At 61.8% G+C, this 55371-nt stretch carries 55 protein-coding genes, 1 tRNA gene and 1 pseudogene (2 of these 57 running past the window's edge); 27 read left to right on the forward strand and 30 right to left on the reverse strand.

The features are described from left to right. The 8 genes in view from BFQ00_RS09315 to BFQ00_RS09350 are tightly spaced (at most 28 nt apart) and all read left to right on the forward strand, a layout consistent with a single transcriptional unit that may run on beyond the window. On the forward strand, window positions 1-125 hold the final stretch of the coding sequence (locus BFQ00_RS09315) for a DUF6644 family protein (RefSeq protein ID WP_065933290.1). 364 nt of this gene lie to the left of the window's left edge; 125 of the gene's 489 nt are visible here — the last part of the coding sequence; the start codon falls outside the window, past its left edge; it ends in the stop codon at window positions 123-125. Continuing rightward, the gene (locus tag BFQ00_RS09320) at window positions 125-826 is read left to right on the forward strand and encodes a DUF6162 family protein (protein ID WP_065933291.1); all 702 of its coding nucleotides are present in this window, start codon (window positions 125-127) and stop codon (window positions 824-826) included. The genes BFQ00_RS09315 and BFQ00_RS09320 overlap by 1 nt, the downstream gene beginning before the upstream one ends. Further along, window positions 823-1755: a metal ABC transporter solute-binding protein, Zn/Mn family gene (locus BFQ00_RS09325; RefSeq protein ID WP_065933292.1), complete on the forward strand. Its 933-nt coding sequence runs from the start codon at window positions 823-825 to the stop codon at window positions 1753-1755. The genes BFQ00_RS09320 and BFQ00_RS09325 overlap by 4 nt, the downstream gene beginning before the upstream one ends. A gap of 23 nt (window positions 1756-1778) precedes the next feature. Beyond that, entirely contained in the window at window positions 1779-2459 is a 681-nt protein-coding gene (locus BFQ00_RS09330) for a metal ABC transporter ATP-binding protein (RefSeq protein WP_237140353.1), read from the forward strand. After that, complete coding sequence (locus BFQ00_RS09335) at window positions 2456-3361, forward strand: metal ABC transporter permease (protein WP_065933293.1); 906 nt, start codon at window positions 2456-2458, stop codon at window positions 3359-3361. Before BFQ00_RS09330 ends, BFQ00_RS09335 begins: the two co-directional genes overlap by 4 nt. Beyond that, window positions 3358-4332, forward strand: coding sequence for a metal ABC transporter solute-binding protein, Zn/Mn family (locus BFQ00_RS09340; protein ID WP_242527100.1), 975 nt, complete (start codon window positions 3358-3360; stop codon window positions 4330-4332). Before BFQ00_RS09335 ends, BFQ00_RS09340 begins: the two co-directional genes overlap by 4 nt. Window positions 4333-4360: 28 nt before the next feature. Continuing rightward, a complete protein-coding gene (locus tag BFQ00_RS09345) occupies window positions 4361-4684 on the forward strand; it encodes a hypothetical protein (RefSeq protein WP_065885639.1) in 324 nt (107 codons plus the stop codon). 8 nt (window positions 4685-4692) lie between these two features. Beyond that, window positions 4693-5517, forward strand: a complete 825-nt coding sequence (locus BFQ00_RS09350; RefSeq protein ID WP_065933294.1) for a DUF4198 domain-containing protein — start codon at window positions 4693-4695, stop codon at window positions 5515-5517. 633 nt (window positions 5518-6150) lie between these two features. Here BFQ00_RS09350 and BFQ00_RS09355 read toward each other — a convergent pair. The 4 genes from BFQ00_RS09355 to BFQ00_RS09370 all read right to left on the reverse strand — a co-directional run bounded on the left by BFQ00_RS09355 (window position 6151) and on the right by BFQ00_RS09370 (window position 10109). After that, window positions 6151-7005, reverse strand: a complete 855-nt coding sequence (locus tag BFQ00_RS09355; protein WP_065933295.1) for an alpha/beta fold hydrolase — start codon at window positions 7003-7005, stop codon at window positions 6151-6153. 157 nt (window positions 7006-7162) lie between these two features. Continuing rightward, complete coding sequence (locus BFQ00_RS09360; protein ID WP_065885636.1) at window positions 7163-8455, reverse strand: NAD(P)/FAD-dependent oxidoreductase; 1293 nt, start codon at window positions 8453-8455, stop codon at window positions 7163-7165. A 58-nt stretch (window positions 8456-8513) separates the two neighbouring features. Further along, entirely contained in the window at window positions 8514-8936 is a 423-nt protein-coding gene (locus BFQ00_RS09365; protein WP_065891967.1) for a RidA family protein, read from the reverse strand. A gap of 33 nt (window positions 8937-8969) precedes the next feature. After that, entirely contained in the window at window positions 8970-10109 is a 1140-nt protein-coding gene (locus tag BFQ00_RS09370) for a tyramine oxidase subunit B (protein WP_065933296.1), read from the reverse strand. Between the two features lie 184 nt (window positions 10110-10293). On the opposite strand from BFQ00_RS09370, the gene BFQ00_RS09375 reads away from it, so the two are divergent. From BFQ00_RS09375 to BFQ00_RS09395, 6 genes are all read left to right on the forward strand, one after another. After that, complete coding sequence (locus BFQ00_RS09375) at window positions 10294-11121, forward strand: AraC family transcriptional regulator (RefSeq protein ID WP_065933297.1); 828 nt, start codon at window positions 10294-10296, stop codon at window positions 11119-11121. A gap of 167 nt (window positions 11122-11288) precedes the next feature. After that, window positions 11289-12017: a response regulator gene (locus BFQ00_RS09380; protein WP_065885633.1), complete on the forward strand. Its 729-nt coding sequence runs from the start codon at window positions 11289-11291 to the stop codon at window positions 12015-12017. Then, window positions 12014-13090 carry an ATP-binding protein gene (locus BFQ00_RS09385; RefSeq protein ID WP_065933298.1) on the forward strand — a complete coding sequence of 359 codons (1077 nt, stop codon included), beginning with the start codon at window positions 12014-12016 and terminating at the stop codon, window positions 13088-13090. The genes BFQ00_RS09380 and BFQ00_RS09385 overlap by 4 nt, the downstream gene beginning before the upstream one ends. Before the next feature lie 62 nt (window positions 13091-13152). Further along, complete coding sequence (locus BFQ00_RS27890; RefSeq protein ID WP_083208045.1) at window positions 13153-13362, forward strand: hypothetical protein; 210 nt, start codon at window positions 13153-13155, stop codon at window positions 13360-13362. A 102-nt stretch (window positions 13363-13464) separates the two neighbouring features. Then, entirely contained in the window at window positions 13465-13767 is a 303-nt protein-coding gene (locus tag BFQ00_RS09390; RefSeq protein ID WP_256097344.1) for a hypothetical protein, read from the forward strand. Next, complete coding sequence (locus tag BFQ00_RS09395; protein ID WP_065933299.1) at window positions 13755-14663, forward strand: ABC transporter six-transmembrane domain-containing protein; 909 nt, start codon at window positions 13755-13757, stop codon at window positions 14661-14663. The genes BFQ00_RS09390 and BFQ00_RS09395 overlap by 13 nt, the downstream gene beginning before the upstream one ends. Before the next feature lies 1 nt (window position 14664). On the opposite strand, the gene BFQ00_RS09400 is transcribed toward BFQ00_RS09395, so the two are convergent. The 9 genes from BFQ00_RS09400 to BFQ00_RS09440 form a co-directional block, all read right to left on the reverse strand. Beyond that, window positions 14665-15606, reverse strand: a complete 942-nt coding sequence (locus BFQ00_RS09400; protein WP_065933300.1) for a helix-turn-helix domain-containing protein — start codon at window positions 15604-15606, stop codon at window positions 14665-14667. A gap of 74 nt (window positions 15607-15680) precedes the next feature. Next, window positions 15681-16460, reverse strand: coding sequence for a 2-keto-4-pentenoate hydratase (locus tag BFQ00_RS09405; RefSeq protein ID WP_065885628.1), 780 nt, complete (start codon window positions 16458-16460; stop codon window positions 15681-15683). Next, complete coding sequence (locus BFQ00_RS09410; protein WP_065933301.1) at window positions 16457-18064, reverse strand: bifunctional 3-(3-hydroxy-phenyl)propionate/3-hydroxycinnamic acid hydroxylase; 1608 nt, start codon at window positions 18062-18064, stop codon at window positions 16457-16459. Before BFQ00_RS09410 ends, BFQ00_RS09405 begins: the two co-directional genes overlap by 4 nt. Before the next feature lie 157 nt (window positions 18065-18221). After that, window positions 18222-18824: an amino acid synthesis family protein gene (locus tag BFQ00_RS09415; protein WP_065885626.1), complete on the reverse strand. Its 603-nt coding sequence runs from the start codon at window positions 18822-18824 to the stop codon at window positions 18222-18224. Window positions 18825-18839: 15 nt separating this feature from the next. Beyond that, complete coding sequence (locus BFQ00_RS09420; RefSeq protein ID WP_065885625.1) at window positions 18840-19298, reverse strand: VOC family protein; 459 nt, start codon at window positions 19296-19298, stop codon at window positions 18840-18842. A gap of 11 nt (window positions 19299-19309) precedes the next feature. After that, a complete protein-coding gene (locus tag BFQ00_RS09425) occupies window positions 19310-20350 on the reverse strand; it encodes a WD40/YVTN/BNR-like repeat-containing protein (RefSeq protein WP_065933302.1) in 1041 nt (346 codons plus the stop codon). Window positions 20351-20362: 12 nt separating this feature from the next. Beyond that, window positions 20363-21157, reverse strand: coding sequence for an SDR family NAD(P)-dependent oxidoreductase (locus BFQ00_RS09430; RefSeq protein ID WP_065885621.1), 795 nt, complete (start codon window positions 21155-21157; stop codon window positions 20363-20365). A gap of 27 nt (window positions 21158-21184) precedes the next feature. Next, window positions 21185-22675: an aldehyde dehydrogenase family protein gene (locus tag BFQ00_RS09435; RefSeq protein ID WP_065885619.1), complete on the reverse strand. Its 1491-nt coding sequence runs from the start codon at window positions 22673-22675 to the stop codon at window positions 21185-21187. An 11-nt stretch (window positions 22676-22686) separates the two neighbouring features. Beyond that, the gene (locus tag BFQ00_RS09440) at window positions 22687-24228 is read right to left on the reverse strand and encodes an acetolactate synthase large subunit (RefSeq protein WP_065933303.1); all 1542 of its coding nucleotides are present in this window, start codon (window positions 24226-24228) and stop codon (window positions 22687-22689) included. A 302-nt stretch (window positions 24229-24530) separates the two neighbouring features. Here BFQ00_RS09440 and BFQ00_RS09445 point away from each other — a divergent pair, with 302 nt between their 5' ends. After that, on the forward strand, window positions 24531-25289 hold the full coding sequence (locus BFQ00_RS09445) for an IclR family transcriptional regulator (protein ID WP_065885616.1): 759 nt from the start codon (window positions 24531-24533) through the stop codon (window positions 25287-25289). 26 nt (window positions 25290-25315) lie between these two features. On the opposite strand, the gene BFQ00_RS09450 is transcribed toward BFQ00_RS09445, so the two are convergent. The 3 genes from BFQ00_RS09450 to BFQ00_RS09460 form a co-directional block, all read right to left on the reverse strand. Continuing rightward, window positions 25316-26638 carry a hypothetical protein gene (locus BFQ00_RS09450; protein ID WP_065891978.1) on the reverse strand — a complete coding sequence of 441 codons (1323 nt, stop codon included), beginning with the start codon at window positions 26636-26638 and terminating at the stop codon, window positions 25316-25318. 83 nt (window positions 26639-26721) lie between these two features. Then, the gene (locus tag BFQ00_RS09455) at window positions 26722-28143 is read right to left on the reverse strand and encodes an aldehyde dehydrogenase family protein (RefSeq protein WP_065933304.1); all 1422 of its coding nucleotides are present in this window, start codon (window positions 28141-28143) and stop codon (window positions 26722-26724) included. 83 nt (window positions 28144-28226) lie between these two features. Further along, entirely contained in the window at window positions 28227-29675 is a 1449-nt protein-coding gene (locus BFQ00_RS09460) for an APC family permease (RefSeq protein ID WP_065933305.1), read from the reverse strand. Between the two features lie 264 nt (window positions 29676-29939). Here BFQ00_RS09460 and BFQ00_RS09465 point away from each other — a divergent pair, with 264 nt between their 5' ends. From BFQ00_RS09465 to BFQ00_RS30425, 3 genes and pseudogenes are all read left to right on the forward strand, one after another. Beyond that, entirely contained in the window at window positions 29940-31430 is a 1491-nt protein-coding gene (locus tag BFQ00_RS09465) for an MFS transporter (protein WP_065933306.1), read from the forward strand. A 375-nt stretch (window positions 31431-31805) separates the two neighbouring features. Beyond that, window positions 31806-32813, forward strand: a pseudogene (locus tag BFQ00_RS30420) (HAMP domain-containing protein); the annotation flags it as partial. 102 nt (window positions 32814-32915) lie between these two features. Continuing rightward, window positions 32916-33671, forward strand: a complete 756-nt coding sequence (locus BFQ00_RS30425) for a methyl-accepting chemotaxis protein (protein WP_371914191.1) — start codon at window positions 32916-32918, stop codon at window positions 33669-33671. Between the two features lie 34 nt (window positions 33672-33705). Here the strand turns inward: BFQ00_RS30425 and BFQ00_RS09475 are convergent, their stop codons facing one another. After that, window positions 33706-34668 carry a helix-turn-helix domain-containing protein gene (locus BFQ00_RS09475; RefSeq protein WP_065933308.1) on the reverse strand — a complete coding sequence of 321 codons (963 nt, stop codon included), beginning with the start codon at window positions 34666-34668 and terminating at the stop codon, window positions 33706-33708. Between the two features lie 214 nt (window positions 34669-34882). Here BFQ00_RS09475 and BFQ00_RS09480 point away from each other — a divergent pair, with 214 nt between their 5' ends. The 3 genes from BFQ00_RS09480 (at window position 34883) to BFQ00_RS09490 (ending at window position 38416) form a co-directional block, all read left to right on the forward strand. Then, on the forward strand, window positions 34883-36259 hold the full coding sequence (locus BFQ00_RS09480) for an aspartate aminotransferase family protein (protein ID WP_065933309.1): 1377 nt from the start codon (window positions 34883-34885) through the stop codon (window positions 36257-36259). 42 nt (window positions 36260-36301) lie between these two features. Further along, a complete protein-coding gene (locus tag BFQ00_RS09485; RefSeq protein WP_065885606.1) occupies window positions 36302-37756 on the forward strand; it encodes an aldehyde dehydrogenase family protein in 1455 nt (484 codons plus the stop codon). A 96-nt stretch (window positions 37757-37852) separates the two neighbouring features. Further along, entirely contained in the window at window positions 37853-38416 is a 564-nt protein-coding gene (locus tag BFQ00_RS09490; RefSeq protein WP_065885604.1) for a cytochrome b, read from the forward strand. 204 nt (window positions 38417-38620) lie between these two features. On the opposite strand, the gene BFQ00_RS09495 is transcribed toward BFQ00_RS09490, so the two are convergent. The 4 genes from BFQ00_RS09495 to BFQ00_RS09510 form a co-directional block, all read right to left on the reverse strand. Then, complete coding sequence (locus BFQ00_RS09495; RefSeq protein WP_065933310.1) at window positions 38621-38902, reverse strand: hypothetical protein; 282 nt, start codon at window positions 38900-38902, stop codon at window positions 38621-38623. Between the two features lie 80 nt (window positions 38903-38982). Further along, entirely contained in the window at window positions 38983-39561 is a 579-nt protein-coding gene (locus BFQ00_RS09500; RefSeq protein ID WP_065933311.1) for a hypothetical protein, read from the reverse strand. A gap of 284 nt (window positions 39562-39845) precedes the next feature. Next, a complete protein-coding gene (locus tag BFQ00_RS09505) occupies window positions 39846-40061 on the reverse strand; it encodes a hypothetical protein (RefSeq protein ID WP_065933312.1) in 216 nt (71 codons plus the stop codon). Between the two features lie 340 nt (window positions 40062-40401). Further along, on the reverse strand, window positions 40402-40860 hold the full coding sequence (locus BFQ00_RS09510; RefSeq protein ID WP_057722310.1) for an Hsp20 family protein: 459 nt from the start codon (window positions 40858-40860) through the stop codon (window positions 40402-40404). 228 nt (window positions 40861-41088) lie between these two features. Here BFQ00_RS09510 and BFQ00_RS09515 point away from each other — a divergent pair, with 228 nt between their 5' ends. Next, entirely contained in the window at window positions 41089-41496 is a 408-nt protein-coding gene (locus BFQ00_RS09515; RefSeq protein ID WP_065885594.1) for a hypothetical protein, read from the forward strand. 89 nt (window positions 41497-41585) lie between these two features. On the opposite strand, the gene treS is transcribed toward BFQ00_RS09515, so the two are convergent. Beyond that, window positions 41586-43649, reverse strand: coding sequence for a maltose alpha-D-glucosyltransferase (gene treS, locus BFQ00_RS09520; protein WP_065891964.1), 2064 nt, complete (start codon window positions 43647-43649; stop codon window positions 41586-41588). Window positions 43650-44752: 1103 nt separating this feature from the next. After that, window positions 44753-45514 carry an AraC family transcriptional regulator gene (locus BFQ00_RS09525; protein WP_065933400.1) on the reverse strand — a complete coding sequence of 254 codons (762 nt, stop codon included), beginning with the start codon at window positions 45512-45514 and terminating at the stop codon, window positions 44753-44755. A 270-nt stretch (window positions 45515-45784) separates the two neighbouring features. On the opposite strand from BFQ00_RS09525, the gene BFQ00_RS09530 reads away from it, so the two are divergent. The 3 genes from BFQ00_RS09530 to BFQ00_RS09540 all read left to right on the forward strand — a co-directional run bounded on the left by BFQ00_RS09530 (window position 45785) and on the right by BFQ00_RS09540 (window position 49012). Then, window positions 45785-46711 carry a 4-hydroxyproline epimerase gene (locus BFQ00_RS09530; protein ID WP_065933313.1) on the forward strand — a complete coding sequence of 309 codons (927 nt, stop codon included), beginning with the start codon at window positions 45785-45787 and terminating at the stop codon, window positions 46709-46711. Window positions 46712-46748: 37 nt separating this feature from the next. Then, a complete protein-coding gene (locus tag BFQ00_RS09535; protein WP_065933314.1) occupies window positions 46749-47696 on the forward strand; it encodes a dihydrodipicolinate synthase family protein in 948 nt (315 codons plus the stop codon). Window positions 47697-47764: 68 nt separating this feature from the next. Then, window positions 47765-49012, forward strand: coding sequence for an NAD(P)/FAD-dependent oxidoreductase (locus BFQ00_RS09540; protein WP_065933315.1), 1248 nt, complete (start codon window positions 47765-47767; stop codon window positions 49010-49012). 8 nt (window positions 49013-49020) lie between these two features. Here the strand turns inward: BFQ00_RS09540 and BFQ00_RS09545 are convergent, their stop codons facing one another. Further along, a complete protein-coding gene (locus tag BFQ00_RS09545) occupies window positions 49021-49938 on the reverse strand; it encodes an ADP-ribosylglycohydrolase family protein (RefSeq protein WP_065933316.1) in 918 nt (305 codons plus the stop codon). 32 nt (window positions 49939-49970) lie between these two features. Next, window positions 49971-50954, reverse strand: a complete 984-nt coding sequence (locus tag BFQ00_RS09550) for a GlxA family transcriptional regulator (RefSeq protein WP_065933401.1) — start codon at window positions 50952-50954, stop codon at window positions 49971-49973. A gap of 222 nt (window positions 50955-51176) precedes the next feature. Here BFQ00_RS09550 and BFQ00_RS29985 point away from each other — a divergent pair, with 222 nt between their 5' ends. Further along, complete coding sequence (locus tag BFQ00_RS29985; protein WP_256095203.1) at window positions 51177-51308, forward strand: hypothetical protein; 132 nt, start codon at window positions 51177-51179, stop codon at window positions 51306-51308. Between the two features lie 8 nt (window positions 51309-51316). On the opposite strand, the gene BFQ00_RS09555 is transcribed toward BFQ00_RS29985, so the two are convergent. Next, entirely contained in the window at window positions 51317-51925 is a 609-nt protein-coding gene (locus BFQ00_RS09555; protein WP_065885584.1) for a LysE family translocator, read from the reverse strand. Between the two features lie 227 nt (window positions 51926-52152). Between BFQ00_RS09555 and BFQ00_RS09560 the strand changes: the two genes are divergently transcribed. Continuing rightward, complete coding sequence (locus BFQ00_RS09560) at window positions 52153-52410, forward strand: hypothetical protein (RefSeq protein ID WP_065893264.1); 258 nt, start codon at window positions 52153-52155, stop codon at window positions 52408-52410. Window positions 52411-52438: 28 nt separating this feature from the next. Here BFQ00_RS09560 and BFQ00_RS29620 read toward each other — a convergent pair whose 3' ends face one another. The 4 genes from BFQ00_RS29620 to BFQ00_RS09575 form a co-directional block, all read right to left on the reverse strand. Next, entirely contained in the window at window positions 52439-52606 is a 168-nt protein-coding gene (locus BFQ00_RS29620) for a hypothetical protein (protein ID WP_163001627.1), read from the reverse strand. A 250-nt stretch (window positions 52607-52856) separates the two neighbouring features. Then, entirely contained in the window at window positions 52857-53054 is a 198-nt protein-coding gene (locus tag BFQ00_RS09565; protein ID WP_065885580.1) for a hypothetical protein, read from the reverse strand. A 431-nt stretch (window positions 53055-53485) separates the two neighbouring features. Further along, window positions 53486-53559, reverse strand: a tRNA-Cys gene (locus BFQ00_RS09570). A 233-nt stretch (window positions 53560-53792) separates the two neighbouring features. Further along, window positions 53793-55371, reverse strand: the 3' portion of a protein-coding gene (locus BFQ00_RS09575; RefSeq protein WP_065933317.1) for a bifunctional acylase PvdQ. It continues 701 nt past the right edge of the window; only the last 1579 of its 2280 coding nucleotides appear in the window; its start codon lies beyond the right edge, outside the window — the gene reads right to left on this strand; its stop codon occupies window positions 53793-53795.

The raw sequence follows: 55371 nt of genomic DNA on the forward strand, positions 1-55371 counted from the left end.
TTCGCCGCATTGCCGAATGGGACACCACGCTGCCGCCGCCCCGTCAGGCGCGTGTCGCCGGCTTCAGCTCGTTGCTGTTGTGGGCCGGCGTGGTCTTCCTCGGCCGCTGGATTGCGTTTCTCTGATGGCGCGCCCGAGCGCTGCAATCACGCAGGTGCGCCCACGCTCCGGCGGATGGGAGTCGCTGGCCCTGGTGCTGGCGACCCTGGCCGTCATCACCAGCGTGGCAGGCTATGTGCTGCTGCGCCCCGAACGTGTCGGCCCGCCCACCCCGTTGAGCTGGCAGGTGCGCTCCTTCGATGGCCTGGGTGCGGTCGATCAGGCCATTCACAGCGCATTGCTGCCGGCCGGTGAAGAAATCATCTGGGACAACAACGACACCGGCGGCTGGATCAGCCTGGAACGTGCCCAGGAATTGTTGCTGCCGCCCTTCTACCAGGATGCCTTCTGGAAGGCCAATGGCGAGGTGCACTGGCAGTTGGTTCTGCCCGGCACCCACCTGGTTCACAAGGGCGCTGATGACGATGCCACGGTAGCGGGCCCAACCGTCAGCGACGTGTCCAAGGCCACCCTGGGCCAGGGTGCGACGGTCTATTACGGCTCAGCCGGCCACGCGCCGGGCCAGAGCGCCTACCTGCTGATCATCGGGCATGCCCATGCCGGTGTGATGTGGGCCAACCAGGCGACGATCTGGGTCCACCGTGACCCGAACGCGCCCTACCCCGCCATCGTCAAGCCTGAATCCCTGGTCGGCGAGGGATGGCGGCAAGTCATCCCGTACGACGGCGCCAGCGAAATCGAACGCGTTAAAGGAACCCAGCCATGACTGTTGCCACGAAACACCGCGCCTTGTGGCGCCGTTGCATCGCGCTGTTGGTATTGATACCCGCCATCGCGCTCGCCGCCCCGGCTTTTGCGTCGGCGAAGAAGCTCAGGGTCGGCATCACGCTGCATCCCTACTACAGCTTTGTGGCCAATATCGTCGGCGATCGGGCAGAGGTTATTGCCCTGATCCCGGCGGAGGCCAACCCGCACAATTACCAGCCGCAGCCCGATGACATCACCCGCGCAATGAATATCGATGTGCTGGTGGTCAACGGCATCGGCCACGATGAGTGGGCCTCGCAGATCATCAAGGCCGCCGGCCGTACGGAAAACCTGCCGATTATCCAGGCCAATGCCACGGTGGCGCTGATTCCCATCGGCGGTGACCAGGAAGGCGTGAAGGTGGTCAATCCGCACACGTTCGTCTCCACCACGGCGGCGATACAACAGGTGTTCGAGATCGCGCGCCGGCTCGGTGAACTGGACCCGGACAACGCTACCGCGTATCGAAAAAACGCCCTGGCCTATGCCGGCCGTATCCGCGCGCTGCGTGCAGGCTTCATGACACGCTTCGCCGCACTGGACCTGTCTTCGTTCCGCTGCGCGACGACCCATGCCGGCTACGACTACATGATGCAGGAGTTCGGCCTGTTCGTAAGCGCCGTGATCGAGCCGCGCCACGGTGTCGCGCCGACGGCCCGCCAACTGGCCAACACCATCGAGGCGATCAAGAAGGCCAACGTCAAAGTGCTGTTCGCCGAGAAGAACTTCTCCCTGGACCTGGCCAAACCCATTGAAGCGGCCACCGGCGTGAAGGTGTTCGCCCTGTCCCATATCACCGGCGATACCTACAGCGCGGACGAGTTCGAGGTGGCGATGCGCGAAAACCTCGAGACCCTGGCGCAAGCCGTTGAGTACACCCAGCAATGAACGCGCTGAGAGAGGAACACGCGATGCGCGGCCCCGCCATTGTGTTCGACAACGTCTCCCTGCGCCTGGGCGGCACGCAGGTGCTCGATCAGGTGAACATACGCATCGAAGCCGGCGCGTTGCATTGCCTGGTAGGCCCCAACGGCGGCGGCAAGACCTCACTGGTGCGTGCGCTGCTGGGCCAGATGCCGCACTCGGGCGCGATCCGGCTCGAGGGGCCATTCACCACGCCCCTGGGGTATGTCCCGCAATTGCCGGACTTCGACCGCAACGTGCCGATGACGGTCAACGATCTCATGGCGCTGCTGGGTCAACGCCGCCCCGCCTTTCTGGGCGCGAGCCGCGCGGCCAAGGCGGCCAATGCCCAGGCCCTGGAGCGAACCGGCATGGCGGGGATGGGTAAAAAGCCGTTTGGCAGCCTGTCCGGCGGCCAGCGTCAGCGCGTGCTGCTGGCCCAGGCGATCAGCCCGGCGCCGTGGCTGCTGATCCTCGATGAACCGACCGCCGGGATCGACGAGGCCGGTGTGCGCCTGGTAGAGGCGCTGGTGGCCGAACTGAACGGCCGTGGGGTGACCATCCTGTGGATCAACCATGACCTCGAACAGGTCAAGCGCATCGCGCAATCGGTGACCGTTATCAACCAGCGGGTGCTGTACCACGGCCCCGCCGACCAGATCGACAGCCGACTGGAGGTCATTCGATGAATGCCTTTTACGACTTTATCCGAGACCACCTGCAGGCGCTTGCCGCGAGCCACCTGTTGCCGCAACCGTTCGAATACGAGTTCGTGATCAATGCGTTGATGTGCTCGGTGCTGATCGGGCCGTTGCTGGGTGTGCTGGGGTCGATGGTAATGATCAAGCGGATGGCGTTCTTCAGCCAGTCCGTGGGCAATGCGGCGATGACCGGCGTGGCCATCGGCGTGCTGATCGGCGAATCCTACACCTCGCCGTACTTCTCGATGTTCGGCTTCTGCCTGCTTTTTGCCCTGACCCTCAAGTACACGCAGCACCGCACCACCCTGGCCAATGACACGTTAATCGGCGTGTTCCTCTCCATCTCCCTGGCGGTCGGTGCTTCGTTGCTGCTGTTCGTGTCAGCGAAAATCAACACCCATGTGATGGAGGGTGTGCTGTTCGGCTCGATCCTGGCCGTTGACCACACCGACATGAACGTCCTGCTGGGCGTGACAGTGATTTGCACCCTGATCGGGCTGCCGCTGTACAACGGCATGCTGCTCTCCAGCCTCAATCCAAGCCTGGCCCATGCGCGCGGCGTGAAGGTGCGCAGCGTCGAGTACCTGTTCGTGGTGCTGGTCACCCTGGTCACGGTCGCCTGCCTGAAGATCATCGGCGCCGTACTGGTCGAGGCCCTGCTACTGATACCGGCAGCGGCCGCCCGCAACATCAGCCGCTCTCTGCCGGGCCTGGTCACCTGGGCGGTGGTGATTGCGACTTTTTCCTGCGTGGTCGGAATCCTGGCACCGATGCAGTTCCATATTCCCGTCCCCACGGGCGGCGCCATCGTGATCGTCGCGGCCCTGGTGTTCGTGTTTACCACCATCATTCGCGGCACCGCGCCGCAGTTCAGAGGGGCCAGCGTATGACACGGTTCAACTCATTTGTTCGGCCTTGGCTGGTGCTGCTGGCAGTGCTGGTGGGCGTCGCGCCGTCGGCTTTTGCGCAGGTCGACCAGCAACGAGTGCTGGTCGCCCTGCCGGCGGTGTATGCGCTCACCTCGGCGCTCGGCGAAGGTACGCACATCGAGGTCGTACGTGTACCGATGGACGCCGCCGTGCCCATGGAAAGCCAGGCCAACGCGCTGTCACGCCTGGACCCGGCCGTGTTCCAGAATGCGGTGGCCGTGGTCACCCTGAGCAGCCTGTGGCGCGCCGACCCGCTGTACGCGACGGCCCGTCGGCACAACCTGCGGATCGTCGAAATCGATGCATCGCATTCATGGGACGGCCTCAAGCCCGGCGTGGCCGTCACACGCGTGCCCTCAAACGATGTGCCCTGGGCCGGCGCCCGTAACGCCGAAGCGGGCCCCTCGCCTTACGCCTGGTTGAGCCCCATCAATGCCATGCGCATGTCCGCGCTGATTGCCGCCGACCTGGCACGCCTCTCGCCGAGCGACGCGCCCCGTATCACGCGCAACCTCGCCGCGCTCGACGGCCGCATACGCCAACTCAAGGCTGACTACGGCGACCGGCTGCTGAAAGTGCCGGACCTGCGCGTGCTGTCGCTGAGCAGCGAGCCGGTGTATCTGCTCGGCGAGTTCGGCGTGTATGTGGACGGTTGGTTCGTGCGCCAGGACATCGACTGGACGGACGCTGACCGCAGCGCCCTGAGCCGCTACCTGCGCGAGCGTGATATCCGCGTGGTGGTCCACAAGTGGGCGCCGGACGCCGGGATTATAAAGGCCATCGAGGACGGCGGCGCACGCCTGCTGATCCTGGATATCGGCAACCCCGGCCTGCTTGCGAATACCTCCAGCAGCTACGAGGCGCTGCTGAGTTCGAACCTGGACGCCTTGCTCGCGGCCTTCGCTGGCGTTCAAGCAGCCACGCCCCAGTGATCACTTTGACCATGGAGACTCAAACGCTATGAAACCGCGAAATCTGACCCACCCGATCCTGCTGGCAAGTGCACTGCTGTTCTGCCAGGCCGCCCTGGCCCATGGCCCCGTGTTTGACTGCTATATCGAGCACGATGACACCGTGAAGTGTGAAGCGGGCTTTACCGACGGCAGTTCCGCCGTGGGTAAAAAAATTCATGTCCAGGACACCAGCAACAAGCTGCTGCTCGAAGGCACGGTCGACAAAGACAACACCTACACCTTCAAGGCCCCTACCGGCGCGTACTCCGTTGAGTTCATAGGCGGCGAAAACCACGGCGCCACGATCCAGTCTTCCGACATTACACAGTGAAATCGACCATGCTGATCAAACGACGATTGCTTCAAGCCCTTGCCGCCGCGACCTTCGGTGGCGTGACCTGCGCCGCGCAAGCCCACTTCCAGATGCTCTACCTCGACGAAACGGCGCTGCAACGTGCGGCCGACCTGGAGTTCGCGATCGTGTTCACGCACCCGTTCTCCGGCGGGCCGACGATGAACATGGGCGAGCCTCGCGCGTTCAACCTTGTCGGCGCCCACGGCGGAGAAAAAACCGACCTGCGCCAATACCTGCACCCTGTGCAATGGCAGAGTCGCGATAAACCAGCGGCCTCCTACCGCGCGTCGATTCCACGGGAGCTGGTGCGCTCATTGGGCGACCATATTTTCGTACTCGAACCTGAGCCGTATCTGGAAAACGAGGAAGGCGTCTACATCCAGCAGTTCACCAAACTCATCGTGAACGTGGGCGGCGTCCCCGGCGACTGGTCGGAGCCCCAGGGGCAGGCGGTCGAGATTCAACCCCTCAACAAGCCGTATGCAAACTGGACGGGCGGAGTGTTCCGAGGCGTGGTGCTGGCGGACGGCAAACCTGTGCCGTTCGCCGAAATAGAGATCGAATACGTCAACCATTCTGTCGACATCAAGAACAACGCCTTTGGCCAGCAGGACTATGTCAAGGCGCCCCAGGCTTCATTCAAATCCTTGAGTACCTATTCGGACGCCCAGGGTGTCGTGACGATCGGCCTGCCACGGGCCGGCTGGTGGGGGATTGCAGCGCTTAACGTCGGTTCGACCAAAACCTATAAGGGCAAACCGTTGTCTCAGGATGCGGTGTTGTGGGTGCAGGTCAAGGACATGAAATAACCTGCGTCAGTTGCCGCTGACACAGCCAGTGGGAGGGGTTTGCCCCCGATGGCGGCCTCAGAGCCGACCAGGATGTTGTGTCGATGTAGCGCCCACTGTAACCACGATGCGAAGCGAGTCGCTCTTGATCTGCTTTTGATCTCAGGCGCCCCGTTAAACCACGCTGGCCGAACGCAGGCTTGAATCCGTGGGTAACCCGGCAGGACGCCGGGTTAGCCGCACTGGGCCATGGATGGCCCATTGCGGCGGCCCACGGATTCAAGCCGGAGTGAGGGCACACCGAGCCTAAGCGAGGTGCCGAGTGGTGGGGCAAGAGCGTTTTGCTTACTTTTGCGCTTTTCAAAAGTGAGCCGCCGTCAGGGCGGAACCCCAAGCAGCCGTTACCGCAGCAACGGATATGTACTCGACTGATCCAGCATCCTGGTCGGCTCTGAGGCCGCCATCGGGGGCAAGCCCCCTCCCACATTTGAGCCAGGGTCGACTCAAAATCCTGGTCGGCTCTGAGGCCGCCATCGGGAGCAAGCCCCCTCCCACATTGGGCCTGGATCGACACAAAATCCTGGTCGGCCCTGAGGCCGCCATCGGGGGCAAGCCCCCTCCCACATTTGGGCCAGGAGCGCTGTAGATAGATACCTATGCTAACGGCGCCGGCGTCGCCAGGCTCTCAAGAAACTCAATGACCAGCCCGTTGAACACCTCGCCTTGATCGTCATGCACATAATGGCTCGCGTCCGCCACTTCGGCGGTGCGCACCTGCGCATTGCAGTCGCGCATCGCCTGCAGCGTCGCCGCCGGCAGAAAGTCCGAACGCGCGCCGCGGATAAACAGGGTCGGGCAATCCAGGGCGCGCACCGCCGGCCACAAGTCCGTCGGTTCGATGCTCAGGCGCGCCTCGGCGATGCCTTGCTGATCGTGGCGCCAAATGATCGCGCCCTCGCTCTCCTTCATCGAATGCGCGAGGCGTGACGCCAGGCCCTGCTCCGACAAGCCCGGGCGGGACGCCTGCCAGAAAGCGCGGGCGGCTTGCCAGTCGTCGAACCGCAGGGGGGTCTGGTTCATCTCGCGGCGGATGCGCGCCGCACCGTCGCCCTGGCTCGACGAGCCGGGGCCGATGTCTTCGATGATCAGCCCCATCAAGCGTCCCGGTGCCTGCCGTGCGTATTCAAGGGCATTGGCGCCGCCCAGCGAATGCCCCAGCAACACAAAGCGCTGCAAGCCGACATGGGCGACGAAGTCCTGCAGGTCCTCGACATAGGATTGCGTGTGATAGCTCGCGGCCGGGCCCCAGTCACTCAGGCCGCGACCGCGCTGGTCGAGCGCGTAAACACAATAACCGGCACCCAGGGCCTCGACCAGCGACTCCCAGGTCTGTGCATAGGCGCGCAAGCCATGCAACAACACCAGCGGCACGCCGCTCGGGTAGCCCCAACGTAGAAAATGCAAACGCAAGCCGGTGCGATTGATGAAAAAGCGGCTGTCTGGGGACATGGGTTTGCTCCGTAAGTACAGTTAAGATTTTCCTGTAGGAGCGAGCTTGCTCGCGAAAAACGCACAGGCGACGCATGCATCCAGGAAACACGCGTTATCGTTGACGTTTTTCGCGAGCAAGCTCGCTCCTACAGTGGCATCAGAGGCCTGGGTCGACTTAGAAACGGTCGAAACGATAAGGGCTTGGATCGATGATGGGCGTGTGCCCACTGACGATATCCGCCGCCAGGTGACCCGCCGCTGGTGAAGTACCAAAACCGTGCCCGGAAAAACCGGTCGCCACGGTCAGGCCGGGAATCTGTGCGACCGGGCCTATTACCGGGTTGGAATCGGGGGTCACGTCGATAGTGCCTGCCCAGGTCTGGGCGATCCGGGCTTGCTCGAATACCGGCCAGGCCGCCTTGAGGTTGTTCATCGCATCATTGTTGAGCCGCGGGTTGGCGGCGGGGTCTTGCATGCGTACACGTTCGAACGGGCTGACACTGTCGGCCGACCAACGCCTGGGCAGCGCCAGGTCGTTGAAAAAATACTTGCCCAGCGACACGTTCAACACGCTGCGCTGCGCACGAAATTGCGGCATGTATTGCTTGGCAAGCAACAGGTGATCGAGGGTCAGAAAAGCGTCCAGCTTGCCTCGCTGAGTAACGATGAAACCGCCATCCTTGTGTTTGCGAAACGAAAAGTCCGGTGCGCCCACGGCAATTTCCGTCGGGCCCTCCATCGGGTGGGTACGCAACACCGAGCAGGTCAAGGCCAGGGTCGGCAATGACACCCCGAGGTTACCCAAGAAGCGCCGCGACCACATACCGCCCGCGAGCAATACCTGGTCGCAGCGGATCTCGCCTTTTTCCGTGACCACGCCACTGACTTTGCCGGCGGACATCTGCAGCGTACGCACCGCACACTGCTCGATGATGACCACGCCCAGGGCCATGGCGGCCTTGGCAATCGCACTGCTGGCCAGCGTCGGTTCCGCACGCGCGTCGGACGGCGTGTAGATGCCGCCGGACCAATTGCCCGCGCCGCCCGGCACCAACTGTTCGATCTCGCGTTTGCTCAGCATCCGAGAATCAAGGGACAGGTGGTCGACCGACTTGAGCCAGCCTTCATGCATGGCCAGCTGCGTGTCGTTGCGGGCGACGAACATGATGCCCTCTTGCCGGTAGCCCACATCCGCGCCCACCCGCTCAGGCATTTGTGCCCACAAACGGTCTGCGGCCAGGGCCAGCGGAATATCGTGCGCGTGGCGGCTGGTCTTGCGCACCCAACCCAGGTTGCGTGAGGACTGCTCGCCGGCGATACGGCCTTTTTCCAGCACCACTACCGCAATATTGCGTTCGGCCAGCGTCAGCGCAGCCGTCAGGCCAATGATGCCGCCGCCGATAATGACGACGCTGGTCGCAGTGGGAAACTCGGTGGACGTATTCACGGGCGCAATCGTCGGGGCCATGATCAAGACTCGATAAGCAATAGAGGTCGGCCGCGCACACGCACGGCCGCATAACGGGTTACTGCGACAGGCGAATGACTTCGACTTGCGCCTTGGAAGCGTTGCGATAAGCCGTCACTTCCAGTTCCACCTTGTAGACCGTCGAGCCCAGCGGCGGGCACGTGACGGTGCTGGCCGGGTCGACGCCGCGAAACTTCTCGCCGATCAAGGCCATTACCGCCGGCACGTCCTTGGGGTCCTGGATGAACACCCGCGAGCACACCACATCGGCCAGGCTGGCATCGACTGCCTTCAAGGCCGACTCGATGTTGGCGAACACCTGGTGCGTCTGCTCGAGGATGTCTTCGGGGATCAGCTTGGTTTGCGGGTTGCGGCCGGCGGTGTTGGACACATAGATCCAGTTGTCCACCACCACCAGGCGCGAATAGCTGGCCTGGTCTTCAAACGGGGAACCGGTCTTGAGCTTGATGATTTTTGTCATGTCGAAGGTCTCGTCAGTTGTAAAGGGAATGGCTCAGCGCAGCTCCGGGGTTTCCCACAGATTCAACTTCACGCCGATGCCTCTTTCGATCGCATTGCGGTACACCACCGTGCCCCAGGCCACGTCTTCGACCGGCATGCCGCCGACCGACATGATGATGATTTCTTCATCGTTGCGGCGGCCCTGGGCATCGCCGGCGATGATCTTGCCGATGTCTTCAAGCTCCTGGAGCTGCATCTTGCCTTCGGCGATCATGTCCATGAACCGCACGCCAATCACCGGCACGTTGTGGTGCGCAGGCTTGGGCAGTTCTTCGAACCAGGCTTCGTAAAGGCCGGTGTTGTCCAGCACCTTGCGCACGTCGGCGCGCTCCATGCCTTCGTCCAGCGAACAGGCCGCCGGCATCGCCATGAAGCAACCCGGCTTGACCCACTCGCGCTTCACAATTGGGTACTTTGAGGGGTCGCCCGTCTCACCGGAGCTACAATAAGTAACAAGGTCGGAATCACGGACCACCTCTTCGAGGCTGTCGACCACTTTAATCGTGGTGATCTGCGGGTAGGTGTCCTTCACCCAGGCAAGAAAATCATTCAGGCTTTTCTCGCCTCGGCCCTTGATCTTCAAGGTATCGATTAACGGGCAAACGGCGATGAATGCGGCGAGCGTGGTCTTGCCCATCACGCCCGGGCCGAGCAGGCCGACCACTTTCGAGTCCTTGCGCGCCAGGTGGCGCGCACCCACACCGGGGATCGCACCGGTGCGATAGGCCGACAGCAGGTTGGCGGACATATGCGCCAACGGTGCTCCGGTGTCGGGGTCGTTGAGGGTAAACATCAGGATCGAGCGGGGCAGGCCCTTGTCCCGGTTGGCAATATTGGAGCCGTACCATTTGACGCCTGCGGTGCAGAAACTGCCGCCCAGGTAGGCCGGCATCGCCATCATGCGCCGGTCGGCGGTGGGCTTGGGCATGTTCGGGAACGGCGAGTCCTTCGGGAATATCACCATTGCGCCGTGGGAATCGTTGTTCGGGCCAGCCATGCGATAGTCGCCGCTATACAGCAGAGCGAACATCTCTTCCATGGTGTTCACACAGGCGAGCATGTCGGTCACGCCAGCGCGGATCATGTCCTGCTCGGACAAGTAGATGAAGTCTATTTTTGTAGTAATGGACATAATTATTCTCGGACTGAAGGTGATATCGCCGCGGTAGGCGCGGCTCCACGCTATCGACCTTGAGTATCAGCGGGCGAACCTGGGCGGTATTGTAAATTTCGGACATCGACATCTATTCCGCGCGCAGGAACTGGCGCGATAAATGCGTGAATATTCGCGCATAACTCCATTTAAAGGTCCGGTCATGGTCAACCTGTGTGCGCCGCCGCTGAAGCACCACACTGCATACGAACAACCCTGGTTCGTACTCAATTCATCGCGCTATTCGGTAATGCCTTCGGATCACCCGGCGATCTCGCATTTTTACGCCTTCGACGTTGCCCACTCCGCCGACCTGCTGGCGGTTCCGGATGGCTGTGTGGACATCGTGTTTGACTGTGACCCCACGCGCCCCAGCGTGAGGATTTGCGGCACGCCATTGGTGGCGCAGCGCGTGGAGTTGCTGCAGGGTCATCATTATTTTGGCGTGCGCTTTTCGCCGGGGGTGATTCCCGGCTTTATCACCGTAATGGCCGAGGACCTGACCGAACGGGAATGGGACTTGCTGGAGGTGTCTGCGTTTGCTCAGCGCATTTTCGAGAGCATCGTCCAGGCCCCGCAGTTGCAGGAGCAAATGAAGCTGTTCAACGACTATCTGATCCCGCGCCTGATGGGCAGGACCTCGAAGTTGACGGCCATGGTCATTCAACAGGCGCTCGCCCATCGCGGCGACCTGCGCATCCAACAGCTGGAACACCTCAGTGGCTACACCAGCCGCACCATTCATCGTCAGTTCAGCCAGGACACGGGCCTGTCGCCCAAGACCTTCTGCCGGATCATCCGCTGCCAGGCGGCGCTGGAAACCCTCAATACCCAACACGATGTGTCGTTCTCGGAACTGGCCCTGGACCTGGGCTTTTCCGATCAGTCGCACTTCCTGCGCGACTTCAAGAAACTGGTCAGTACCACGCCCTGCGAATACCAACGCAAAATGCTGCGAAACGCCTATAACGACCGCATCTGCTTCGCCTGAATCCCTGTCCCCTGCCCTCGCAGAAAAAATTATTTAGCGCCTCCATCATTTCTCCATAAATCCTACGCTGAACGTGCATGCTGACGAGGCATCATCCTATCCGTTGCTGAACGCCTGCGCGCCGTTGCAGCATTGAGCCACCGCCCAGCACATCGACCGAGCACACCATGACTGAATCACTCCTTGCATCGAGCTCCAACCAGGCACTGGTCCTGATCGCCGAAGACGAGCCGGAAATTGCCGACATCCTCTCGGCCTACCTCAAGCGCGCCGGTTTTAAAACCGCGCATGCTCAGGACGGGCGGCGCGCGCTGGAGCTGCATCAGACGCTCAAGCCCGATCTGTTGCTGCTCGATGTGCTGATGCCGAAGCTGGACGGCTGGATGGTGCTGGCCGAAGTCCGTCATCGCGGTAACACGCCCGTGATCATGCTGACGGCCCAGGATCAGGACATGGACAAGCTCATGGGGCTGCGCATAGGCGCCGATGACTACATCGTCAAACCCTTCAACCCGGCGGAAGTCATCGCCAGGGTCCAGGCCGTGCTGCGCCGATGCGCCGACCAGGGGCATGGCGGTGGCCACAGTGTGCTGCGCGTCGACCCCTTCGAGATCGACATCGACAACCATGAGGTAAGCGTGCGCATCGGCACGCGAAAACAGCCGTTGCAGCTGACGGTGACCGAATTCAGGTTGCTCGCGCAGTTGGCAAAGTCGCCGCGTCGCGTGTTCAGCCGAGCCGAACTGCTGGTGCTCTGCTCCCCCGAGAGCGACAGCCTGGAGCGTACGGTCGACAGCCATATCAGCAAGCTGCGCCGCAAGATCGAAGACCTCGGCCTGCGCGGCGTGCCGACCAGTATCCGTGGCGTCGGCTACCGCTTCGGGAGCCAGGCATGAACGTCGGCAGCGGCATGAGCCGCCAGATTATCTTATCGATGACCGCCGTGGTGCTCTGCGTCATCGCACTCGCGGTCGTCGGCACCTACGTGTTCTATTCGTTGCTGTGGGCGCTGTCGCCGCCGACGCAGTTGGAGCTGGAGGCGGATGAATGGCTGCCCAGCGGCGTGGAATGGGCCTGGATGGGCTTGATCACCAGCATCAGTCTGGGCGTCGGCGTGGCGGTGGCCGTCAAATTGGCCCGACGCATTCTCATGCCGCTGAACTCGGTGGCGGCCAGTCTGCGCAGCCTGGCTGACGGCGACCTGGATGCACGGGCAGTGGCGCCCGACGTTTCTCCGGGCGAAGCCGCCCGGCTGGTGAATGACTTCAATAGCATGGCGAACCGATTGAAACGCATGGCCGAAGAACAAGCCTTCTGGAACGCCGCGATTGCCCATGAACTGCGCACCCCGCTGACCATCCTGCGGGGCCGTTTGCAGGGGTTGGCCGAGGGCGTGTTCGAGCCGGACACCGCGCAGTTCTACAGCCTGCTGAGCCAGGTCGAAGGCTTGACCCGCATGGTCGAAGACTTGCGTGTCGTGGGCATGGGGGATAACGGCTACCTGAAACTTGAAATCCAGCAGGTTGAGTTGTCCGACGCGCTGGAGGCCGAAGCGCGGTTGTTCGAACCCAGCCTGAACGCTGCCGGGTTCGTGCTGCTGCTGGACCTGCGCAAAGGCCCCGTGAACTGCGACCCTGCCCGCATCCGCCAGGCGTTGCTGGCGCTGCTGGACAACGTGCGCCGGCATGCCACGCCGGGCAAGGTCAGCGTCCAGCTCGGCAATGACGAACGCAGTCATTTCCTCAGGGTTGCGGATGAGGGGCCGGGGGTCGCCGAACCGTTCGCCGAGCTTATTTTCGATGCGTTTCAACGCGGCGACAGTTCGCGTTCCCGTGCCCAGGGCGGCAGCGGCCTTGGCCTTGCCGTGGTGCGTTCGATTGCACTGACCCATGGCGGCGCCGTGGCCTGTCGAACACTTGTAAACGGCGGCACGTTATTTGAACTCAGTTGGCCAACGGCACCCATTTGACTATCCAATCCTGACAACCGTAGAGCGAGGTTTGCTTTATCAGCACTCACCAAGGTGATGGCATGCGCCTGTGTATTTCCCTATTCAAAAGAGCAACTAAATATCGCCACTTTGCCTTACTGGACATACACGGACGTTGTATCGCTTTCATGAGTTGCGAAGGAGTACCAAGCCCGGGTGACTGGGTGGAAGTCGAAGCAGTCAATCTCGCCTGGCTCAATAAACCGCTGCCTGAACTGGAACGCCAGGCAGCGAATAACCGCACTGTGTAACGCCTGGCTCCCTTGTTTAACGCTCTAGCGTGGATAACTGTTATGCCTACAATGCATTCAGCTCGCAACACTATTACCCTTAAACAACTGGAAGCATCATTGATGCTCTATACGTTCAAACTCAGAAAGTTGCAGCGTTTCTGGATTCCACTGCAGCGGCATGCGCCGTCGTGTGTCCTGGCGCTGTGGCTGGTGGGCGTCTGTGCGTCGTTGCTCACTCAGTCCTATTATCACTGGCTGTTGATGGCGCCGGCCATTTGCATCCTGATCACCCTGGAAATCATTATCGAAGAAGTCCAGACCGATCTGTTGTTGATGACCGATGAAGCGCGTTATCGCCTGGGCATCTCCCGCGACGATCATCAACGCGCAACGCGCGCCACAGGTGCACCATGGCATCCGTAACACCGCCGATTCTGCTCGAAGAAAGTAAAAAGCTGGGGCAGCAATCCGCCAGCCAGACGCTCAAGGCCATCGCCCGGGCCTACCCCGGTAAATTGTTCGGCACCTTGTCGCTTGTCGCACTGGAAAATGCGCTGTTGCTGGCTTACCCGCTGTTCGCCGGGTTTGCCGTGGACTCGATCATTCGCGGCGATGCCGCCAGTGCATTGTGGTATGCCGCCGTGGTCCTCGGCTTCTGGGTAGTCGGCGCGGCCCGGCGGGCGCTGGACACGCGGACCTTTACGCGCATCTACGCCGACCTTGCGGTGCCGGTGATTCTCAACCAGCGCCTGCAGCGCCACAGCACCTCCAAGGCGGCGGCGCGGGTCGTGCTGGCACGGGAATTCGTCGACTTTTTTGAAAAGCACGTGCCGACAATCGCCACCGCGCTGGTGTCAATCGTCGGGGCGGCGGGCATGCTGCTGGTGATCGAGCCCTGGGTCGGCCTGGCCTGTCTGCTGGCACTGCTGCTGTGCGTCACGCTCATGCCGGGTTTTGCGCGACGCAACCAACGCTTGCACGAACGCCTGAACAATCGACTGGAGAAGGAAATCGGCCTGGTGGAAACGGTCGGAGCGCACACCTTGCACCGCCACTATCAGGTGCTGTCGCGGCTGCGCATCTGGCTGTCGGATCGTGAAGCCGTGGCTTTCCTGTCCATCGGCATTCTGGCGGCGCTGCTGTTCGTGGTCGCGATCACCCAACTGGCCTTGGCGCCGGCGGTGAAAGCCGGGCATATCTATGCGGTGATGACCTACCTGTGGACCTTCGTCAGTTGCCTGGATGAAGCCCCCTCGATGATCGACCAACTGGCGCGGCTCAAGGATATCGGCAAGCGCGTGGACCCAGGCCTGGCGTGATTCAGCGCGGTGACCTGCGCGTTTCGGAGGGCGATTCACCGAACAGCTCGCGGTAATGCGTGGCGAAATGGCTCAGGTGAAAAAAGCCCATGGCCACGGCGATATCTCCGACGTTTTTCTGGCTTGGGCAGGTTTCAATCAGGCGTCGCCTGACCGCGTTGAGGCGCAAATTGCGCAAGTATTCAACCGGCCGCATACCGGTTACCGCCTGAAAACTGTTCTGCAGCGTCCTGCGACTGACACGCAACTGCTCGCACAGGTCCAGGATGCTCAACGGGGTATCGCCACTGGCGATGATCAATTCCTGGCTGCGCCTGACCAGATAGGCGCTGACGGCAAAATTGCCACGCCGGCAACGGACTTCATCGCCGGCATGGCTGAACAGATCGAGAAAGGCGCCGAGCAGTTCGTCTTCGAGGATTTTTTCCGACGCCGGGTTGATGGCGTCAGCGTGTTGCAGAAAGTGACGAAACAAGGGGTGAATGCGCTGACGAATGCGCAGCAGTAACGTTTCATCCACGTTAAGCGCAGGCACGCTGGTCAAACGCTTGAGTTGCTCATTGGATAACTCGAAGGCCGCCAGTTTGGCGAAACGCACGGCATCGACGTTGAACGCAAAAAAATGCGTGCCTTCCGGCGCATGCAATACGAACTCTTCGGCATCACGCAGCAGCACCACGCTCTGCGCACTTACCCGCTGCCCCTGGACCACCGGAGGGTTGCCCAGTGACATGGCTGCGCACAAGCGGCCCTGGGGCGAGCGGCCATGCTGCACCACGCGCTTGTCCAGCACCTCCTGGAAGATCTGGAAGCGATCGCCGGACAGCTGCCGCAGCTCACTGGTCAGGCAGCCACGACCGAGCTGGTCATACACCTGCTGCCAGCCATGGATCGAGCCGGCGTGCTGTTGGGAGTCATTGAAGGTTCGGACTTCAGCGAGCATATTCGTCACTCCTCGGCCGCCGGGTTATTGCTATTGGCCCGAAGGGGCTCAGTCGTCCGTGACATTGGTTGGCGTTAGACAGGCACAACGCCCGCCTGGAAAACCAAAGCCAGTTCCGTGCCAAGCATGTGCAGATGATAAGTGCCCGGTTGAATATCCATCGGCGCCAGTAGCGCACCGGAGAGCACCACCTGCCCGGCCTCCACGCGATGACCATCGGCCAGCAGGCGTCGCACCAGCCAGCACAGGTTGAACAGGGGCGTGTCTTCTCGGTCCAGGGTATCGCCGCTCCCCAGATACACACCCTCATGTTCCAGGTGATACGCCACGCAGGCATGCCGGACAGGGTCGAACGGCACATGCGGTCCTACACAGTAAAGTGCGGCGGCGGCGTTATCGGCCAGGAACGCGCCAAGCCCGAAACGCCAGCCTTGCCAGCGGCAGTCGGCGATTTCGAAGGCCGGCGCCACTTGGGCGATGGCCGCCAGAATCTCCTCATCCGCGTAGTCGCCCGGTTCCAGCGCGCGCCCGAAGACGAACGCCAGTTCGATCTCAAGCTTGGGCTGGATCAACCGCCCGAGTGACACCGCACTGCCCGGCTCGACCTGCATGACCGTGGTGAGGCCGCCGTACACCGGTTCGTCGAGGCCGAAGCGTGCTTGCGCCGCACGGCCGGCAAAGGCGACCTTCCAGCCGCTCAACCGCTCGCCGCCGGCCTGGCGCCGCACGAGCCCCTGGCGCTGCAGACCGTAGCCTTCCAGCCGGTCCAGCGCTTCGGGCGCCAAGGGTTCAATGGGCTGGACGCTGCGCAAGGCCTCGTCCAGTTGGACGAGCAACGCGTTGGCGCCGCTCATGACAATTGCTCCGCCAACTTGCGCAGTACCCCATCAAGCCGCTCCGGGGTGGTAATCGCCGCGACAAAACGGTCCGGACGCACCACCACGATGCAGTCACGCACCTTGGAGAACCATTCGCCCAAGCGGTTATCCACGTCCTCCACACTCACGGCGTCATTGGCCGTCAGCGGCTGGTTACGCCCCACGCCGCTGCGCGACCGATTGACCTGGATGAAACGCGTGCCCCAACGAGCCCAATACTCGGCCATCGGTTCGCTGAGGTGTTCGCGCGGGTTCACTCGATAACCCAGCACGGCATAGCCGTTGCCGAGGACTTCGTCCAGGCGCCGGCGCTGGCCCTGGGCGTCTTCGATATTGGGCTGGATGAACAGTTGCCCGACCAGATCATCCTCACGCAATTCGGCCCGCTCGTGATGGACCAGCCCCTTGGTGATGGTCGCCTTGGGTTTGAACTTGAACTCCAGCAAGTGCGAGCGCAGGTTGTCGACGCTGTTGACGGCCTGGAACAGCCAGTCGCGCACGCCGGCCATCAGCGGGTTGGTCAAGCCAAGGACAGCGCCCATATTGTCGGCCAGGGCAACCAGTTCGGTGGCGTGGCCACGTCGCTCCTGGTCGTAACTGGCCAGGATCGATGGCGCCGCCCGGCCCTGGATGATCGCCGCGAGCTTCCAGGCCACGTTGGCCACGTCGCGCAGGCCGGAATTGAGGCCTTGCCCGGCCCATGGCGGGGAAATATGCGCCGCATCACCCACCAGTGCCACACGCCCTTCGACAAAGCGCGCCGCGACGCGCGAGTGGTGCGTATAGGCACGAATGCGAATGACGTTGAGCTGGTCGACGGCGTCGCCGATATGACCGTGGATCAGCTTGCGAATCGTCGCCTCTTCGCACATTTTTGCTTCGTCCTCGCCTTCCATCAGCATGAACTCCCAGCGCCGCTGCTGGTAAGGCAAGTAGATGCACACGAAGGGCCGCTGCGGGTCGGCATGCAGGGCTGTATAAGGTGCGTCCAGCGTGTCGTTGGCGGTATCGACCACTACCCATTTGCGTGGATGGGTCAACCCCAGCAGTTCAATGCCGAGTTTTTTACGCACCGTGGAGCGGCCGCCGTCCGCACCGATCGCATAGTCGGCCTGGAGCTGGTAGATCTCGCCGTCGGCGCCGCGCACCTGCAGCGTCACGCCCTGCCCGTCCTGCTCAAGCTCAAGCAGTTCATGCCCCTGGCGCAACTCGACACTGGTGTGCTGCCCAAGGTTTTCGCGCAAGGTGCCTTCGAGCAGTTGCTGCATGAAAATATTGCGCATCGGCCAGCCATATTGCGCAGCACTTGGCTTGACCTCGGCAAAACACACGCCGCGCGCGTTGTAGTAGCGCAGCGGCACATCGCAAATCATGTCGCGTACCGCCAGTTCGGCGATACCGATGCCCTGCAACACACGCAGTGCCTCATCGTCCATGCCCACGGCACGCGGATAAGGCAGTATGCCATCGGCCAGCTCAAGGACGATGCAGTCGATACCGTACATTCCCATGTAGTGCGCGGCCGTAATGCCGTTGGGGCCACCGCCCACGATGACAACCTGGGTTTTCTCCTGCTTCATCGCTATTCACCGCTTTCTTGTTGTGGTTTGGTTCCGGCACCGCGTAGGAGCGAGCTTGCTCGCGAAGAACGCATAGACACTGCATTTATCCAGGATGAACGCGTTATCGTTGACGTTTTTCGCGAGCAAGCTCGCTCCTACAATTGCTGTGCTTTTATCAGTGCAGGCCGTCAAGGCCCTTTACATCTTCTACTTTCAGCCCGCCCAGGCGTGCATGCAGACGTCCACGCGTGGCGAAAGCCCAGATCACGACGAGCTCATCCGGCGAAGGACCGTCGCCGAATGTCACCGAGAACGTGTCGTAGTGCGAGCGCACGTAAAGTGCGTCCTTGTGCGCCAGCGGCACGTCGATGGTCGAACCCGGGCCGCCACGTTTGCCGGTGGACGGCACCCACGACTTGCCACCGCCCAGGGCAACGCGGATCGGGTCGGCGGCCGGGTTGGTGAGGAACGCGTTGCCGTGCTCGTACTCACCCGCGCTACCTACCAGGATAGCCTTGCCGTAGCTTTCGATCTTGCGGGCACCGGCCAGGGCCTGAATGCGCCGGCCGAACTCTTCGCCCAGCAGCGGCGACGGCTCGATCAATTGCGCAAGGTCTTCACTGTAGCGGCCGGCATACGGGTTGGCGATCACGGCAGCCACGGCGTATTTGAACACCGGTTCGCCATCGGCCAACTGGCCACTTTCGTTAGCCAGGGTTTCTTCGACGAAGCTGTACCATTTGCGGATGTGATAGCTGGCGAAATTCGCGGTTTTCATCAGGTGAACCTCGGTTCAAATCGGGTCAAGGGGATCAAGCGTGATGTTGCGACTCGGCGCACGGGCGGCCTTGAAGCGGGCCTTGCCGCACGCATCGTCATGCTCGGTCTCGAGAAAGAATTCCATGCGATTGCAATCGGGGTCGTTGAAATACAGGCCGTTGCCGATTTCATGATCGGTAATTTTCACCACCTCCACCCCTTTCTTCAGCAACATGCCGTAGAGCTGGCGCAAGGTGGTCATGTCACCTTCGATTTCCAATCCGTAGTGCTGCAGGCCCAGGCCGCCCTGGTGGGCGCCCGGTTCTGCACGAATCAAGGCGATGTCGTGATGCTTGGTGCCAAATGCCATCATGACCCAACTTTCGCCCCGGGCACTTTCGTGCATGCCCAGGATGTCGGCGTACCACAGTGCCGACACATCAGGATCACTCACAAATAGCGATAAGTGAGTCCGAAGGATTTTGACTTTCATCACTGATTACCTCAGTTCTTCTTGACGATGGATTGATGCCCGGCCTTGATCTGCGCCACGGCAGGCGTCCAGAGCACATCTGCGATCTCGCTGAATTCGCGCCAGTGCTTCTGCCAGCTATCCCCACCATTGTCGGAGGTGAACAAATGCCCATACTTGGTGCCCGCCACGATCTGGCGCGGGTTGGCCGGGTTGAAGGCAATCGCCCAAACGCAGGAGTTGGGTTGTTGCGGCAGGGGCAGCACGGTCCACGTGAGTGCAGCGTCACGGGATATCAGGATCTTGCTGGTGGTGCCCGGCGTACCGTCGGAAATACTCAGGTACAGCTCGTTTTCCGTGCCCAGCGGCGCGTTCATGGCGCGCAGGTAATACAGGCCGAAGGCTTCGCGACCGACAATGCCGGTCCAGGTCAGCCCCTCGTCCAGGCTGCGGTAGACCGCATTGACGCAAACCACCACGATGACTTTTTCACCGTGATTGGGCAGTACCACAATGTTGTGGATGTCCGAGTTGTAGTCCCACAGCAGCCGGTCGTCGACGCGGGTCCAGCTGTCACCGCCGTCACGGGAGTGAAACAGCCCACCCTCTTCCAGGCCGAACCATAGTTGGTTGCGGTCGGTGGGGTCATAGGCGAAGGCCAGCAAACGCGGGCGGCTGACGCCGTCGCAGAATTCCGGGATCTCCACCGGGGCGCGATCCCAGCTCAGGCCACCGTCCAGGGTGCGCCACAACACAGCACGCGACGGCGCGCCGGTGCCGACGAAAATCCGTTGGGCGTCCTGTGGGTCGACCGCCACCTTCCACACGGTCTGCCCGTTGAACGGCGAATCGATGCGCTGCCAATGCCCGCCGGTGTCCTGGCTGACACACAAGCCCACGTCGGTACCGGCGTAGATCCGCTCCGGGGTGTCGGGATGCACACTCAGGGACCGGGTGATTGCATCGAACTCAAGGTCCTGCCCCAGGCCCAGGCGGTGCCAGGTCTTGCCATCGTCGGCGCTGCGAATCACCGCTTGCCCGACGGTCGCGACCAAAAGGGTTCCGTTACTCATCTCTGATACTCCTCAGATATAGATGCCACGCGTCAAACCACCGTCGATGCCGATGGACTCACCGGTTACCGCGCCGGCCTTCGGTGACGCCAGGAAGCCGATCAACCAGCCCATTTCAATCGGCGCCAGGGTGCGGCGAATCGGCGTTGCGTCGATGTAGGCCTGCTCGACCTGTTCCGCCGTCTTGCCCTGCTTGACCGCTTCGCGGTCGTACAGCTCCTGGATATGCGGGGTATCCACCACGCCTGGGTGAATCAGGTTGACCGTGATGCCCGACGGGCCGAGCTGGTCGGACAGGGTTTTGGTCATGTGGGCAATCGCCAGGTTGCGCATGCCCGACAGCACTTTGCTGCTGCGCCCGGTGAGCCCGCCGATGTTGATGATGCGACCGAAGCCGGCCGCCTTCATGTGCGGGGTCACGGCCTTGGCGCAGCGGAAGTAGCCGATCACCTTGGTGTTGAGGTCCGACAGCAACTCATCGTCGCCAGCGTGTTCGATGTCATTGCGCACCACGCCCGATGGCGCGGCAGCACCGTTGACCAGGATGTCGATACGGCCGAAATGCTTGTACGCCGCATCGACCATCTCGGACACGGCCTTCATGTCATTGGTGTCACAGAACAGCGGCAGCACTTCATTGCCGGTCTGTGCCGTGATCTCTTCGGCGGCCAGTTGCAGGAACGCCATGCGCCGCGCGCAGATCACCACCTTGCAGCCTTCCTCGGAGAGAAAGCGTGCGACTTCCTTGCCGATACCCATGCCACCACCGGTGACGATTGCCACGCGGCCTTTCAATTCCAGATCCATTGCCATTTCCTCTTGTGATTATTCGATTCAGGCCAGATCGACGAAGACGCTTTTGGTTTCGGTGTAGGCGTCAATCACGTTCTTGCCCATTTCCCGGCCCCAGCCGGACTGCTTGTAACCGCCGAACGGCGACGCCGGATCGACCACGTTCCAACAGTTGATCCACACCGACCCGGCCTTGAGCTGCGCGGCCACGCGGTGCGCCGAACGCAGGTCGCGGGTCCACAGGCCGGCGGCAAGGCCGTAGGGCGAGTCATTAGCGCGCAGCACCAGGTCGTCGATTTCGCTCCAGCTCATCACGGTCAGCACCGGGCCGAAGATTTCTTCGCGGGCCACGCAGGCCCGCTCGGCACGGTCCAGGAACACGCTGGGTTCAATGAAGTGACCGCGCTCAAGGTGCTCAGGACGGCCACCGCCGCAGATCAATTCGGCGCCCTCTTCCTGGCCCCGCTGCAGGTAGCCCTTGACCGTGTTCAACTGCCGGCCGGATACCAGCGGGCCCATGCTGTTGGCCGGGTCCAGGCCATTGCCGAGCACATAGGCGGCGGCATGGCGCTGCAGTTCTTCAAGCACCTGGTCGAGCACGCTGTCGTGCACATACAGGCGCGAGCCGGCCGTACACACCTGGCCCTGGTTGTAGAAAATCCCGTCGGCCGCACCCTTGGCGGCGCGTACGATGTCGGCGTCGGGCAGGATGATGTTGGGTGACTTGCCGCCCAGCTCCAGCGAAACCTTTTTCATGTTGCCGGTGGCCGCCTGGGCGATCAGCCGACCGACCTGGGTCGAGCCGGTAAAGGCGATCTTGTCCACGTCCGGGTGCTGTGCCAGCGGTGCGCCGGTGTCGGCGCCCAGGCCGGTGATCAGGTTGACTACGCCGGCGGGGAAACCGGCGGCCTCGATCAGTTGCACCAGGCGAATCGCCACCAACGGCGTCTGCTCGGCGGGCTTGAGCACCGCCACGCAACCGGTGGCCAGCGCCGGGCCGAGCTTCCACACGCACATGGTCAACGGGAAGTTCCACGGCACGATCAGCGCGCAGACACCGACCGGTTCACGCAACGTGTAGTTGAGCATCGGCGCGCCGCTGGCCGGCGAGACGGGCAGCGTGCTGCCTTCAATCTTGCTGGGCCAGCCGGCGAAGTAGCGAATGATGTTGGCCGCGCTGGCCGCTTCACCCCGTGCGTTGGCGATCGGCTTGCCGTTCTCCAGGGTGATCAGTTGCGCCAGCTCCTCGCGGTGCTGGTCCAACAGATCGGCCAGGCGAAACAGCAACAGGCCGCGCTGCGCCGGTGACTGGAAGGCCCAGGCGCCGGTAAACGCTGCGCGGGCGGCCGCAACGGCCGCATTCACATCGCGCTCATCGCCCTGGGCGACTTCGGTCAGGGTCTGTTCAGTGGCCGGGTTTTCCACGGCAAAGCGGCGACCGCTGGCGGCGTCCTGCCAGGTACCGCCGATGAACAGGCGACCGGGCTGGTCCAGGAACGCCTGGACGGCAGGTAATAATGGGAGCTGGTTCATGGTCGACTCCTTCAAAGCGCCATTTCGATCAGGCAAGGCCCGGCATCGGCGGCGGCATTGGCCAGCGCCCGTTGCAGTTCGGCATTGGTGTGTACGGTGCAGGACGGCACGCCATAGCCTTTGGCCAGGGCCTTCCAGTCGATGCGCGGAGTGTCGAGCACGGTCAGCTTGAGCGACTGCGGGTCGAGCTCGGTCATGCCGAAACGGCGCAGTTCGTTCTGCAAGATTGCGTAGCGGTGGTTGGCGGCAATCAGGATCACCACCGGCAACTGCTCGCGGGCAATGCTCCACAGGGTCTGGATGGTGTACTGGGCGCTGCCGTCCGATTGCAGGCAGAACACCCGGTTGCCACGCTCAGCCAGGGCCGCGCCAAACCCCACCGGAATGCCCTGGCCGATCGCGCCACCGGTATTGGTCAATACACGGTGCCGCGCGGCACGGGCAGAGGCGGTGAAAAACGGATAGCCGCAGGTGCCGCCCTCGACCGAGACAATGCAGTCGTCCGGCAGCGCGGCGGCCAACACTTGCCCCACCGACTGCGGGCTCAACGCGGCCTCGCCCGGCGGCAGCTGGATGTCCTGCGGTGTCGGTATGTAGGCAGGCGCGTCCAGCGCATCGGCCAGCGCGGTCAGCGCCCCGGCCACATCGTCGCCCACTTCGGCCAGAGACAGCAGACGCTCACGCTCAGCCAGTCGCGACGGGATACCTTCGTAGCCGAAATAACTGATGGGCTCCACGACACCGGCGCACACAACCTTGTCGTACTGTTCAAGGATCTCGATGGCCACTTCCGGGAAGTACGGCAGGCGATCCAGGTCGGGCAAGCCACCACCCCGGTAGCTCAGGCGCGGGAAGGTTTCGGCAAACATACGCACGCCGGGCAGTTGTGCCAGGCGCCCCGCCGCTTCCAGGCCGGCGACCGACAAGCCCTGGTCACCGACGATGAACACCAGGCGCTGGCCGTCGCGCAGGGCCTGGGCCACGGCTTCGATGCGGTCGCTGGCAAAGCGCCGCACCGGCGCACGCAGCGGGCTGAACTGGCCGTTGTGGGTCACGGTATTGGATTGCAGGTCCATGGGCAGGATCAAGCTGGCGATCTGGCCCTTGGCTTGCCAGGCGGCGCGCATGGCTTCCTGCAAGTCCTCGCCCACACCCGACGCGGTGCGTGAGGTGCGTACCCAATTGGACACAGTACCGGCCAGGGCCTGGATGTCGCTGGCCAAAGGCGGGTCGTAATTGACGTGCCAGGACGCGTGGTCGCCAATCACATTGACGATGGGCGTGTTGGCGCGCCGTGCGTTGTGCAGGTTGGCGATGCCGTTGGCAAAGCCCGGGCCCAGGTGCGTCAGGGTCATTGCCGGTTTGCCGGCGATACGGCCGTAACCATCCGCGGCACCGGTACACACCCCTTCGAACAACGACAACACCGGCTTGAGGGCGGGTGCACTGGCCATCGCGGCCACCAGTGGAATCTCGGTGGTTCCCGGGTTGGCGAAGCAGTACTCGATACCGCTTGCCGCTGCCGCATTCACTATCAGTTGCGCACCATTCATTGTCAGCCCTCTCACTTGAGCGTTTTCTTTGATGAGATTTATCACATACAAAAACCAACCATACAAGTTTTTATTAATATAAATCTCTTATTCTGAGATTTATGCGATATTTGAGCCGAGATACGTTAGTGTGATGACCTGTAGGAGCGAGCTTGCTCGCGAAAAACTCACAGGCACCGCGTTCCCTCAGGAGGCACGCGTTATCGTTGACGTTTTTCGCGAGCAAGCTCGCTCCTACAATGGATCCGGGGCGTTTTCGCCTATAGTGCTTACCCGCGTGCCATCCCTTCTCTAGGAACGAAATGAGCAGCCTGAGTAAATTGCTGAATGTCCTGGACCTGTTCGGTCCAGCCACGCTGAAGATCGACCCGGACACCATCGCCGAGCGCATGGGCCTGTCGCGTGCCACCGCTTACCGCTACGTCAAGGAGTTATGCGACGCCGGGCTGCTGACGCGCGTGGACGCCGGCAACTATGGCCTGGGGCCCCGCGTGATCGAGCTGGACTGGATGATGCGCCAGTACGACCCCATCCTCCTCGCCGGGCGCGAACTGATGCATGAGTTGTCGGCGCAGACCGGCCTGGCGGTGTTCGCCAGCGTTTTCTATGACGGACGCATCATCAACACCTACATCGCCGAACCCACCGACACTTACCACTTCTCCTTCGGGCGCGGGCACCCGCTGCCGTTTTTTCGTGGCGCGCAATCGAAGGTATTGATCGCCTTTCAGAAAGGCCGTCGCCTGCAACGCCTGTTCGAAGAACACATGGCCGGCGATGCGGACAGTGCCTACGACTGGGCAAGCTTTTCCAAGGCCACGAAGAAGATTCGCAAGGACGGCTATTGCATGACCCACGATGAACTGAACCTGGGCCTGACCGGCATCGCGGCGCCGATCATCCAGCCGGATATCGACGAGGTAGTGGGCAGCCTGTCCGCTGTCGGCAGCACCCAGAGCTTCAAGCTGCTGCGCCAGGAAACCGTGATCGAGATGGTGATGGACACCACGCGGCGGATTGCCGAGAACATGCGCAATCAGCCGGGCGCTGCCGCGTCCTGAGGTCAAGACGCGACAGCTAGCATGGTTCAGAACGGTACGGCGACGGTCACTTGGCTGTACACATTGGTGCCGTTGCCGACCGCCTGGTTGCCGCCCGTGGTGGAATCCTGTTTCGGTTTGTAGAGACCGATCAGCGGCGTGATGATCAGGTGCGGGTTGACCGCCCACTCGGCGTACACGTCCAGCTCCCGCGCATCGAGGTTCAGTGCATTGCTTTTGCGCACGGTCTCGAAGTCGAAGTACAACGCGCCCAGGGTCAGGTTTTCCAGCGGCGTGGCCTTGAGGCCCACATGATGGATGCGGGTGTTGCTGTTGAACGGTCCGGAATAGTTGCCGCCGACTTCGCCTTGCAGCCAGGTGCCGTAGCCCGTGCTTTGGCCGGTGAACAGCGAATCCCATTTTTGTGAGTAGCGGGCGTAACGGTAGGTGACCTTGGGTGCCCAGGCGACATCGGCAAAGGTGTAACCGGCTTCGCCGTACCAGGCTTTTTCCGGCCCGCTGTCCTTGTCCTGCCAGGCGTATTCGAAGGCCAGGCTGACATTGGGCAGGCCCGCGTCGCCTTCGCCACGCACGCTGTAGATATTCATACCCTTGCGCTGGCGCTGAAAATCACTGGCCCAGCGATCGTTCACATCGATGCCATGCACCCAGGTCAACCCCAGGGTGCCGGGCTTGGTGGTGTAATCGAGGGTACCGGCGGCCACTTCGGTTTCAGCCTGGGCGCGGTTGTCGGACTTGAGCCACAGCAGGCTGCCATGCAGGCCGTCCTTGCCACCCAGGCGCAGGAACGCGGTCTGATCGAACGCATGCCGCGCCGCCAGATAGTAGGCACCGCCGCGGTTCAGCGCGCCATCGGCCGGGCCCTTGCCCAGGTTCGGCCCGTCATCGTTGACCAGGAAGCCCCTGCCGAGCTTGACCACCTGGCGCCCGCCGGAGATATCCACGCCGTCCTGGCCCAGTGCCGGGAACAGGTCGCCGGAGCGCCACCCGAGGTAAGCGTCTTCGATTTTGGTGGTGCGTTCGGTGCCCAGGGTATTGCCGGCCGCGTCGCCGTCGCCCCAGGTGGCGGAGCTGAGCAGGGCGAACGCACCGTAGGCGGTGCCGTTGCCCGCCAGGGACTGGTCGCCGCTCAGGCCATATTTGATAAAGCCTTCACGCCAGGTCGAGCCGCCCGACGTGCCGTTGTAGTTCTTGCGACTGTTGAACATACCGAATACGGCAGTCATGTCTGCGTTGAGATGGCGGCTGTCATCGCTGTACAGCTCATAGGCCTGGGCCTGGCTGATGGCGCAGAGCGTCAAGCTGCATGCCAGCGTACCGCCGAAGAATAAAGTGGATGGGTAGCGCATGATCGAAGCTCCTTGAAGCGCGTCTTTAAAGACAGATAGTGGCAACAGGGGCGCAGCGACGCTGCGTCCCTGTTGGCCGAGCATTACTCGCCCGCGCGCTTATTGACGAACAGCAATTGCTGGCCGGTAAATTCCAATAGCCCTTCGAGGCCGAACTCGACACCGAAGCCGGACATCTTGCTGCCGCCGAATGGCGTATTCGGTTGGATCCGGGCGTGACAGTTGACCCAGGCCACGCCACTTTCCAGGCGGCTGGCCAATGCCTGCGCCTGTTCGCCATCCGGGCCCCATACCGAGCCGCCCAGGCCCATGTCACCGGCGTTGGCGCGGCGCAGCACGTCCTCGACGTCGCTGTAAGCGATCAGCGGCAACACCGGGCCGAATTGCTCCTCGTCCACCAGGCGCTGACCATCGGTCACATCCGCGACCAATGTCGGTGGGTAAAAGAACCCCGGACGGTCCAGACGGGCGCCGCCACACAGGACCCGTGCCCCCTGACCCCGTGCATCGGCGACCAGGGCTTCAACCAACTGCAATTGCTCAAGGTTCTGCACCGGCCCGAAGTTGACGCCGGGCTCCAGGCCATCACCCACCACCTGGCGCTGGGCAATCAGCGTCAGCGCGTCGGCGAAGGCCTCGTATTGGGATTCGTGAATGTACAAACGCTTGAGGGCTGCGCACGTCTGGCCCATGTTGAGGAAGGCTGCCTGGAAAACTTCCTCGGCGACCTCTTCCACCGATGTGCCGGGCAATACAATCGCAGCGTCGTTGCCGCCCAGTTCAAGGGTCAGGCGCTTGAGATTGGTGGCAGCGCCGCGCATCACGCTCTGGCCGGTGGCGGTGGAACCGGTGAAGACAATCTTCTGAATGCCGGGGTGCGAAGTGATCGCACTGCCGAAACCCTGCTCGCCGGTCACGCAGTTGATCACACCGTTGGGCACATGCCTGGCAATGATTTCCGCCAGTCGCAAGGTACTCAGCGGCGTCAGGCTCGACGGTTTGCTGACCACGCAGTTGCCGGCCCGCAGCGCCGGCATGATGTGCCACACGGCAATCATGAACGGCCAGTTCCATGGCGTGATGGACGCCACCACACCCAGGGGTTTGCGGTGCAGCTCAATGCGCTGGGTCGGGGTTTCTTCCACCAGCTCCACTTCAATCTGCTGTCCGGCCGCATAGCGGGTCCACGCAGTGGCGCCCATGACTTCGGAAAACGCCAGTTCCAACGGTTTGCCTTGTTCCTGCACGATCAACCGGGCCAACTCATCGGCGCCCTGCTCGATACTCTCGGCAATCGCCAACAGCCTCTCGCAGCGCTGAGCATGGGAAACGTGACGCCACGCCTTGAAGGCCACTTGAGCGGCGGCCACCGCGTCGTCCAATTGAGCCAGCGAGCCGGCCGGGCATTGGGCGAATGCGGCGCCGGTAGCCGGATTGATCACATCAAACTGCCCGTTTTCACCGGCAACCTGAATCCCATTGATAAGCATCTTGTAGTGGTGCATGTGTCATCTTCCTTTAACGCTGGCGAACCTTGCCGGACAACGGCAAGCGAACAGTGTGCAGTGGGGCGGTATCGCTCGATGCCTTAGAGTTTGTGGCTGCCCAGCGCCAGGAAGCGCTGCGGCGAGACCTTGCGCAGTCGCGCGGCGAGAAAAATGCCGCCCAGCAGCGCCGCTGGAATGACCGCGCACAGTGCGTAGGACAAGAGCTGGCTGGCGCCGGTGAGTACATCGAAATGCACCACCGCCAGTATCAGCACCATCAGCAAGGCCAGGCTGGAGAAAATCGGCAGGATACGCCCGCGCCAGAGGCCGACATTGAGCTCCGGGTGCCGGTGGAAATACACACACACCGAGACCGAAGTCATCGCCATGAGCAAAATCACGCACAAGGTGGCGAGGTTGGAGAACCAGGCGAACAGTTGCAGGATCGGATCGGCATCCATCGCAGCGAAGATCAGCACCACCACGGCGGCGATCAGGCTTTGCAACGCCGAGCCCATATGCGGGCTCTGGTGCACACGGTGGGTGGTGCCCAACAGACTGTGCAGCAGACCGTCGCGCCCGATCGCGTAGAAATAGCGCGCCGCGGCGTTATGGAACGCCAGCAGCCCGGCGTAGATGCTGACCATGAACAGCACCCGGATAATCTGCGTCAGGTACGGGCCGACAAAGTGGTCCGACATGCCGTAGATAAAGGTGGTTGGGTCCTGCAGGGCTTGCAGCATCGGCACGATTTTATCCGTACCTACGCCCACCACCATCGACCAGACCGACAGCGCGTAGAAGCCGCCGATCAGCAGCACCGAGCTGTAGGTGGCAATCGGAATGGTACGGTGCGGATTTTTCGCTTCTTCGCCGTAAATCGTCGTGGCCTCGAAGCCGATAAAAGCCGCGAAGCAGAACAGCAGGCCGATCGACGGGGTACCGCTGAGCACATGCTGGCGGGTGAACGAGTCGAGATTGACACCGCTGTCGCCGCCAGTCTTGAGAATCGCAATATCCAGGGTCAGGATCGCCAGGTATTCGGCAATCACCACCACCGACAAGACGCGGGCGGACAGATCGATCTTGCGATAGCCCAGGATCGCGATGCTGACCATCGCCATCAGCGAGTAGGACCACCAGGGCAATACCAAGCCGTATACGCTTTCCATGGTGCCGCTGACCACGCCGCCGAACATGCCATAGAGGCCGACCTGCAGGATGTTGTAGGCAAACATCGCCAGCACGCCCGCCGCCCCTCCGGCCAGGCCACCCAGGCCGCGCGAGGTAAAGGCGTAAAAACCACCTGCGTTGGTGACATGCCTGGCCATGGTGGTGTAACCGACCGAAAACGCCAGCAGCACCGCCAGGGCCAGCAATAACAACGCCGGGGTGCCGGCACCGTTGCCCAGCATGATGCCAATCGGGAAACCTCCGGCGATAACGCTGAGCGGGCTCGCCGCCGAAATCACGAAGAAGATGATAAAGCCGACACCCAAGGCGCCACGCTTGAGCTCCGTGGAGCTGTTGACCGGGATAGATACACTCATCTTATTAACCTTATTGTATGAGGCAGTCGCTGTGGTAAAGGACCGATCAAGGCGCCATCGGTACCAGATAGCGCTTTTGTTTTTGGGATTGCACGCTGTATTCGATCCTATGCCCGCCCACGAACACCCCGCTATCCCAAATCGGTAACATCGCCGGCATCACACCCGACCGGCAATGCCCCGACCGTCACGGCCGATTTGGGATAACGGTGCCCTTCTGCATTCAGGCATGCTAGGTCCAGCCCTCTTTTACGGACGCCAGCCATGCCCTTTACCGACTCCAAACGTCGCTGGCTGATACTTGCCATCATTTCCAGCGCGCTGCTGCTTATCGTCATAGACATGACGGTGCTGTACACCGCGCTGCCCACACTCACGCGGGAGCTCAGCGCCACGGCGTCGCAAAAGCTCTGGATCATCAATATCTACGCGCTGATCGCCGCCGGCCTGCTGTTGGGCATGGGCACCCTCGGCGACCGTCTCGGGCACAAACGGCTGTTTATCGGCGGCCTGAGCGTTTTCGGCCTGTTCTCGCTGATCGCTGCGTTCTCGCCATCGGCCAGCGTCTTGATCGTCGCCCGTGGGTTCCTGGCGGTGGGCGCGGCGATGATGATGCCCGCCACATTGGCCCTGGTAAGGTTGACGTTTACCGACCGAGGCGAACAGGCGATGGCGTTCGGCCTATGGGCATCAGTGGCCTCAGGGGGCGCTGCATTCGGACCGGTGGTAGGTGGATTGTTGCTGGAGCATTTCTGGTGGGGTTCGGTATTCCTCATCAACGTGCCAATTGTGCTGTTGGCCTTGCTGCTGGGGGCGCTAGCCATTCCCGATCATCCGGGAAATAGCCAGACACGCTGGGACTGGCTGGGTTCGCTGCAGGTCATGATCGGTTTGATCAGCATAGCTTATGCGGTCAAGGAGCTGGGTAAACGGCAACCCTCCTTCGAGGCCATGCTGATAGCACTGGTCCTGGGCACGCTATTTCTGGCGCTTTTCATTCGACGTCAACGGCGTGCCGATCAGCCGATGCTGGATCTGTCGCTGTTCTCCACGTCTGGCTTCAGAAATGCAGTGATTTCAGCGGTGGTATCAGCCGCCGCCTTGATCGGCATGGAACTGGTCTTCAGCCAACGCCTGCAACTGGTGCTGGGCCTGTCGCCGCTGGAGGCGGCGCTGTTCATCCTGCCGCTGCCGCTGGGTTCGTTCGTCGCCGGGCCGCTTGCCGGGCATTACCTGCCGCGCCTGGGAGAGCAGCGCATGCTGTTCTGGACGCTGCTGCTCTCGGCTGCCGCGATGCTCACCTACTTGCTGGCGCACAACGCCGCAGTGCCAGTGCAGATCGTCAGCCTCGCGCTGCTGGGCCTTACGATGGGCGCCGCGCTGACCGCAGCGTCCAGCACGATCATGCTCAGCGTGCCCGCCGATAAAGCCGGCATGGCCGCCTCCCTTGAGGAAGTCTCCTTTGAACTGGGCGGCGCCGCAGGCGTGACACTGGCGGGCAGCCTGTTATCGGCCATCTACGCCTACTCGGCGAGCCAGACGATTGCGCCATGGCTGGCCCTGAACCCCATGATCTTCGAGAGCCTCGACGATGCGCTGGTGGTCGCCGCGACGCTGGCGCCGGAGGACGCGGCGATGCTGATCGGGTCGGCCCGTTCGGCGTTCGACGCGGGTTTCGTCGCCGTACTGGCCACCTGTGCGGCATTGCTGTTGATGGCAGCGCTGCTGGTCAGGCCACGCAAACGGGTGTCATGAATCAGTGACATCAGCCGATGCAGTGACACATCCAATAAAAAGTCGGTGGTGCCACACCAACCGATGATCGATCAACACGCGGTTTACCAGTGAGATAGCCCAATGCTCGACGCCCTTTCCATCCGTTTGAAATTCGTCCTCTTGTCGGGTTTGTGCCTGCTTGGCGTGATCGGTCTGATCGTCGGCATGAATCTCTACCAGGGCAACCAGAACAACCAGTTGATCAGCACCTCGAGCAGTACGATGCTGACTGAAAGCGGCAAGACCCTGCTGCTGGCCAGGGCGGCGGAACAGGCGAAGAACCTGCAGGGCGAATTCGCCCGCAGCGGGCAGATCATCAGCGCTTTTTCCGACCAGGCGGCCGGCTTGCGCACCATGGCCGCCCAGCGCGGGTTGGCGGCTGCGACATTGCGTGAAGAACTTAACCTGGCGCTCAAGACCACGTTCGAACGCAATCCCGAGATCCTCGGGCTTTGGCTGGTGTACGAACCTGATGCACTGGATGGCAAAGACAGTGAGTTCGTCAACGACGCCGCACGCGCCGCCAACGAGAACGGACGCTTTGCCAGCGCCTGGAATCGCGGCGCGGGTCAAGCGATGAATATTCTGATCCCCGAAAGCGATTTGCAGAAGACCGAGTTGAGCATCAGCGGCACGCCCTACAACAGTTGGTACACCTGCCCGCGAGACACGCGGCGCACATGCCTGATGGCCCCCTATGCCGACACCCAGGCCGGGCAGGTTCAACTGATGACCACGCTGTCGATGCCCCTGATCGCCGATGGCAAGGTGATCGGCACCCTTGGGGTCGACCTCGCGCTCGGCGCCCTGCAAGCTGCCGCGAGCGATGCCCAGCGCACCCTGTTCAACGGTTCAGGGCGCATGCTGATCGTTTCCGACAGTGGCGTACTTGCCGCCTACAGCGCGGATGCGAGCCAGGTCGGCAAAAACATCGGCGTTCCGTTGAAGGATGAGGGCAAGGCCGTGCTTGCGGCATTGACGCAACAAAAACCGGTGGTGCTGGCCGGTGATGCGCTGATTCGCGCTGTGTACCCCGTTGCACCCATCGCCGAAGCGCCGGCGTGGGGAGTGGCCATCGACCTGCCCAAGGATGTCTTGCTGGCGGACTCGATGAAGCTGCAGACCTTGCTTGACCAGACGCAAACCCGGGACACCCTGGAGTCGCTGTTGGTCGCCGTCGGTGCGGGGCTGCTGGGCTTGCTGCTCATCTGGTTCACCGCCTCCGGTGTGACACGCCCGATCAACAGCGTCGCTCGGATGCTCAAGGCAATTGCCAGCGGCGACGGCGACCTGACCCAGCGGCTGGATTACCGCAAGAAAGATGAACTGGGCGAACTGGTGAACTGGTTCAACCGGTTTCTCGACAAACTGCAACCCACCATTGCGCAGCTCAAGCAAAGCATCATCGCTGCGCGCGGCACCGCCGACCAGTCGTCGCACATCGCGCGCCAGACCAGCGAAGGGATGCAGGTGCAATTTCGCGAGATCGATCAACTGGCAACCGCGTCCAACGAAATGAGCGCCACGGCCCACGAAGTCGCCAACAGCGCGTCAAACGCAGCGATGGCGGCCCGGGGCGCAGACCAGGCGTCCAGGGAAGGCATCACCATCATCGAGCGCAGCACCCGTGACATCAACGCGCTGGCCAGCGAAGTCAGCAAGGCCGTGACCGAAGTCGAAGCCCTGGCGGTCAACAGCGAACAGATCGGCTCGGTGCTGGAAGTGATTCGCAGCATCGCCGAGCAGACCAACCTGCTCGCCCTCAACGCCGCGATCGAGGCCGCGCGGGCCGGCGAAAGCGGCCGAGGTTTTGCGGTGGTGGCCGACGAAGTACGCAACCTTGCCAAGCGTACCCAGGATTCGGTAGAGGAAATTCGCCTGGTGATCGAGCGCATCCAGACCAGCACACGTGGCGTGGTGGCAACCATGCATTCAAGCCAGACTCAGGCCCAGAGCAACGCCAGCCAGATCCATCAGGCGGTGGAGGCACTCGGTAAAATCAGCGATGCGGTGACGGTGATCAATGACATGAACCTGCAGATCGCGAGCGCGGCAGAAGAGCAGAGCGCCGTGGCTGAAGAGGTTAATCGCAATGTCTCGACCATTCGCGGTGTCACCGAGACATTGACTGAACAGGCGGGCGAGTCGGCGCAGATCAGCAGCCAGCTCAACGAACGGGCCAATCAGCAAATGAAGCTGATGGATCAGTTCCGCGCTTAACCCGTGGCGTGCCGTTGCGCCACCGTGTAGGCCATCACGCGCGCGCGCAGACGGGGATGGCGGCGCGGACGGTATGGGACGGTAACTCTGCGAACAGTGCCTGGTACTCCTCGGCAAAATGACTGAGGTGGTAGAAGCCCCACTGGGCGGCGGCATCACCGATGGAGAGACGGGACGCAAGGGTACACATGAGGGTTCGACGCACGCCATTGAGCCGGACCGAGCGCAAGTAGTTCAGCGGCGTGGTCTCGGCTACCGAGCGGAAGCTGTTCTGCACGGTGCGCCGACTCACCTGCAGGCGTTGGCACAACTCGTTGACGCTGGGCACATCGATTCTTTCGGCGGTCGCCAGTCGGTGGCATTTCTCGACAATGAAGCTGCGCGTGGAACTGGGGCTGCGTTGGAGCTTGTCGCAGGCCGGGTCGGTGAGCAATTGCAACAACTCACCGAGCAACGCCCGCTCCAGCCCCTGCTCGCCCGCGCTGTCGAGTTCCTCGCCGACCTCCGCCAGGGAGAGCACGGCGAGCAATCCAAGCCGAGCCTGGGCGAAGCGTTGCGCAGACACCCGTATCACGGGTTGGCGCAGCAACCGACTGATCTCACTGGCCGACGCCGTTTGCTCCAGTACCTGCTCGAACCACTCGCGTTCGAAGGTGACGGACAGCAGCTCCATGCCCATCGGCATATGGAACATGAACTCCTCGCCCCCCTGCAGAAAGAACAGGCTGCTGTCATCGACTTCGCGACCCTGCATGCGCGTCGAACCCGGCACGCTGATCGGCACGGCAAAGCACATCTTGCCTCGCGGTGCCACACCGCGCTGCACTACCCGCTGGTTGATCTGCTCGCGAAACACGTGGCAACGCGCAGTGGTCAGCTGCATCAACGAACTCTCGGCCGGACCGGCCGTCAACTGGCTGTAATCCTGGCTCCACTCCTGGACATTGGCCGCATGGACGTGGATATCGCGAAAATGGCTTATATGATGATTTTTCATAATGTGCGAAAAGCCTCTGCCAATTTTTGTTTTTATCTCAAGCTACCTTGCAATATTCGCACATAGATCAATTACCGCGAAATTTCTTCTCAAATAGGGCCTTGGGCGGGACCTGCCGATGGACCGATTCATCATTTGCCGATTCGGGCTAACGGACAGGCGCACTCCATGAGAATGATCCACATACTGAAACCGACATTCCAGAGAGTGCGTCATGATTGAGTCCAAACTAGAACCCCTGCATTTCGCGGATGCCCCGCACATTATTTCCAGCACCCTGCCCGGCCCGCTGACCCGCGAAGCGCTGGCGTTGTCGGCGAGTACCGAATCGATGGCGCGCGGCGGCGGCCGTATGCCTATTGCCATGGACCGCGCGTTCGGCGCGACCTTCAAGGACCCCGACGGCAACACCTACATCGACCTTTCCGCAGGCGTGGGCGTCAGCAGCGTCGGCCGCTGTCACCCGCAGGTGGTGAAAGCCATTCGCGAACAGTCCGAAGTGCTGATGCATGCCCTGGAAATCAACAGCACCCGCCGCACCGAACTGGCCGCCAAGATGTCCGAGATCGCGCCCGATGGCTTGCGCGGTGACTGCATCACGTTCTTCACCCAAAGCGGCAGCGATGCGCTGGAAGCGGCCATCAAGTTTGCCAAACGCATCACCGGGCGCCACCAGATCCTCGCCTTCCACGGCGGCTATCACGGCGTGTGGAACGCCTCCGGCGCGCTGACCACCGGCACGGCCTACCGCAAGGGCTACGGGCCGATGATGGGCGGCGTGATTCACGCACCCTACCCCTACGCCTACCGTTTCCCCTTCGACACCACGCAAAAAAGTGCCGAGCAGATTGCCGGCGACTACGTGGATTACCTGCTGAACAGCCCTTACACCGCCGCCGATGACGTGGCCGCCGTGATTGTGGAACCGGTGCAGGGCGAAGGCGGCTACGTGCCGCCCTCCCCCGAATTCCTGCAACTGTTGCGCAAGGCCTGCGACCGCGCCGGCGCGTTGCTGATCGTTGACGAAGTCCAGTCCGGTGCGGGCCGCACCGGCAAGATGTGGGCGGTCGAGCACTCCGGCGTCAAACCCGACATGCTCACCTTCGGCAAGGGTATTGGCAGCGACCTGCCGATGGCCGGGCTGATCATGCGCTCGGACCTCGCCGCGCAGATTCCCGACGGTTCGATGCCCAATACCTTCGCCGCCAACTCGCTGTCTGCGGCCGTGGCGTTGACCAATATCAGCATCCTGCAGGACCCGGAACTCGGCCTGCTCGATCGCGCCCACACCCTGGGCCTGGAAGCGCAGGAACGTATCCGCGGGTTCAACAGCCCGTTCGTCGGCGAAGTTCGCGGTCGCGGCCTGATGATCGGTATCGAGTTGGTTGAAGACGCCGCCACCAAGACGCCGCTCGAAGGCGCCAAAATCGGCCAGCTCATGGGCTACCTGATGAACCACGGGGTACTGATGATTCCCTGCGGGCGTTACAGCAACGTGATGCGTGTGATGCCTTCGCTGACGATCACGCGCGAGCTGTTCTTCAAGGCGTTGGACATTTTCGGCGATGCCCTGGCCTCCCTCAAGGCCTGAGTGCGTCATCTCCAACCCCTCCCATCACGCATGGACACCCACATGACCGAGCACCTGAAACACTTTATCCAGGGCGCGCCCTGCGACGCCAGCGACGGAGCGCGCATCCCTCTCATCAACCCCGTGACCGAGCAGGTGTACGGCAGTTGCGCAAGTGGCACCGCCGACGATGTCGACCGTGCCGTGGCGGCGGCGCGCGCCCAACTGGAAGGTGGCGCCTGGAGCCAGCTTGACGGCGCCCAGCGCGGTCGGCTGTTATCCAAACTCGCCGACCTGGTGGAGCGCGACAGCGAATCACTGGCCGACATGGACGCCGACGCCATCGGCCGCTCACCGCTCGAACCGCGCCGGATGGACCTGCCCAACGCCATCGCAAACCTGCGCGCGGCCGCCGGCTGGGCCAACCAGCTTGAAGGGCGCACCATTCCCACCGGCGGATACTTCGGTCGCAAGACCCTCTCGTACACCGTCCGCGAGCCCGTGGGCGTGGTGGGCGCGATTGTGCCGTGGAACTCACCGCTGATGATCACCGTGTGGAAGCTCGCCGCATTGCTGGCGGCAGGCTGTACCGTGGTGATCAAGCCCTCGGAAGAAACCCCGCAATCGGCCCTGCACCTGGCGGCGCTGGCGCAGGAAGCGGGATTTCCCGACGGCGTGATCAACGTGGTGACCGGTTACGGTGCGCAGGTGGGTCGGGCCCTGTGCGAACACCCGGATGTGGCCAAGATCAGTTTCACCGGCAGCCCCGAGGCCGGGCGTGAGATCCAGCGCACCGCGGGTGTGCTGTTCAAGCGCGTGGCCCTGGAACTGGGCGGCAAGAGCCCGCAGATTGTGTTCGACGATGCGCCCTTCGACGACGCCTTGTTCGGCTGCACACTGGGCTTGTTCGTCAACCAGGGGCAGATCTGTGCCGCCGGCTCGCGCATCCTGGTCCAGCGCAGCCTCGCCGAGCGCTTCGCGGCCGCCCTGGCCGAGGCCGCTCGCTCGATCAAGGTCGGCGACCCTCGCCAGCCTGACATCCAGATGGGGCCGGTGGCCAAGAAAGCGCAGTTTGATCGCGTCAACCGTTACATCCAGCTGGGTATCGACCAAGGCGCCTCGCTGCTGGCCGGCGGCGTATCCACCCCTGACCAGGGCTGGTTCGTGCGTCCGACGATTTTCGCCAATGCCCGCAATGACATGGCGATCGCCCAGGACGAGATCTTCGGCCCTGTCGGCACGGTGATCACCTTCGACAGCGAAGAAGAGGCCGTGGCACTGGCTAACGACTCCGCCTACGGCCTGGCCGCCACGGTGTGGACCACCGACCTTGCGCGCGCGCACCGCGTGGCTGCAGCGGTAAAGGCCGGCGCCATCGGCGTCAACTGCTGGAGCCCGCTGGACGCCAACCTGCCGTGGGGCGGCGTCAAGGCCAGCGGCATCGGCCGCGAAGGCGGGATCAGCGGCGCGCTGGCCTACACCGAGGAGAAAGTGATCACCGTGCTGCTGCCTGCCTAGAACAGTCACTGCACCTGCCACCCTCTCGACCCTGGTCGCAGAGGGTGGGATTCAGCCGTGCGTTTCGACGCCTTGATGATCAATGAAGAGACTGCGATGAACAACCAAACACAAACGGCAATCGATCGGTATCCCGTGTCCCTGCGCATCCTGCACTGGGTGCGTGCCGTCGTCATAGCCGGGCTGCTCTGGGCCGGCTGGCACATGACCGGGCTTGATGATGAAGTCGTGAGTAAATTCACCCTCTACTACCCGTGGCACAAATCGTTCGGCGTGCTGGCGTTTCTGCTGGTGCTGGTACAGATCGCCCTGCGTGTTCGCACCCCGGCCCTTCCGCAGCCACCGCTCACCCTGGCGGCGCATGAGCGATTCCTCTCACGGTTCGTACAACGCTCCATGTACGTACTGATCGTGGCCGTGCCGCTGATGGGGTACTCGATGTCGAGCACCTTCACCATGAGCGACGGCGTGTTCTTTTTCGGCGTGAACCTGCCGGAGCTGCTGCCGAAGAATGACAATTGGTTTGTGGTGTTCCAATGGCTGCACAAAGTCCTGGCCTATACCTTGCTGGTCCTGATCGTGCTGCATATCGCGGGCGCGCTCAAACACCGTTTGTTCGACCGCGACCCTCGCAACGACGTACTGCGCCGCATGCTGTGAGCGGATACATCCCGGGCACGCGCAGGATGCGTCGGCGATAACCTCGGCAGTTGTACCCAAGACGAAAGCCGCACTTACTGCGGCTTCTGTCGTTGGCCTGTCAGCGGCGCGCAGTGGCGTGGCCAGCGTCCAAGGGGATGTCAGGCGCGTCTTGAACACGCTGTAACCCCCTGACTCAGGGCGGTAATAAAAGCCGGCTCACCTTCAGTTCGGCAACTGAGTCAGCCACGACCTGATGATTGAAATAGCGACGTCATACATGTCAGCACTGTCTTCTTCAGAGGGAGGCCGTACGTAATCGGGATCAATTTTTACCAACACATCGTCATACAGTCCGTCTATAAGTTCCTGAGTTCTATATTTATCCCTGGCTCGCATTTCGTCCAGCTTGGATTTGAAGTGCGTCAAGGCGGCGGCATTCTGGCTCTTGATACTCGCATCCCATTCTTCTTCATAATCAACGTAAGGTGGAGGATCGACACTCATATAAAAATCCTTTTAAATAGCGGACCGTAACAACATCCTCCGAAGCAGACGGTATGGCGCTGCTCCGGAAGAAGCACGCGTTAGAACCAGTGGGAGATCCAGTTGACGACAGAATTAAAAGTGTTCGCAATCTTTTCCCAAATTTGCTTTAGATAGTTCAATATATTTCTTGCAACGTCCATAAAGAAGTTCGAAATTTCGTTAAGAAGGCTGTTGAAGAATTGGCCAACCATATCCATGGTTCCTACAACCGCATCCCCTTTTGACGGGTCCTTCTCGACTATTTCTATGGCTTCGTCATACATTTTGTCGATGCGCTGATTGGCGTTCTGCTTATCGCGATCTCGTAGCTTATTAAGTTCATTTGTATAACCAGCAGTGTCTTTATCCCCACTTTTTTCAAAAGACGTTGTTGCATTACTTATGCCGGTTTTGGAGTCGCCAGCCTGATCGTCACCTGCCTTTTCGGCAGATTGTTGCAAAGCGCGAATTTGCGGATCATTTGAGGCGCCCTTTGTGGAAACTCTATTTACATAAAGCGCCTGAAGTGCTGGTGTAGAGGGTGTGACCGAGCCCGCAGCGGTTCCTTGCGCGCGGTTTTTGTGGTGAGCACGCATTTCATTCAACAGCACGACGTAGTCTTGAGAAGATTTAGACATTTGACACTCCTTGACGAATGAGCAGCCAAGATCGACTGCCGAGCAATCCCTATTGGCGCCACTGCCTAGTGACGCTACGAATAATGTAATTCAAAAATTCATTCTCGCCAGTCGTTAGAGCTTTTTTTTAAAAACCTGAAGGCGATAAGAAAGTAACCACAGACCGTGCAGTTAGTTCTCGGAAAGCGCGTGCCGGTCGGGCTGCATTGCTCACAACCAACATGCATCCAGACCAAAAAAACCCGGCGCTTGGCCGGGTTATCAGGGACATGCTGTGCGACGAACTACTTCGCACCGTCATTGTTACGGTCGGTCTGGGCGTCCTGATCCGATCCGGGATTGCCCGGCGGGGGGTTCCAATCTTCCGGCTTCTCGCCTGTGCCCTGCTTGGGCTCGGATTCAGCTTGCTCCAGGCCTGACGCGTGACCTTCGCCCAGGTCGGGCACTTGTTTTTCCGGTCCGGGATAGGGCGCTGCGGGACCGTTATTGTCATCGACCATAAATCACCTCTATTTCACTAGCGCGGTTGCGCACAGGGCTAAGTGGGCTGTTCAGACAGAACGTGAGAGTGCCCTTCAGCACGCGCCCGGCGGGATACCGTCCTTGTTGAAATCCTTCAGTCGCTCACGCTCCTCTTCGGTGGAGTGCGCCGGTGTTTGCTCTTCGGGTTCCTTGGGCTTTTCTTCGGTCATGGCTGATTCCTCCAGGTTGTAGAGTTTCGGCACTCTGCGGTGCAGGCAGTTCAAAATGAATGGTCGCGCAGGCTGCGACCGTGTGGCGGCGACTCTGCGCGCATACAAAAAAGGCGCTCCGAAGAGCGCCTTTCTACCGCCGATTGCCTTACTGCAAACTGACCTGACGCAGCTCGGGCTTGGCCTCGCCACCGATCATGATGCGCTTGGGTTTGGCCTCTTCAGGCACCTCGCGCAGCAGGTCGATGCTCAGCAGCCCGTTGTTCAAGGCCGCGCCGCGCACTTCGATGTGGTCCGCCAGGCGGAACGATAACCGGAAAGCACGCTGGGCGATGCCCTGGTGCAGGTAAGCGACCTTCTCGTCGGTTTCGCGTTTGCCGCCGGAAACCGTCAATACACCTCGTTCGACCTGGATATCCAGATCCTCCTCGGTCAGGCCAGCCACTGCGATGACAATACGGTAGGCGTCATCACCGTGCTTTTCCACGTTGTGAGGTGGATAGGAATTCGGAGCCTCGCTGCGCAGCGCCGACTCGAACAGGTCATTGAAGCGATCAAAGCCCACCGATTGACGGAACAGTGGGGCCAACGAAAGGGTAGTAGCCATTTTAAAATCTCCTGAGTTTCTCCAAGTGATTTAGGACGCGACCCGCATTCGGCATCGCGTGATCAAAAATTTATGGACGCGCAAAAGGATTTCAAGGGGGCGGAAAAAAATTTTTCTTGGCTGATATCGCTCTCGCAGGAACGGCGGCGCGCGCGCTTGTGCTCTAATCTCAACACAGGCGTGCTTTACCCCGTGAGCGCCTGAGACAGCCCTTGAGGTACAAGAAAAATGAAAATGACTCTACCAGCCCTGGCATTGGGCATCCTGATCTCCCAAGGCGCGTCGGCCGCCGGAGATGGCACCGCCGCCCTGGGCGGTGGCGTCGGCGGCGTACTGGGCAATGTCGTGGGTGGGCAGCTCGGTGGCTCCACCGGTGCGGCCATCGGCGCCGGTGTAGGGGGTGCGACCGGCGGCGCGGTGGGCGCGCGCAAAGGCAATCGAGCGGAAGCGGCACTGGGCGGCGGCGTTGGCGCTGCGGGTGGTTCAGTGATCGGCAATCACCTGGGCGGCAGCACCGGTTCGGCTATCGGCGCAGGCCTGGGTGGCGCCGCCGGCGGCGCGGTGGGCAACAACCTGGGCGGCGACGGCGGCAAACACAAAGGCAACAAGCATAAGCACAAGAACAGGCACCGCTGATCCTCCGACGCTGTCCCGACAGCACACTCGCCGGGTTGAACGACGTTAAAGCGTTCAACCCGGCGTGTAAGAGGCTGCCCCCACTCCCGTTACATCGGCGTACTGCTCACCACCCGCAAGGCCAGCCCTTCATAGGCATCCAGCGTAATCGTGAACGTGCCCTCCTCCGTCAGATCCCCTTCCACCCGCTCATTGATGATGTCCACCACCGGCCCTGGTGCAATGTTGGGCAGGTGCAGGGATTCGGTGATAGGCGTGGCGCCGAAGTTCAGCGCAGTGATCTGCGTACCCTTGCCTGCCGGCAACTCATGCACCATGACCAGCAGGCCGGGGTGCTCGACATCCGGAATCAGGATCTGGCGACTGGCGGCAATGTCGTAGGCACGGCGCACGCCGAGGATCTTCTGCAACTGCGAGGCAAAAGAGTCCGGGTCCTGCAGCTGGCTGTTCAAGCTGCCATACAGGCTTCTGGAACGCGGCATCTGCCCGGCCGACAGCTCGGCGTCGGGGTTAAGGTCGACCAGGTCGTAGGCGCCGCGATGAATCCAGCGCGTGTCGCCATCGGCCATCAAATGCCCGACCTCTTCGGCGGCCAATGGCAGCGCACCCACCAGGTCCCAACCGGACAGCGCAAACACCCCCGGCTGCATGGCGTTGTACATCACCAGCAGCAAATGGATCTGGCGAATCTGCTGCACGTCGGCCGCGGTGATCGCGTCCAGATCGCGAATGCCGAGGGCTGCGGTGATGATGCTGGCGGTGGTGCAGGACACGCCATTGGTGACGAACTTGAGGTTATACGGCGCGTGCTCGCCGGTCAGGCGTTCATACATCTGCTCGCGGATATGCTCGCGCAGGATGTTGCCGGGAAAGGTCTGGCCCTGGAACAGAAAGGTGTCATGGGCATGCAGGGTCCAGAAGTGCACCAGTTCCAGGGTCAGTTCGTCGTGGTTTTGCAGCGCGTGGATCAGCGAACCAGGGTCGATGCCGAGGCTGTGCATCTGGCGCAGCATCAGGCGCAGGAACTCGGCGTCGCCCATCAGCAACGCATGCTGGTAGGCCGGCCGGGTGATGAAGTCATAGGACAGGTCGGCGCCGCCGTGGGACATGGAGGCGATATCGTCGACGGTGAGGTTGAGTTCCTGGAAGCTGAAACCACCGGCCTTGCGGATAGCACCGCCGAGCAACTGGTTGCCGGTGATCGACAGCGGATGGCTTTCCGACCACGCACTGCCGTCGAGCTTGCGTTCCACGCCGAGGAAGCCGTTGGCGTCCAGGCGCAGAATCTTGGCGCCCATGACATCGATGGCGTGCAGTGCGTCGCCGATGATCATCTGCTGGGCGGCGAATGACGGATCGAGCCAGTTCAGCGACGGCTGCCCTTCCTTGAAGTAATGCAGGTACACCCAGCGTCGCGGCTTGCCGTCGACCCCCATCACCACGGGCGTGGCGCTCCAGTCGGTTTCCTTGACGCCGGGCTCGAAGAAAATCACCCGTTGCAATTGGCCGACGATGTAGTGCTTGTCGCGCAGTGCATCCACCTGCGGCGGGCTGAGATTCTGCGCGTCGCGGCCCTCGGCGACGTCCGGCAGCAGCGGCCAGTCTTCTTCACGGATTTCGACCATGTGATACAGGCCCGGATAGTCTTCATAGGCCATTTCCGCCAGGCGAAAATCCGCGCCCTTGCCGGTGTGGGACGGAATCACGTCGTCGATGATCACCGCGTTGTGCGCGGCGGCCATGCGTGTCAGCGCCTGCAACTGCGCCTCGGTGCCCAGTTGCGGGTCAATGTCGAAGCTGATGCGGTCGAAATTACCGTCGATGGTCGGGGTGTGTCGGGTGCCGGACAAACCGCCGGACTTCTTCAGCGGCCCGTTGTGAATGCCCTGGATGCCGATTTTCGACAACGCATGCCACAGGCTTTCGTCGCCCAGCGCCTCCAGCACCGTGCCGTCTTCGCGGGTCACGATCGACGCCGGATACGCCGTGAACCATACCGACGACAGGGCTGAAGCGTCACGCGGGCGGGTGTGTGCGAAGGGTTGCTGCCACATGCGCCCCTGCCCCGAATAGAGCTTGGCGCGCTGACGCGCCGCGTTCAGCATGGACTGTTGCACCAGCCAATTCACATGATCGTTGTCCGCCGCCGTCATAAGCCTGATACCTGTGGTGGTTAAAGGTGATTCGTAAGCATAGGAGCGACGGCGGGGGCGATTCGTTGCATCGGGATGCAGATCCCTGTCCAAATGTGGGATCGACACAAGATACCGGTCGGCTCGAAGGCCGCCGCGCTTTTGCTTTTGATCTGCTTTTGATCTCAGGCGCCCCGTTAAACCACGCTGGCCGAACGCAGGCTTGAATCCGTGGGCCGCCGTCAGGGCGGAACCCTAAGTGGCCGTTACCGCAGAAACGGATATGTACTCGGTCCAATCCAACATTCTGGCCGGCCCTGAGGCCGTCATCGGGGGCAAGCCCCCTCCCACATTTGCACCGGGATCGACACAAGATACCGGTCGGCTCTAAGGCCGCCGCGCTTTTGCGTTTGATCTGCTTTTGATCTCAGGCACCCCGTTAAACCACGCTGGCCGAACGCAGGCTTGAATCCGTGCGCCGCCGTCAGGGCGGAACCCTAAGCAGCCGTTACCGCAGAAATGGATATGTACTCGGTCCAATCCAACATTCTGGTCGGCCCTGAGGCCGTCATCGGGGGCAAGCCCCCTCCCACATTTGCACCGGGATCGACACAAGATTACCGGTCGGCTCTAAGGCCGCCGCGCTTTTGCTTTTGATCTTAGGCGCCCCGTTAAACCACGCTGGCCGAACGCAGGCTTGAATCCGTGGGCAACCCGGCAGGACGCCGGGTTAGCCGCACTGGGCCATGGATGGCCCATTGCGGCGGCCCACGGATTCAAGCCGGAGAGAGGGCACACCGAGCCCAGGCGAGGTGCCGAGTGGTGGGGTAAGAGCGTTTTGCTTACTTTTGCGCTTTTCAAAAGTGAGCCGCTGTAAAAGCGGAACCCTAAGTGGCCGTTGCCGCAGGAACAGATATGTACTCGGTCCAATCCAGCATCCTGGTCAGCCCTGAGGCCGTCATCGGGAGCAAGCCCCCTCCCACATTTGGGCCAGGATCGACACAAAATCCCGGTCGGCTCTGAGGCCGTCATCGGGGCATGCCCCCTCCCGCATTTTGATCGGGATCGACACAACATCCTGGTCGGCCCTGAGGCCGTCATCGGGGGCAGGATCCCTGCCACACCTATTGGGTGGCCTGCCGATATTGCCTGGGCGTAAACCCGGTCGACGCCTTGAACTGTCGAGTAAACGCACTGTGGTCGGTATAGCCGCACTGCAAGGCGACCTCGGTAATCGGCAGGTCGGTGTGCAGCAATCGGTGAGCATGCTCCAGCCGCACCTTCTGGATCATTTGCCGAGGCGTAAGGTGGAACACACGCTTGCAGTAGCGCTCCAACTGCGCCACGGAGATACCGGCAATGCGCGTCAGTTCACCGAGGGTGATACGGCGGTTGAAGTGAGCGCGGATATGTTCGTCCACCGCCGCCAGGCGTTGGTAGGCAGGGTGGGTCTGGCTGGCCGACTGCAGGTCAAGCGAAATGCCGGCCAGGCCGATGATCGCGCCGCCAGCGTTATACAGCGGCCATTTGTGCGTCAGGCACCAGCCCGGTTCGCGGCTGCCGTAAAGGTGCAGCTCAAGCTGGTCCTCCAGCACCAGCCCCTGCTGCAGCACACGCCGGTCCTGCTCGGTATAGCCCGGCCCCAGTTGCGCCGGGAATACTTCGGCGCTGGTCTTGCCCAGCAGCGGCTGCAGTTGCCGCAGGCCGCAGCGCTGCACCAGGGTGCGGTTGGCGAGCACGTAGCGGGCCTCGATGTCCTTGATGAAAAACGTCGCGTTGGGGATCACGTCCAGCAACGGCAACAGCTGCGCCGCGCCTGTCAGCAACTGCTCGATGCTGTGGGGGCGACTGCCCTGCAAGAGACTCGTAAACACGTGCTGCACCATGATCTTCATCGCCCGTTTCCGACCCCGACGCCGAGCAGATTGCCCCATGCCCGGGACCCTGTCGAGCGCTGAAAACTGTGCTGAATTCGTCATCCATCCCGATGCAAACCATCAATCGTCGCCCGCTTAGGGGGTTCACGATAGCGCCACTGCCTACCTGGTGCGCCTGGAAAGCGACGACGATAAAAGCGAAGCCGTCAGTGACGATCACTACAGCACCCCACCCTCTTTAGCCACTCACTCTGCGGCCACTCACTGATGGAGCCTTGCATGAAACGCCTGCACGTTATCGACTCCCACACCGGCGGCGAACCCACACGCCTGATCATGAATGGCTTTCCTGCGCTGACCGGCGACACCATTGCCGCTCAACTCGACGACCTGCGCAGCCACCATGATCAATGGCGCCGCGCCTGCCTGCTGGAACCGCGCGGCAACGACGTGCTGGTGGGGGCGCTGTATTGCGCGCCGGTCACCCCGGGCGCGACCTGCGGCGTGATCTTCTTCAACAACGCGGGTTATCTGGGCATGTGCGGCCACGGCACCCTCGGCCTGGTCGCCTCGTTGCACTACCTGGGGCTGATCGAGCCGGGCGTGCACACCCTCGACACCCCGGTGGGCCCGGTGGCGGCCACGCTGCACGCCGACGGCGCGGTGACCCTGCGCAACGTGCCCGCCTATCGCTATCGCCGGCACGTCTCAGTGCAGGTGCCCGGCCACGGCGCGGTCGTGGGAGATATCGCCTGGGGCGGCAACTGGTTTTTCCTGGTGTCCGACCACGGCCAGGCGCTGCAGATGAGCAACGTCGATGCCCTCACCGACTACACCTGGGCCATGCTCAAGGCCCTTGAAGCCCAGGGCATCTACGGCGAAGACGGCGCGCTGATCGACCACATCGAACTGTTCGCCGACGACACCGAGGCCGACAGCCGCAACTTCGTGATGTGCCCCGGCAAGGCCTATGACCGCTCCCCCTGCGGCACCGGCACCAGCGCCAAGCTCGCCTGCCTGGCGGCCGACGGCAAACTCGGCCCCGGTGAGCCCTGGGTCCAGGCCAGCATCACCGGCAGCCAATTCCGGGCCCGCTATGAATGGGACGGCGAGCGCGTACGCCCGTTCATCACCGGCCGCGCCCACATGACCGCCGACAGCATCTTGCTGATCGACGAACAGGACCCGTTTGCCTGGGGCATTTGAGCCCTTCCCCCCTACTCAATATCAAGGAGTCAGCACCATGAGCGACAACATCTTCTCCGGCTGCATGCCCGCCCTGATGACGCCGTGCACCCCCGCGCGCACACCCGACTTCGACGCCCTGGTGGCCAAGGGTCGCGAACTGATCGATATCGGCATGAGCGCCGTGGTGTATTGCGGTTCCATGGGCGATTGGCCGCTGCTCACCGAAGCCGAGCGCCAGGAAGGCGTGGCGCGCCTGGTGGCCGCCGGCGTACCGACCATCGTCGGCACCGGAGCGGTCAACAGCCGTGAGGCCGTGTCTCACGCGGCGCATGCGGCCAGGGTCGGCGCGCATGGCTTGATGGTGATTCCGCGCGTGCTGTCCCGTGGCGCTTCGGCCACCGCACAAAAGGCCCACTTCGCGGCGATCCTCAAGGCAGCGCCCAACCTGCCGGCGGTGATCTACAACAGCCCGTACTACGGTTTCGCCACCCGCGCCGAGCTGTTCTTCGAACTGCGCCGCGAACACCCGAACCTGATCGGCTTCAAGGAATTCGGCGGCGCCACCGACCTGCGCTATGCGGCGGAAAACATTACCTCCCAGGACGACGACGTGACCCTGATGGTGGGTGTCGATACCCAGGTGGTGCACGGGTTTGTCAATTGCAACGCCACCGGCGCCATCACCGGCATCGGCAACGCGCTGCCCCGTGAAGTGCTGCAACTGGTGGCGCTGAGCAAGCTGGCCGCCACGGGCGATGCCAAGGCCCGGCGCCAGGCCCGCGAGCTGGAAGCCGCGCTGGCGGTGCTGTCCTCGTTCGACGAAGGCTGCGACCTGGTGCTGTATTACAAGCACTTGATGGTGCTCAACGGTGACCAGGGCTATGCCCTGCACTTCAACGAAACCGATGGACTCAGCGCCGCTCAACGCCGCTATGCCGAGCAGCAGTACGCGCTGTTCCGCCAGTGGTACGCCAACTGGTCGGCCGAGCAGAACATCGCTTGATTTTCTGTCGGCGCGGGCGTGCTGTGGCGAGTCATCTGCTGGTCAACAGCCGAAGAGAGGCATAAGCGATGACCAATCCCCATTCAGCCGACATCGTCGTGGTCGGCGCCGGCATCATCGGCGTTGCCTGCGCCTTGCAACTGGCGCGACAAGGACGGCAGGTGCTGGTGATCGACGCGCAGGCGCCGGGCATGGGCGCTTCCTATGGCAATGCCGGACACCTGGCCACCGAGCAGGTCTTTCCCATCGCCGACTTGTCGATCCTCAAGCGCCTGCCGGCCATGTTGCTCGATCCTTTGGGCCCGCTGCGCCTGGACTGGACCTACCTGCCCCGCGCCCTGCCCTGGTTCATGCGCCTGCTGTTGAACCTGCGGCCGATACGCTATCAGCGCACTGTCGCAGGCCTTTGCGCGTTGAATGAAGCCAGCCTCGCCGCGTGGCAGCGCTTGTTGGGTTCTATCGGGCAACCGCAGTTGCTGCGCGAAGACGGTTCGCTGCTGGTGTTTGAGCGCGCCGAATCCCGTGCGGCGCTGGATGCCTTGCACCAACGGATGCAGCAGCAAGGCGTGCCGGTGGCGTTCTGGTCGGCGCAAGCGGTGCGCACAGCGGCGCCGCAGTTGAGCGAGGCGATACAGGGGGGGTTGTTTTTTCCGCGCACCGGTCATTTTCTCGACCCGTACGCAGTGGTCGGCGAGTTGGTGAACGCGGCCAGGGCCCTGGGTGTGACCTTTCTGCAACAGCGCGTCGTGGATGGCCGCGTGGAAAATGACGGTGTGTCATTGATGACGGATCACAGCGTGGTCACCGCGCGCCAGGTCCTGATCGCCTGCGGCGCCCACTCGGCCCGTCTCACCGCCACCCTCACCGGCAAGCGCGTGCCGCTGGACACCGAGCGCGGCTATCACCTGATGCTGCCCCACGAACACCAGCGCCTGCCCTTCGCCGTCACCTCACTGGAGCGCAAATTCATCATGACCCCCATGGCCGACGGCCTGCGCCTGGCCGGCACCGTGGAATTCGCCGGCCTGGAACGTCCGGCCAATATGCAGCGAGCGTGGCAGTTGCACCGCTTGAGCAACGGCCTGTTCCGCCAGCCGCTGAACGCAGCCGACGCCACGCCATGGATGGGCTTTCGGCCCTCCCTGCCCGACTCGCTGCCGATCATCGACCGGGTGTGCGACGGCAAGGTGCTGCTCGCGTTCGGTCATCAGCACCTGGGATTGACCCAGGCGGCGGTGACGGCGGAAAAAATCGCTCAGTTGGCAAGCGGTGAAGCAGTGCCTGGGATGCAGGCGTATCGAATGGCGCGGTTTTGATAAAGCGCTTAACCGGATTGATTCGAGGAGGCGGCAAATAACGCATCGGCGGTCTCCTGGATATCGTCGCGCAGGCAGAGCTTGTCCAGCCAACCGATGGGAATCCCATGGACACCATAATGTGCACCGGCCAACTGCCCCACGATAGCGGCGGTCGTGTCGGCGTCGTCACCCAGGTTGGCCGCAGCGAGTACCGCTTCGGCAAAACTGGCGGTGTGTTCGAAACACCAGAACGCCGCTTCCAGCGAGGCAACGGCATAACCTGACCCTTTGATGTCTGCCTGGGCCTTGTCGCGATACTCGCCACGCGCAATCGCCATGACCTTGGGCGCCGACAACGCAGTATCCACCAAGCGCAACACTTCATGCTTGGGCACACCGCACAAGGCGTTGCCGATGGCCTCGGCCAGCAACAGGCAGCATTCGATAGCCTCTTGGGCGGCGTGTGTGGTACGCGAACTGAGCGCGCTGAATCGGCGGATGTTTTCCAGGTCGGGAAAGTAAAACAGCACCACAGGCGCGAGTCGCATCATCGAACCGTTGCCGGCCGAATATGGGTCGGTAGAACCGGAAAACGCCTCGCCAGTGGTCTCAAATGCCGCCAGTGCTTCACGAACGGTCATGCCGATATCAAAGCATTCACCGGTTGAACTCAAGTAGCCCCACTTCCACCAGTTCAGATAACGTCCCATCTGATCGGCTGCGTCAAAACCACCCTTGCGCAACAGGCTCTCGGCCAGGCAAAGCGCCATGGAAGTGTCATCAGTCCACTGGCCGGGCTGAAGGTTGAACGGCCCGCCGCCGACCATATCGGTGACGGGCGAAAAGGTGCCCCGAGGCATGAACTCGACCGTGGTGCCTACCGCGTCGCCACAGGCCAGCCCAAGCAAGCTGCCGCGATAACGATCCAAAAGCGTGGTGTCCATCAACCCTCCCTGAGAAAACATTGCCCCCCCTACTATTTGACCAAACGCTTTTCTTTAGAGGGGCGATAGCCGAAATACGCGCTGTAGCACTTGCTGAAGTGACTCGGTGACACAAAACCGCAGGCCACCAGCACGTCCACCTGCGACAGCTCGGTGTGCTGCAACAGGCGCCGCGCTTCGGTCACGCGCAACTCCATGTAGTAGCGCTGCGGCGTGGTGCCCAGTTGCTCCTTGAACAGGCGCTCCAACTGGCGGCGCGAGCGGCCGGCGTAGACGGCGAGCTGGTCGAGTTCAAGCGGTTCTTCCAGGTTGGCGTCCATCAGCTTGAGCACTTCGCGCAGCGGTGCGCTGACACAGACGTTTTCGGTCGGTTTGATGCGTCGGTAGCGCGACTCCTCGAAGGCGAGGATGTCTTCGATGCCTTCGACCAACGCCTTGCCGTGCAGGCTCTTGATCCAGTCCAGCGCCATATGGAAGGCACCCGAGGGGCTGGAAGCGGTGAGGCGGTCGCGGTCGATCACATAGGGCTCGCTGGTGACCTGCGCGGCCTTGCACACCTCCGCCAGCGCCGGACGATGCTCCGGGTGAATGGCGCAACGGTAGCCCTGCAACAACCCGGCGCGGCCGAGAAACCATGAGCCGTTCCACAGGCCGGCAAGCCCTACACCCTGTTCGGCAGCGGCGCGCAGGATATGGATGAAGTCTTCACTGGCCTTGAGTTCGGTGCGAAATCCACCACAGATCACCAGCAGGTCCAAATCCTGCAATACCGACGGTTCCAGGCGCGCGTCGGGACGGATGACCAGGCCGAGGTCACTGATAATCTCGCGCTCGTCCCACCCGAACGTGCGCGTCGCGAACAGCTCGGGGCGCAGCAGGTTGGCGGTGACCAGCGTGTCGAGGGTCTGGGTGAAGGCAGGCAGCGAGAAGTGTTCGAGCAGCAGGAAGCCGATACGGGTGACCGCTGCCGTCTGCTGGGGATTGTCATTGAGGTAGCGCAGGTTCTTACCCTTCATGCCACCGCTGAACTGGCGTCTTTCCATCGAGGGTTGGCCCACTCTTATTGTTGATGCAGTGGGCGCTATCTTAGGGGCAAACGCGGTGGCTGTCTCACTCCCGGCGGCTGATCAGCAAAAACCTGTAGCGCCTGAAACCTGCGATCCAGGCGCCGGCGCGCCATCTGATACGGTTTTTTCCGCGCCATCTGCCTCTGTATCGAAAACCGTCCGAAGCGGACAATGGCGCCATCCGACATTCCTGTCGTCCCCCTTCCCTTTGGAGGCCTTATGACCAAGATGGCTATTTTCCTGTTCGGTTTTCTGGTGTTGACCATCGGCATCGGCATGCTGGCGACCATTTCGCCGGTCTAGTGGGGCTGTCACCCGACAAAAAGCATCGGATACAACGACAGCACCAGCAACCCTGCCATGGTCCAGTTGAATGCCCGCAACCAGCGCGGCTCGCGCAAGACACTGCGCAAGCCGCTGCCGCAGCCGACCCACACGCACACACTCGGCAGGTTGACCACGGCAAACACCAGCGCAATCACCAGCACATTGGTCACGTAACCCTCGGCCGGCGTGTAGGTGGTGATCGCGCCCAGTGCCATGATCCACGCCTTGGGGTTGACCCACTGGAACGCCGCCGCGCCGAGAAAGGTCATCGGCTTGCCCTGTTCGTCATCGCTGTCCGCCATGCCGCCGGCGTTGGCGATCTTCCAGGCCAGGTACAGCAGGTAGGCAGCACCGACATAACGAAGCAGCGTGTATGCCCAGGGGAACAGCTTGAACACTTCGCCCAGGCCCAGCCCCACGCAAATCACCAGCACCATGAACCCGATGCTGATACCCAGCGCATGGGGCATCGAACGGCGAAAGCCGAAATTCACGCCGGAGGCCAGCAACATGGTGTTGTTGGGCCCGGGGGTGATCGAAGACACGAAAGCGAACAGCACAAAGGCTGACAGGAGACTGGTGGACATGAACATGGCGCGGCATCCAAGCGGGGGGTGATGTCCTGCGACAGTAGAGGGTTGCGCAGTTTATCGCCCCATACAGCTGGCGTTGGATCGAGGAATACACTTTGATGACATGGGTTTCACGAAGCTTTCACAGACGCAGGCCTAAGGTTATCCCAGCTCCTACATGAACACCTTTTAGCCCGCTCCCCCATCGCGGGCTTTTCTTTGCCTGTGATTTTTCCCGGATAAACAGGGTGAACGCTGTGATAGACGATCTCGGCGGTCCCAGAACCGCACAACAAGCACTGTTCTACGACCTTGAAGATGCCGGCGCCGTGATCGGCTGGTCGGTGGTTGAACTGAAGGCCCTGGCGGCCAGCGGCAAGGCGGGCGATCAAGCGGCGCTGCTCACCAAAGTGTGCGCCCTGCTGGCCGTCCAGCAGAAACGTCTTGAAGCCTACGCACATGAAGTCAAAGAGCAGCGAATCAATCGGTCTGAAGCGGCTGGCTGAGACCAGCCGCATCGCTGCATCGGGTTGATCAGCGGTGTTGCGTTGAATGCTGACCGCCATCAGCATGTTGTTTTTTTACACGCTTTCGCGCCCTGAGTTCGTATTGGTGGTGGACAAACCAGATCACCAGAAGCAGAGCCGTCACGCCGAAAACCAGGGTTAAAAGCTCTAGCGCAGTACCTTCGTGTGCAAACATTTTTCGTTCCTCATCCTGAAGCCGTGTGACCGGAAAACAGTCGCACCGAAATTGTTTGTAACAATACAAACAATTTCAGGGTAATCGGCTGAGGCGTCCGTGACAACCGTTTAAAGGCTGGAACCCTTGATCCAGACACGTCATTCGTCGAAAACCACGGACTCGGGGTTTGAAAAAACGATGGCCGGGTCGTTCTGCACCGCAAAAAAAAAACCGGCGCCAGGCCGGGTTCATCAGTTTGAATCAATCACTAATTATCCGGATGCTCACTCGCCACTGAATCGGCCGCATCCACATCCGACATATCCTCCTCCAGCGGCGCGTCATCGTCCGGCGGCAGTGGAATATTGTCCTCATCACGCTTAGGGTCGTGACCGGTTTCGTTATCGGTATTGCGAGTCACATCCTGTTGAGACAGGTTCCCCGGGGCATTTTCGTTGATATGCATGCTGGTTCTCCGTTCCTACGCTCGGGATATCCGCGCTTGGTATTCAGAGACGGCATGGCAGGCAGAGTGCCGGGTGGCAGACGAATGGTGATCTCCATGTGGGAGGGGGCTTGCCCCCGATAGCGGCGTGTCCGTCAATATAGGTATTTCTGACCCACTGCTATTGAGGCCAAACCCTAATTGTAGGAGCGAGCTTGCTCGCGAAAAACTCACAGGCACCGCGTTCATTCAGGAAGCACGCGTTATCGTTGACGTTTTTCGCGAGCAAGAGCTAGGCGCACCCCCTCGCTCCTACAGACGGAGGTGTACGCTTGAATGACTGGCATCAGGGCTTCGATTTTCTCAGTCCTGATCCTTGAGCGGATGAGACTTCCACTTTTTCACAGACAATAAAAAACCCCGTAGACGCTAATCTACGGGGTTTTCAAGAGTGGAGGCCGAGGTCGGAATCGAACCGGCGTAGGCGGATTTGCAATCCGCTGCATAACCATTTTGCTACTCGGCCTCAAACGATCAATGCCTGTGTTGCCGGCACTCATCGCATACAAACTTGAGTGGGCTCTGTGAAGCGCGCCTCTACTCTCTAACTGATCCAACACACCTAACTCATTGAATACATTAAAGTTTTTAATGCTTCATTGCGTTCGATGGGCGCCATTATGTACTTATTTGCTTTTGCCCGCAACCCCTTGATTTCAAAAATATTTCGCATTGGCATCAAGGGGTTGCGTGGCCGCCCTACTCCTTCACGCGTTGCGCCTGGTACTGCGGGTCGGCCTTGATCTGGGCTTCGGTGAACGGCAGTGGGCGCAGCTGTTTCTCGGAGAAGGCCTGGGTCTGGTCCACGGCGTATTTTGAGTCAGGATTGCTGGATTCGGAGAACGCCAGTACGCCTACCGCCTGGGGGCCTTTGTCGTCGAAGCTGACGATTTGCAGATAGCTGGTGCCGCTGACGACTTCGCGTTTGCCGTCGGCGCGGGGTACGGTTTGCATGGCGTTGTAGATGCCCAGTTCCTGCGGGCCGCCATGCATGGGGGTTTGCCCGGAGACCTGGAGGTCGCCCCAGCGTTTCACACCGAGTTTGTCGACGGCGGCGCTGGAAGCAAGCATGGCTTCGCGCAGGGCCTTGGCCACGGGTGCGCGGTCGATGGCGAGGCCACTCGGGGTGGTCAGCGGGTGGGCCGGGTCGAAAGCGACGCGCCAGGCATCGGGAATCTGCTGCAGGTGTTCCACCAAGTTGATGAAGTGCACCAGGCCCGGGCCGCTGTCGAGGTTGGCGCGCTGGTCCCAGGTTTTCAGGCTGGTGCACAGTGACTCAAGCGCGGCGGCATCGTTGCCCAGGTGCTTGGCGCAGAACGCCAACAGGTCTGGCATGACTTGCCCCGCCAGGTACACCTCGTTGTCCATGACCATGCTTTGCAGGGCGCTGACGGTAATCGGCTGTTTCTCCAGGGATTGCAGGCGTTGCAGGGCAAAACGTGCACGGGGCCCCAGGCCGATGTTGTCCTGGCTGATCACCGGGGAGAAGCCGGTGAGCGGCGCCTTGGGGTTGGCCATCCAGGCCGAATCGTTGGAGTGCTGCACGTAGTCGCTGCGTTGCAGCTGCGGCAATTGGGCGGCCGGGAAGATGCCCGCTTGTGCGGCGCGAGGGTCGATGTCCCAGGCGCAGGCGCTGCGACTGCCGTTGAGCATGATCATTTGCAGGCCGGCGCGCGGGTCGCTGCATTGCGCAAGCTTGGCGGCACTGACGTTGGGCACTACCGACAGGTTCATGTACAGGCTCTGGCCCTGGTCATCGGCGGCCAGGGTGTTGACCCACGGGATGCCTTGCAGGGTATGCACCGAGGTTTGCAGCGCCTGGAGGCTGTCGGCGCGGTTCATCGCGTACCACTGTTGCAGCACGCGGTCGTTGCCGAGGTTGGCGTCGCGCAGGCTGTAGGCGTAGTGATTGTCCCAGTCCAGCTTGCCGGGCCATTGCACCACGGGGCCGAACTGCGAACTGTAGACCGTATGGGTGACATCCTTGAGGCTGCCATCGGCCTGTTTGGCCTGCACGGTCAGCGTGGTTTTATCCAGGGGCAAGGACTTGCCATCGAGCAGGTAGCGGGTGGAATCCTTGGGGTCGAGGGTCAGGCGGTACAGGGTGAAATGCTTGGAAGTGTCCACCGTGTGCGTCCATGCCACGTGCTGGTTGAAGCCGATATTTACCACCGGCAGGCCGGGCAGCGCCGCGCCCATTACATCCAGCTGGCCGGGAATGGTCAGGTGCATCTGGTAAAAACGCATGCCGCCCACCCAGGGGAAATGCGGGTTGGCC

Origin of the sequence: Pseudomonas sp. 28 E 9 (assembly GCF_900004785.1) — a bacterium.
GTDB classification, from domain to species: Bacteria; Pseudomonadota; Gammaproteobacteria; order Pseudomonadales; family Pseudomonadaceae; genus Aquipseudomonas; species Aquipseudomonas orientalis_A.

What these genes read in the sequence shown, in the direction of transcription:
- BFQ00_RS09320 (WP_065933291.1), top strand. Translation starts at nt 125, where the DNA reads ATGGCGCGCCCGAGCGCTGCAATCACGCAGGTGCGCCCACGCTCCGGC.
- BFQ00_RS09325 (WP_065933292.1), top strand. Translation starts at nt 823, where the DNA reads ATGACTGTTGCCACGAAACACCGCGCCTTGTGGCGCCGTTGCATCGCG.
- BFQ00_RS09330 (WP_237140353.1), top strand. Translation starts at nt 1,779, where the DNA reads ATGCGCGGCCCCGCCATTGTGTTCGACAACGTCTCCCTGCGCCTGGGC.
- BFQ00_RS09335 (WP_065933293.1), top strand. Translation starts at nt 2,456, where the DNA reads ATGAATGCCTTTTACGACTTTATCCGAGACCACCTGCAGGCGCTTGCC.
- BFQ00_RS09340 (WP_242527100.1), top strand. Translation starts at nt 3,358, where the DNA reads ATGACACGGTTCAACTCATTTGTTCGGCCTTGGCTGGTGCTGCTGGCA.
- BFQ00_RS09345 (WP_065885639.1), top strand. Translation starts at nt 4,361, where the DNA reads ATGAAACCGCGAAATCTGACCCACCCGATCCTGCTGGCAAGTGCACTG.
- BFQ00_RS09350 (WP_065933294.1), top strand. Translation starts at nt 4,693, where the DNA reads ATGCTGATCAAACGACGATTGCTTCAAGCCCTTGCCGCCGCGACCTTC.
- BFQ00_RS09355 (WP_065933295.1), bottom strand. Translation starts at nt 7,005, where the DNA reads ATGTCCCCAGACAGCCGCTTTTTCATCAATCGCACCGGCTTGCGTTTG.
- BFQ00_RS09360 (WP_065885636.1), bottom strand. Translation starts at nt 8,455, where the DNA reads ATGGCCCCGACGATTGCGCCCGTGAATACGTCCACCGAGTTTCCCACT.
- BFQ00_RS09365 (WP_065891967.1), bottom strand. Translation starts at nt 8,936, where the DNA reads ATGACAAAAATCATCAAGCTCAAGACCGGTTCCCCGTTTGAAGACCAG.
- BFQ00_RS09370 (WP_065933296.1), bottom strand. Translation starts at nt 10,109, where the DNA reads ATGTCCATTACTACAAAAATAGACTTCATCTACTTGTCCGAGCAGGAC.
- BFQ00_RS09375 (WP_065933297.1), top strand. Translation starts at nt 10,294, where the DNA reads ATGGTCAACCTGTGTGCGCCGCCGCTGAAGCACCACACTGCATACGAA.
- BFQ00_RS09380 (WP_065885633.1), top strand. Translation starts at nt 11,289, where the DNA reads ATGACTGAATCACTCCTTGCATCGAGCTCCAACCAGGCACTGGTCCTG.
- BFQ00_RS09385 (WP_065933298.1), top strand. Translation starts at nt 12,014, where the DNA reads ATGAACGTCGGCAGCGGCATGAGCCGCCAGATTATCTTATCGATGACC.
- BFQ00_RS27890 (WP_083208045.1), top strand. Translation starts at nt 13,153, where the DNA reads ATGCGCCTGTGTATTTCCCTATTCAAAAGAGCAACTAAATATCGCCAC.
- BFQ00_RS09390 (WP_256097344.1), top strand. Translation starts at nt 13,465, where the DNA reads ATGCTCTATACGTTCAAACTCAGAAAGTTGCAGCGTTTCTGGATTCCA.
- BFQ00_RS09395 (WP_065933299.1), top strand. Translation starts at nt 13,755, where the DNA reads ATGGCATCCGTAACACCGCCGATTCTGCTCGAAGAAAGTAAAAAGCTG.
- BFQ00_RS09400 (WP_065933300.1), bottom strand. Translation starts at nt 15,606, where the DNA reads ATGCTCGCTGAAGTCCGAACCTTCAATGACTCCCAACAGCACGCCGGC.
- BFQ00_RS09405 (WP_065885628.1), bottom strand. Translation starts at nt 16,460, where the DNA reads ATGAGCGGCGCCAACGCGTTGCTCGTCCAACTGGACGAGGCCTTGCGC.
- BFQ00_RS09410 (WP_065933301.1), bottom strand. Translation starts at nt 18,064, where the DNA reads ATGAAGCAGGAGAAAACCCAGGTTGTCATCGTGGGCGGTGGCCCCAAC.
- BFQ00_RS09415 (WP_065885626.1), bottom strand. Translation starts at nt 18,824, where the DNA reads ATGAAAACCGCGAATTTCGCCAGCTATCACATCCGCAAATGGTACAGC.
- BFQ00_RS09420 (WP_065885625.1), bottom strand. Translation starts at nt 19,298, where the DNA reads ATGAAAGTCAAAATCCTTCGGACTCACTTATCGCTATTTGTGAGTGAT.
- BFQ00_RS09425 (WP_065933302.1), bottom strand. Translation starts at nt 20,350, where the DNA reads ATGAGTAACGGAACCCTTTTGGTCGCGACCGTCGGGCAAGCGGTGATT.
- BFQ00_RS09430 (WP_065885621.1), bottom strand. Translation starts at nt 21,157, where the DNA reads ATGGATCTGGAATTGAAAGGCCGCGTGGCAATCGTCACCGGTGGTGGC.
- BFQ00_RS09435 (WP_065885619.1), bottom strand. Translation starts at nt 22,675, where the DNA reads ATGAACCAGCTCCCATTATTACCTGCCGTCCAGGCGTTCCTGGACCAG.
- BFQ00_RS09440 (WP_065933303.1), bottom strand. Translation starts at nt 24,228, where the DNA reads ATGAATGGTGCGCAACTGATAGTGAATGCGGCAGCGGCAAGCGGTATC.
- BFQ00_RS09445 (WP_065885616.1), top strand. Translation starts at nt 24,531, where the DNA reads ATGAGCAGCCTGAGTAAATTGCTGAATGTCCTGGACCTGTTCGGTCCA.
- BFQ00_RS09450 (WP_065891978.1), bottom strand. Translation starts at nt 26,638, where the DNA reads ATGCGCTACCCATCCACTTTATTCTTCGGCGGTACGCTGGCATGCAGC.
- BFQ00_RS09455 (WP_065933304.1), bottom strand. Translation starts at nt 28,143, where the DNA reads ATGCACCACTACAAGATGCTTATCAATGGGATTCAGGTTGCCGGTGAA.
- BFQ00_RS09460 (WP_065933305.1), bottom strand. Translation starts at nt 29,675, where the DNA reads ATGAGTGTATCTATCCCGGTCAACAGCTCCACGGAGCTCAAGCGTGGC.
- BFQ00_RS09465 (WP_065933306.1), top strand. Translation starts at nt 29,940, where the DNA reads ATGCCCTTTACCGACTCCAAACGTCGCTGGCTGATACTTGCCATCATT.
- BFQ00_RS30425 (WP_371914191.1), top strand. Translation starts at nt 32,916, where the DNA reads ATGCAGGTGCAATTTCGCGAGATCGATCAACTGGCAACCGCGTCCAAC.
- BFQ00_RS09475 (WP_065933308.1), bottom strand. Translation starts at nt 34,668, where the DNA reads ATGAAAAATCATCATATAAGCCATTTTCGCGATATCCACGTCCATGCG.
- BFQ00_RS09480 (WP_065933309.1), top strand. Translation starts at nt 34,883, where the DNA reads ATGATTGAGTCCAAACTAGAACCCCTGCATTTCGCGGATGCCCCGCAC.
- BFQ00_RS09485 (WP_065885606.1), top strand. Translation starts at nt 36,302, where the DNA reads ATGACCGAGCACCTGAAACACTTTATCCAGGGCGCGCCCTGCGACGCC.
- BFQ00_RS09490 (WP_065885604.1), top strand. Translation starts at nt 37,853, where the DNA reads ATGAACAACCAAACACAAACGGCAATCGATCGGTATCCCGTGTCCCTG.
- BFQ00_RS09495 (WP_065933310.1), bottom strand. Translation starts at nt 38,902, where the DNA reads ATGAGTGTCGATCCTCCACCTTACGTTGATTATGAAGAAGAATGGGAT.
- BFQ00_RS09500 (WP_065933311.1), bottom strand. Translation starts at nt 39,561, where the DNA reads ATGTCTAAATCTTCTCAAGACTACGTCGTGCTGTTGAATGAAATGCGT.
- BFQ00_RS09505 (WP_065933312.1), bottom strand. Translation starts at nt 40,061, where the DNA reads ATGGTCGATGACAATAACGGTCCCGCAGCGCCCTATCCCGGACCGGAA.
- BFQ00_RS09510 (WP_057722310.1), bottom strand. Translation starts at nt 40,860, where the DNA reads ATGGCTACTACCCTTTCGTTGGCCCCACTGTTCCGTCAATCGGTGGGC.
- BFQ00_RS09515 (WP_065885594.1), top strand. Translation starts at nt 41,089, where the DNA reads ATGAAAATGACTCTACCAGCCCTGGCATTGGGCATCCTGATCTCCCAA.
- treS (WP_065891964.1), bottom strand. Translation starts at nt 43,649, where the DNA reads ATGACGGCGGCGGACAACGATCATGTGAATTGGCTGGTGCAACAGTCC.
- BFQ00_RS09525 (WP_065933400.1), bottom strand. Translation starts at nt 45,514, where the DNA reads ATGGTGCAGCACGTGTTTACGAGTCTCTTGCAGGGCAGTCGCCCCCAC.
- BFQ00_RS09530 (WP_065933313.1), top strand. Translation starts at nt 45,785, where the DNA reads ATGAAACGCCTGCACGTTATCGACTCCCACACCGGCGGCGAACCCACA.
- BFQ00_RS09535 (WP_065933314.1), top strand. Translation starts at nt 46,749, where the DNA reads ATGAGCGACAACATCTTCTCCGGCTGCATGCCCGCCCTGATGACGCCG.
- BFQ00_RS09540 (WP_065933315.1), top strand. Translation starts at nt 47,765, where the DNA reads ATGACCAATCCCCATTCAGCCGACATCGTCGTGGTCGGCGCCGGCATC.
- BFQ00_RS09545 (WP_065933316.1), bottom strand. Translation starts at nt 49,938, where the DNA reads ATGGACACCACGCTTTTGGATCGTTATCGCGGCAGCTTGCTTGGGCTG.
- BFQ00_RS09550 (WP_065933401.1), bottom strand. Translation starts at nt 50,954, where the DNA reads ATGAAGGGTAAGAACCTGCGCTACCTCAATGACAATCCCCAGCAGACG.
- BFQ00_RS29985 (WP_256095203.1), top strand. Translation starts at nt 51,177, where the DNA reads ATGGCGCCATCCGACATTCCTGTCGTCCCCCTTCCCTTTGGAGGCCTT.
- BFQ00_RS09555 (WP_065885584.1), bottom strand. Translation starts at nt 51,925, where the DNA reads ATGTTCATGTCCACCAGTCTCCTGTCAGCCTTTGTGCTGTTCGCTTTC.
- BFQ00_RS29620 (WP_163001627.1), bottom strand. Translation starts at nt 52,606, where the DNA reads ATGTTTGCACACGAAGGTACTGCGCTAGAGCTTTTAACCCTGGTTTTC.
- BFQ00_RS09565 (WP_065885580.1), bottom strand. Translation starts at nt 53,054, where the DNA reads ATGCATATCAACGAAAATGCCCCGGGGAACCTGTCTCAACAGGATGTG.